A 57,671-nucleotide genomic window follows, 5' to 3' on the forward strand; every position below is an offset into this window, starting at 1 on the left:
TGAACCTTTCCCGGTAACCTGTCGTCGCTTTCGGTAGCGACAACTCCGTGTGTGTGGGTTGACCTTCAGGTGGTGCGTTGGTGCTCCATGTGGAGCAGCACGAGGCAGGCCTTCGCGACGGAGCCGATCTGCCAGGGGTCGATCGTGACGTTGTGCAGGACGCCGAAGGTGCCCTTGAGTAGGGCGTTTCCACGTTCGCCGACGGCGCGCAGCGCGTTGTGGATCCTGTTGTGGCCTTTCTGTTCGTCGGTGAGGGTGCCACCCTTCGGCTTCTTGAACGGGATCGCGAGCGGGCCCTCCTGGGTCGCGCACCCTTCGTAACCAAGGTCGAACAGGACCCGGTGGAGCTCGTCGCCTGTCCACTCCCGCAGGACCCCGATCGCGCCTGAGGCACGCAGCGCGGTCAGGTCGTGCTCCCGGCCGGGCCGGACGTCGGAGACCCACAGCGGGAAGCCGTCGTCCGGGGCGGTGACGACCTGGATGTTGCCCGCGTGGTTGTGGGCCTTCTTCGACCACCACAGGTCCACGCCCTTCGTCGGGCCGGGCATGGACAGGCGGTCGGTCTCGACGAGGGTGCCGTCGACGATCACATGGTCGTAGCCGGCCATCTTCGCGGCGATCAGGGCATTGCGCAGGTCAGGCGCCTGCCAGGCCAGCAGCGCTCGACCCTCGTGGATCGCGCGGTAGCACACGCTCCTGCTGATCCCGTGATCCTCGCAGAGTCTTCTGACCTTGGTGCCGTCGCAGAACCAGCGGATCACGACCGTGGCCTGGTCGGCGCAGCCGAGCTTCCGGGTCCCGTTCCGCGTGCCGATGCGCTCGCGTTCCGCCGCCAGGATGCGGACCAGACCCCAGAACGTGTGATCGCTGACGGGCAGGTAGGAGACATATGGGATGCTCATCGCGACGCGGGGCCTCTCGGAAGTTGATCTGTGGAAGGACTACTTCCTACCGAGGCCTCGCGTTTCGTCGCCTACCACCCCCGACGCACCGCCCGTCCGTCACTCACAGCAACCAAACGCGGAGCGTGACGACTCGTTACGGGGAAAGGTTCAGTGGTCTGGCGATTCTCCCCAGCATTTCCAGCCCCCTCCTTGTGGACGAGTTACAACAGGACACGAATGTTGACAGCAGAAATGCGCGCGGAAATCCACGCCGGCAGCACCGTCCCCACCCACGGAAACGTCCGGCGGGAACGGTGCCGGCGAGAAGGATGCCGGCGGCGGCCGTTCAGGAGAGATAGCGGGCGGCGAGACCGTCCAGATCGGCGAGCCAGCGGCTCGCGGTTCCTTCGTCGACGATTTCGCCGCGCCGCATGACATAGGCGCGGTCGGCCCGGCTCAGCACCGCCCGTGCGTTCTGTTCGATGACGAGCACCGCGACCCCGCGGTCGGCGGTGGCCCGCACCGTATCGAGTAGGCGCTCACGTACCAACGGTGCCAGACCGAGGGAGAGCTCGTCGATCAGCAGGAGGCGCGGGGCCCGCGCGAGGGCCAGCGCGAGGGCCAGCATCTGCTGCTCGCCGCCGGAGAGCAGGGCGGCGCGGTACCGCGAGCGCCGCGCCAGCGCCGGGAACAGCTCGATCGACTCCGGGCCGCCGCGGACGAGGCGCAGTGACTGCCGGACCGTCAGCCCGGGGAAGATGTGCCGCTCCTCCCCCATGAAGGACACCCCCTGCCGGGCGCGCCGGTGGACGGGGACCCGGTTGCACGGCTCGCCGAAGAGGCGGACCTGGCCGCTGGTGGGCCGGCGGTAACCGGCCAGAGTGCGCAGCAGAGTGGTCTTGCCCGCGCCGTTCGGGCCGAGCAGCGCGACCACCTCGCCCGGGCGCACCGCGAGATTGATGTCGCGCAGCACCGGCACCCGCCCGTAGCCGGCCGCCAGCCCCCGCGCCTCGATCGCGGGGGTGGATCCGGAGTGCACCGAATACTCGGGACGCCCGCCCGGAACCATCGCCGTGCCCTGTGGGCCTTCGTCACCCATACGCGATCCTCCGCACTCTGAGAGCAATCATCCGGGCGGGCACTCGAAGCCCGCGAAAAGCCGCCCTGGGGACCGGGGGCGGCCGCCGCCCGCGACCCTCAGATGGGGCCTTGCGAGTGAGTGCTCACGAGCTTACGCTGCTGGTCGGGGGTCCGCAACGGCCTTCACAGCGACAGCCGAGGCGAGCAAAAAGGGACCATTCGGTCACTTCTCGCCCCTATGTACCGGGGGTGTCATGGATCCGCGGACCATCCTGCAGTTCGCACTTTTAGGTCTTGGTGTCGGCGGCGTGTACGCGGTTAGCGCCGTCGGGATCGTGGCAATACACCGCGGTTCCCGGACCATCAACTTCGCGCACGGCGGGATTGCCCTGTGGGGCGCTCTGGTGTATTACTGGTTACGCGACGATCATGGGATACCGGACATCCCCGCCGCGTTGATCACCCTGCTCGGGGCGGCCCTGTTCGGCTGCCTCGTCTATCTGCTTGTCATCCGGTTCGTCCGGCACCGCACCCAGCTCTCGCGGATGGTCGCGACGCTCGGTCTGCTCGGCCTGCTGATCGGTCTGGCCCACACTGCCTTCGGAAACGCGGCGCGGGTGCCCGACAGCTCCTTCCCGTCCGGCGGGGTGGACGTCTTCGACCAGACGATCCCCTCCGAGCGGATCATCATCTTCGCGATCGCGGTCGTGGTCGTCCTGGCACTGTCGTTCTGGTCGGCGACCGCCCGGCTGCCGCTGATGACGCGGGCGATGGCGGAACACGAGTCCGCCGCCGCGGCGCTCGGTGCGTCACCACACCTGCTGGGTGCCTTCAACTGGGCACTCGGCTCGGCGCTGGCAGCCGCCGGTGGCATCCTCGTCGCGCCGATCGTGGGGCAGTTCGACACCGCGATGCTCACCGTGATGGCCTTCGCCCTGGCGGCCGCCCTGCTCGGTCGGTTCGACAGCTACCTGTTGGCCCTGGCCGGCGGCATCGCCCTCGGCGTCGGCGAGAGCGTGGTCACCCATCTGGTCGCGGAACACGTCCCGGAGCGTTTCCAGATCGGCTGGCCGCAGACGGTGCCCTTCGTCGCCGTCATGGCGATCCTCGTGCTGCGCAGGGACGGTGCGAGCAACCGGCTGCCCGCCGTCCCCGCCGCGCCGGTCGCCGCGGGTCTATTCCGCCCGCTTCCCGCGGCTGTCGCGCTCGCCGCCGCGGCCGGCGTGCTGCTCCTCGGTGACGCCCAGTGGCGGGACGCGGCGACGCTCTCGATCATCTTCGGCATCCTCGTGCTGTCCCTCGTCGTCCTGATCGGCTACGCCAACCAGGTCAGCCTCGCGCAGATGACCGTGGCCGGCCTCGGCGCCTACGCGGCCGTCCGCCTCGACCTGGACCTCCACCTGCCCTTCGTGCTCGCCCCGGTCGCCGGTGCCGTGGTCGGCGCGCTGGCCGGGCTGCTCGTCGGGCTGCCCGCGCTGCGGGTCCGCGGCATCAACCTCGCCATCCTCACGATGGGCATGGCCGTCGCGATCTCCGGGGTGCTGTTCGACAGCACCCACTACACCGGGGGCATCACCGGTTCGCAGCCGCACCCGCCGACGGTCTTCGGCCTGGAGGTGGACGCGGCGCGCCATCCCGGCCGGTACGGTTTCGTCGCCCTGTTCTGGCTGGTCGTCGCGGCCTGCGCGGTGGCCGCCGTCCGGCGGTCCGCGCTCGGGCGGCGACTGCTGGTCGTGCGGACGAACGAGCGGGCCGCCGCGTCCGTCGGCATCAGCGTCGCCCGCGCGAAGCTCTCCGCCTTCGTCATCTCCTCGGCGATGGCCGGTGCGGCGGGCGTGCTGCTGGGGTTCCGCAGCTCCTCGGTCACCTTCACCCAGTTCTCGTTCCTGGAATCGATCAATCTCGTCAGCCTGGCGGTGATCGCGGGGGTCACCTCGGTCACGGGGGGCCTGCTCGGTGGGGTGCTGGCCTTCGGTGGCCTGGTGTACCTGGTGATCGCCAACCTGCACATCGGCTTCGTCACGGAGAACTACGCGACGATCTTCGGTGCGGCGCTGGTCGTGACCGTTCTCGTGCATGAGAACGGGGTGGCCTGGCATCGGCGTTTCCAGCACGACCCCGCTCCGGTCCCCGACGGGGAACAGCCGGCCCGGGCCGGTGCGGAGCTGGCCACGGTGGGGGTGTCGGTGCGCTTCGGCGGGGTCTCCGCCGTCCAGGACGTCACCCTGCGGGCCCTGCCCGGTTCGGTGACCGGGCTCGTCGGCCCGAACGGCGCCGGCAAGACGACCCTGCTCGACGCGATCGGCGGCTTCGCCGCCACCCAGGGCGGCCAGGTCCTCCTCGGCGACAGACCCCTGGGCGGCGAGGGCGCCGACACCCGTGCCCGGTCCGGGCTGGGCCGCGTCTTCCAGGCCGGCGAGCTGTTCGAGGATCTCACCGTCGCGCAGAACCTGCGCGTCGCCGCCGAGAACGCGGGTGGCACCGACGGCCGGCTCCCCACACCGGCACGGGCCGCGCTGGAACGGTTCGGGCTGACCGACGACCTCCCCCGGCTCCCCACCGAGCTCCCGATGGCGAAGCGCCGGCTCGTCGGCATCGTCCGCGCCCTGGCCAGCAACCCCGCGGTGGTACTGCTCGACGAGCCGGGCGCCGGCCTTTCCATCACCGAGATCCGCGAGCTGGCCGCGAACCTGCGCGAGCTCGCCCACGGCTGCGGCCTCACCGTGCTGGTCGTCGATCACGACATGGCGCTGGTGATGTCGGCCTGCGACCGGATCGTCGTCCTGCACCAGGGGCAGGTCCTGGCGGCGGGCACGCCCGAGGAGGTGCAGGCCGACGCGACGGTCCGGGAGGCCTACCTGGGCGAGGCCGTCGAACCGGTGGTCGCCGGCCAGGCGTCACCGCAGTGACCTGCGGCGACACGTACTGCGGCGACGTACTGCGGTGACGTACTGCGGCCCCGGGACGGGCGGGTGGCCGTCCCGGGGCCGGTCGGGCTCAGGTGCGGAACGGGCCGGTCACCTCGAAGGTGATGCCGCCGGAGGACGAGCCGGTGGTGCCGCGCTGGGAGGAGAAGTAGAGGCGGGAGCCGTCCGGGGAGAAGGCCGGGCCGGTGATCTCCGATGATCCGTGGCCGGACAGGCGCAGGATCGGCGCCACCACCTCGGTCGGCGTGATGATGCAGATCTCCAGGTTGCCGCCGTCCTCGGCCACGTAGAGATCGCCGTAGCTGGAGCCGGTGATGTTGTCGACACCGGTCAGCGGTGCGGTGCCACTGACCAGGGAGTCGTCGTAGGTCAGCTCGAACGCGTTGGTGGCGCAGTTCAGCTTCCAGACCCGGTTGTCACCCTTGGTGGTCCACCAGACGGTGTTGTTCGCGTAGTAGACGCCCTCGCCGCCGTTGAAGTGCTTGGCGGCGGAGACCTGGTTGCGCGTCGCGGTCGGCGATCCGTCCGGATCCGGCACTGTCTGCCACGTCGCCGTGCCCGAGGTGGCGGACGCGGAGGCACACAGGACCTCCAGGGTGCCGCTCGACAGGTTCCCCCAGGTCGTGGGCCTGAAGCGGTAGAAACAGCCGCTGCTCTGGTCCTCCGTCAGGTAGATCACCTGGCGGACCGGGTCGCAGGCCGCGGCCTCGTGGGCGAAGCGGCCCATCGCGGGACGGGCCACCGCGGCCGCGCCGGTCGCCGGGTAGGTCTCCCACACCCGCCCGGTGGACGTCTCCTCGCAGGACAGCCAGCTCCCCCACGGCGTCGCTCCGCCGGCGCAGTTGCTGCTCGTGCCGGAGAGCAGCCGCTGGGCGGAGGTCACCGTCCCGGCCGAGTTGAAGCGCAGGACGGACGCGCCGCCGGACCCGCTGCCCACCTCGGAGTTCGACACGTACATCCACCCGGTGCCGTTCGGGTAGCAGGCGCCGCCGTCCGGTGCGCTGTGCCAGGTGTAGCTCGTGCCGGAGACGGTCTGACCGGACCTCGCGACGATTCTGCTGGTAAATCCGGATGGCAGCCGAACACCGTTGGCATCGGCCGCGAGCAGTGCCCCGTATGGGCTCGTTCCCGGCTGCGCGGGAGCCGCCATGGCCACCTCCAGCGCGGTTGCCGAGAAAGCCATCGCACCCGCTCCGACGAACGCGGAACGTAGGAATGACCGCCGGTCCACCATCTATCCTCCAGAAACTCGGAAGCTTTGTCGGCAAAAGCGCCGAACGCCTCGGGGAACGATAGTGATCCCGACCGCGAGCGCACCACCCACGAATCGATGAACGTTGGGCCCGGCCGGCTACGATCACCGAAACATCGCGCTAATACGGCGCGCGGAGGGCATTCGGCCGCCCCTGGAACGGGCCGGGCGGGCAGGGCCCTCCCCCTGGGGGCGACTCCACTCCCGGGTAGGTGCGGTACGCACCCCGAGCCCTCCGAGGTGCCATCGGCCGGTGCCCCGAACGCGACCGCGGCGATCATCGTGACCTGGGCCGCGGCCGGGGCCGTACCCCGGCCGTACGGCCGGTCGGCCCGGCGGCCGGGGCCGTGGTGGCCCGGCGGCCGGGGGATGATTGTCCGGAGAAGACGGCACGGTGCCGAGAAGCCGCCGGAGATGTGTCGCCATCACGACACGACGGCACAAAGAAGCATCCCGGAGAGACGTGCGTTCTTCGGCCCTGGCGGCACCCGGGGGCGTACCTGGCGACCACACATGGCTTCTACCTGCACAGGATGCGGGTGGGCGGGCGCGAATACGCCTGCGCTCGGCGGCCGGCCCGCCACCGGAACCATATTTCCGGTCGCCCCTCGGACAACATCGGTGCGGAAAGTCACGCGACCTCGGTGCGCGCCCTGGATAAAATGCCCGCATGGCTACCGCGAATCATCCTGGGCCTCAGGATATGATTTCTCGTCCACATGACTCACACAGGTCGGGCGGGGCGGCAGTAAAGACGCCGGAACTCGTCATCCTACTCAGTCCGTCCGGCGAGGTCGTGGGCACCACTCCGAAGGCCACGGTGCACGGCCCGCAGACTCCCCTGCACCTGGCCTTCTCGTCCTACGTTTTCGACAACCTCGATCGCCTCCTTGTCACGCGGCGGGCCCTGGAGAAGCGGACCTGGCCGGGGGTTCTGACCAACACCTGCTGCGGCCACCCGGCCCCTGGCGAGGATTTCCGGGAGGCCATCACCCGGCGCCTACAGGAAGAGCTCGGGCTGCAGGCCGGGCCCATCGAGCTGGCTCTTCCGACGTTCCGCTACCGGTGCGTCATGGACGACGGAACGGTGGAGAACGAGATCTGCCCGGTCTTCTTCACCCGAACCTCCGGCCCTTTCCAGATCAATCCGGAAGAAGTGGCCGAGGCGTTCTGGCTGCCGTGGTCGACGTTCGTCGACGACGTGATGAGCGGTGCGCTCACCATCTCGCCGTGGGCCCGGCTCCAGGTGGAGCAGCTCCGGACCCTCGGGCCGTCGCCGCGGAACTGGCCGAGTGCGTCAGACGACGAGCTTCCGGCGGCGGCCCGGCAGATCCGGACCATCACCGCGGAGTGACCGGCCACCGGCCCTTCGCCCGCTCGACCGGGCGCGCCTTCGCGCGCCCGGTCGAGAGCCCGGTCAAGGACCCGGTCGAAGGGCCCGGCGGCACACCGCGATCAGCCCGTCACGGACACCGGGTCGCTGCCCAGCGGGCTCGTTCCCGCCGGCGGAAGCCCTCCGGCACCACCCACACCACCGGCGACACCCCCGCCAGCTCATCGCGCACGGCGATAGCACGTGCCGGGACGGCTCGTTGCCCTGCCAGCTGACGTTCGGCACGTCCCAGACGTAGTCGCCGGTGACGGCGACGTTGATGACCAGTGTCGTGGCGTCGGACGGCTGGACGCCGCCCGGCGCGGGGTTGATCACATCAAGGCTGGCCAGCTGGTCACCCGTCAGGTTGAGAATGTTCTGGCCCGGCTGCAGCGGGATTGTCGCGATCGGGTCGGTGCTGTTCCACGGCGCCAGCCCGTTCTGGTCCAGCAGGGTGATCGTGGCGGCGCAGCCGGCGATTTCCGTGTTCAGGTCCCGGTAGGTCGAGAACAGGCTCGGGAGATCTAAGCCGCTCGACCCCGCGACGGACTCGGCGGGCTGCGGCGAATTGACGATCAGTGCTGGGGTGGTTCCCGCGTCGCCACCCGTCGGCACCACTCTGATCACGCCGCCGAGCGGCAGGACGGTCGCGTTCGCCAGGTTCCCCACCTTGGCGTACGAGTTGTTGAGGACGGTGAGGCCCCCGCCGGGCAGGCTGCCCGCGAAGTCGAGCTGCCCCTGCACCACGAGGGACGTCGGCGCGGCCCACCGGGATGCCGCCCACCGGGATCATGACCGAACACCTCGTCGCGGCGGACCACACCACCTACGCCAGCTAAATGATCACACAGAGTAATAATCGTCAGGCGAATGCTGGACGGGTGTGTCCACAGCCGGCAGTCCGGTAACCAGGACACCTCGTCAGACCACCGTCCGGAAGCGACTGATTGCCGCTCCCGGAGGGACGGACTAGGTTCCGGGCTGACGGCATCCACGTCGACAGGAACGTGCCGCGGCGGGACATCCTCCACCGGGGCCGACCGCCCGCCACCCGCCCGCCAACCGTGCGCGACCGAGCGCGCCGGCCAGGCCAACCAAACGAACGAGCAACGCGTCTAATCCCAACAACAGCACGAAGCCAACGCACCATGACACACCGACTCGTCCACTGGACCGACCGACCACCCGGGGGGACCTCTTGAGCCTCGTGTTCTCCGACGAGCAGGAAGAACTGCGCCGCGCCGTCCGGTCCTTCCTCGAGCACACCTCGCCGGAGACGGAGGTGCGCCGGCTGATGGAGACGACCGAGGGCTACGACCCGGCGGTCTGGCGCCAGATGGCGGAACAGCTGGGCCTGCAGGGGCTGCACGTCCCCGAGGAGTACGGCGGCGCCGGCTTCGGCTACGTCGAGCTGGGGATCGTCCTGGAGGAGATGGGTGCGCGGCTGCTGTGCGCGCCGTTCCTCGCCTCGGCGGTGCTCGCCACCGGCGCCCTGCTGGCGGCGGACGACCCGACCGCCCGCGCGGAGCTGCTGCCCGGCCTGGCCGGTGGCACGACCATCGGCACGCTGGCGTTCGCCGGCCCCTCCGGCCGCGCTGACACCGGTGCGCCCACCGGGCTCGCCCCAGCTTCGGTGACGGCTCCGGCTCCGGCTCCGGCCTCCGCTCCCACGGACCGCCTGATCACCGCCACCTCGTCCGGCCCGGCGGGTGCCTACAGGCTGCGCGGCACCCGGCACTTCGTGCTGGACGGTGCCGTCGCCGGTCTGATCCTGGTGACGGCGTGGGCCGACGGTGGTCTCTCCCTGTTCGCTGTCAGCGGCGACGCGCCGGGCCTCACCCGCTCCCCGCTGCCGGTGATGGACCTGACCCGCAAACAGGCGGACCTGACCTTCACCGACACCCCCGCCCGCCTGATCGGCGCCGAGGGCGCGGCCGGCCCGGTGCTCGCCCAGGTGGTCCTGCTCGCCTGCGTCGCGCTGGCGAACGAGGGCGCCGGCGGGGCACGCGCCGTCCTCGAGCAGGCGGTCCACCACACCCGCGAGCGCCTCCGGTTCGGCCGGCCGATCGGGTCGTTCCAGGCCGTCAGGCACCAGTGCGCCGACATGCTGGTCGCGGTCGAGGGGTCGAAGTCCGCCGCCTACCACGCGGCCCGCGTCGCCGACTCGGGGAAGGCCGAGCGGCTGGCCCAGGCCGCGTCCCTGGCCAAGGCGTACGTCGGCGAGGCCTACTTCTCGGCCGCGGCGGAGAACATCCAGATCCACGGCGGTATCGGCTTCACCTGGGAGCATCCCGCCCACCTGTACTTCAGGCGGGCGAAGACATCCGAGCTGATGTTCGGCGACCCGGCCCACCACCGGGGCCTGCTGGCCGGCCAGCTCGCGATCTAGCCTCGGTCACGGCACCGGCAGGGCCGGCGGCACCAGCAGGGCCGGCGGCGCCGGCGGTACCAGCGGCGGTACCAGCGACACCGCGGTACGGCAGCGCGGCCCCGGACCCAGGGCCCGGGCCGCCTACCAGGCCGGGAAGTCGCGTTTGCGGATCAGGCAGTGCACGCCCTTGACGTCGTCGACCACCTGGCTGACCACGAAGTCCGCGGCGGCGGACAGGTAGCTGTAGGCGACCATCAGCGGGACGTCCCGTACCTCGCCCAGCACTCGCAGCGCCTCGCGGACGGCGAGGCGCATCGCCTCGTCGAGGTCGTTGTGCAGGCCGACGGCGATCCAGTGCTCCGGCGTCTCGCCGAACGGGCCGCCGGTGCCGGCGCCGAGGGGTGCCGCCACGTCCGCGCTGAGAACGGTCAGCCGCACCGTCGTCCGCAGCGACGCCTCCAGCGCGGTCAGGGACACCTCCCCGTGCCCCTGGGCGAAGTGCGGGTCGCCCGTGTAGAAGCCGGCACCGGGGATCTGCACCGGCAGGTAGAGAGCGGTCCCGGCCACCAGGTCGCGAACGTCGAGGTTCCCGCCGAACGCCCCGGGCGGGACGGTGTTGAGCGCCTTGTCCCCCACCGGGGTGATCCCGGTGAGGCCCATGAACGGCGCGATCGGGAAGGTGATCTCCCGTCCGGCGCCGTACCGCATCACGGCCCGGCCGGCCGCCACGTCGACCGCGCAGAACTGGCTGTAGCGGTCGGTGAGCGACCCGTCCTGGTCGACCGGCAGCTCGCCGGGCAGCGCGCCCCGGCCGTGCCGGCTGGAGACGAGGCCGTAGGGCACCCGCGGGCGCAGCTCCAGGTACTCGACCCTGAGGATGTCGCCGGGCCGGGCCCCGTCGACCTGGATCGGGCCGGTGACGACGTGCGGGCCGTCCAGGCCCCGGTAGTGCTGCGATTCCCGGGCGATGTCGATCGCGTCGAGGAGCACCGCGTCGGTGTCGACGTCGAGGCCGGCCCAGAAGGCGGCCGGGTCACGGCCCTGGTCCTCCATCAGCCCCTCGTGCGAGACCGTGTCGATGGTGACCGTCGACCCGGACGCCACCTCGAGCACCGGCTCGGTCGCCGCGGTCGGCAGGCGGCCCCACGTGACCGTCTTCGGCGACGACGCCACGTAGTGCTCGCCCGGTACTTCCCCGTACCCACACTGCAGGACGGACATGACGCGCTCCCTCGGTACTCGTCCGCGCCCCGGCCCCGGACCACCGGTGCCTACAGCGGTCGATTCACGGCCATCCCACCAGGAAACCGCACGTCACGTCCCCTCTGAGCGCGCGGTCTCACACCTTGGGGGCGGGGCGGCCGCACCTGGACCACCAGATCGGGCCACCGGACCCGCCACCGGACCGACCGCTGGACCGACCGCTGGACCGACCGCTGGACCGACCGCCGGTCCGGTGGGGTCATGGCCGGCGAGGGCACGGGCGGCGTGGCCCGCCAGCACGGTGAGCACTCCGAGCTGGCCGGCGAACGCCCGGCGCTGCCCCGCACTCACCAACGTGATCACGTCGCCGGCCGCGGCCAGCGCGACGAGGCGGACGAGGTCCGGATCGGCGTCCGCGGGGGCGACCTCACCGCGCAGGACCGGGCCCGCGGCCCGGTTCACCGCCCGCACCTCGGCCCGCGGCAGCAGGACCACGGCGGACGTCGGGAACACCCCGAGCGCCCGGCCCCGGGCGACCCGGAGCCAGCCGGCGGCCTCCAGATCGTCCCGGGTCTCGACGACCGCCGCCCGGTGCTCGTGCCCGATCCAGTCGGCCCAGCTCCGCGCGACCGGCGCGTCCTTGACCTGGCGGTACACGGCCGCGACGAGCGGATCGGCCCGGCCGCTGCCGCCGCGGGGGGTCGGCCCGGAGCCGGCCGCCCGGCCACCCGGTGGCGCGGCGGCCACCTGGACCCGGCCCTCGTCGTCGACCAGCCAGCCGTCCGTCTCCAGCTCGACGAGGGCGGCGGCGCGCAGTGCCCGGCCGAGGCGCCGGTTCGGATACAGCTGGTCCTTCTCCAGGTTGTAGGCAAGCAGGTAGAGCCGGGCGGGCAGCGAGGTCAGCGGATCAGGTGTCACCCCACCTGCCTACCGGACCCGGCCCCGAACGCCTGTCCGGCGCCCGACGACCGACGCCTGACGCCTGATGTCCGACATCCGACACCTGATGTCCGACATCCGACGCCTGACGTCCGACGCCGTTTCGGGAGACGGGCACCGCGCGTGCCCTACCCGCGAGCGCTGGAACCGCTCGGGCCGAAGCGTTCGGTGCGGATGCGCGCGGGATCGTGGCCGATCTCCACCAGCGCGCCCGCGACCTCCTCGACGAAACCGGTGGGCCCGCACACGTAGCAGGTCGGCCCGAAGTCGGGCGGCCAGCCGGCGGCGGCGAGATCCTCGGCGCGCAGCCGGCGCGGCGGCGACGTCCAGTGGTCGGGCACGGCACGGGTGTAGAAGCGGGTGACGTCCAGCCCCGGATCGCGGCCGGCGGCGTCCCGCAGCTCGGCGGCGTAGTACAGGTCGTCCGGGGCGCGCACGGAGCAGATCAGGCGGAACGGCACCCGGCTCCCGGCGGCGCGGCGCGCGCGCACCATCGCCATCAGAGGCACCAGGCCGGACCCGCCGGCGACCAGGAGCACCGGCGCGGTGTCAGCTGGGCGCCAGACGAACCAGCCACCGACGGGGCCGCGCAGCTCCAGGGGGTCGCCGACCGAGAAGACCTCGGTCAGATACGGGGAGACCTCACCGCCGGGCACCTTCTGGACGGTGAGCTCCAGCCGGTCACCGTCGGCCGGTGCGGCCAGCGAGTAGCTGCGGCGGGTGCTGTAGCCGTCGGCGGCGGTGAGGCGCAGATCGACCCGCTGACCGGCGAGGTGCCCGGGCCAGCCGGGGACCTCCAGCACCAGCGTGCGGGCCGTGGACGTCTCGTCGCGCACCGCCACCAGCCGGGCGACGCGCCAGGCGAGCCGCTCCTTCAGTCGCCCTGGTAGCGCTGTTCCAGCCACGGATCACCCCGGTCGTGGTAGCCCGCGAGCTCCCAGAAACCCCGCTCGTCGCGTTCGAGGAGCCGGATGCCCCGCACCCACTTGGCCGACTTCCAGAAGTACAGGTGCGGGACGAGGAGCCGCGCCGGGCCACCGTGCTCCGGTTCCAGCGGCGCGCCCTCGTAGCGGTGCACCACCCAGGCCTGGCCATCCAGCAGGTCGGTGAGCGCCATGTTGGTGGTGTATCCGCCGTAGGAGTGCACCAGGGCGAACTCGGCGGACGTCTCCACCTCGCCGAGCAGCGTGTCCAGGCTGACGCCCTCCCAGGACGTCCCCAGTTTGGACCACTGCGTCACGCAGTGGATGTCGACCGTGGGCGACTCGCTGGGCAGCGAGAGGAAGGCGGACCAGTCCCAGCGGTGCTCGGCACCGGTCTCGGTCGTGATCGTGAACTCCCAGCCGGCCTGCGGCACCCGCGGGGTGGGCCCGGCCGACAGCACGGGGAAGTCGTCGGTGGCGTACTGACCCGGTGGAACGGACTCCCCGGCGGAACGGGGCCGGCCCTGGAACCCCGGCGAGACGATGCCCACGTACGACACCTATCACGGAACCGGCTGCCCGCGCGGCGCAGACGGTCATCCCGCGGCAGACGATCATCCGCCACTGGTCCGGCCGTGGCCTGTGGTCTGTGGTCGGCGGTCGGTGGGGCGTCGCCCGGGGTCGGGGGGTCCCCGGGCGACAGTCGGATCTTTCCATCACTCACGGCGCATCGACAATGACGGACAGCTGTGGCCTCGCCACCTCAGGACGTAGGTCCCAGGGCGAAGGTCCTTTCCGTAGTCCATAGACCTGCCGAAGGACGCCCTTTGATCCTTGACATCGAGCCTCGCGACCGCCCGACCGCCCGCCGCGCGCGGCGCTTCGTGGATCATGGGGTCGTCCGGGGTCAGGTTCCCAGGATCCCACAGCGGGGTGCCGGCCGAAGCACCTCGAAACGCTGCCCGTCCGGCGCCACCCGCAGGAAGGTGTAGCACCGTCCCAGCTGACCGAAGGACGTCGTGAAGTCGATGGGCGCGGGCAGCAGACCGCCCGCGGAGTAGTCGCGCACGGCCCGCAGGCCGTCGAGGAAGCGCTGGCGGGTCGGGCAGGGCCCGGCCTCGGCGAGGCCGCGCACGAACATGTCGGCCGCGATCCAGCCGGACAGGGATGCCTGGCGGTTCGGCGGCTGCATCTGCGGCGCGTAGCGGCCCATCGCCGCGAGGAAGGCACGGTGGCCGGGCAGGTCCAGCTCGAACGGCTGGTAGTCGACGAAGAGGTTGACGTTGAGGTCCCCCAGGAGCGAGCCGAACGCCTGCAGCAGGCTCTGGTCGTAGCCCGACGGCGACAGGACGACCCGCAGGTCCGCCCCGGCCGCCTTCGCGCCCAGCACGACCTGGCCGAAGGCTCCGCCGGTGACGGTACCGACCAGGGTGTCCGCCCCGCTGTCGCGCACCTGGTTCCCGACCACGCGCAGGTCGATGGGGCCGGTCGCCTCCACGGTGCCGACGACCCGCACGCCGGCGCCCTCCAGGCTGGCCCTCAGCTCCTCGGCGAGCTCACCGGACGCGGCCGAGAGAGTCGAGACCGCGATCAGCGCGGAGGTCCCGCCCTGGTCGGCCACGAACTCCCCCCAGGTCGAGACGGAGACCCCGTCCGCGATCATGTTCGAGTAGCTGAACATGTTGTCGAACCTGGTCCAGGCGGCGTCGAGCGAGGTTCCCGTGACCGGGACCCCCAGGTCGTGCAGGTACTCCGCCGAGCCGTCCGACGCCACGGTCGACTCCATGATCCCGAAGACGTCCTGCTCCTCGACGAGGCGCTGGGCCGCCGTCCGGTTCACGCCGGGCTGCGAACCGTCGTCCTGCCAGCGGTAGGCGAGACTGCGTCCATGCACGCCACCGTCGGCGTTCACGACACCCAGCCGAGCGTCCACGCCGGCCCGGAACGGGCCGAACAGCGAGGCGGCGTTGCCGGAGTCCGGGTACAGCAGGCCGAGCCGGACCTCGTCGCCGACGATCCCCGGTGACGGCGGGCAGGACGGATCCGAGCGACTGGGCGCCGGCGGCGGCGCGCCATCTCGGGACACACATGAGACACACGCCAACCCGACGAGCAGTGCGGCCACTCCGGCCCGCGCCGCCCGCCAGCTCCCCACCAGCCAGGATGCGCGCCGGCCTCGGCGCGCCGGCCGGGCGGCTACGGGATCACCGGCACCACCACGGCCCGTCCCAGGTCTGATACGCACAGCACCAGAGTGACCCACGAAGGTCACCATCAACGCCTAACCGTTGATTCTGTGAACTTCCACCTTCAGGCCAATTCCCGCGCAACCCTTCCGCGGGTCGCTCGACGACGCTCCCGCCCCGACGACCGCGCCCACGCTGACCTGGTAAGGACCCGCACGTCCCCGGATACCCGCCCAGGCCGGCCGGCCTGGGCGGTCGCGCTCACCAGAGCAGTGCGCTCACCAGAGCAGATGGAGCTGGCGCCCGCCGGCACCCGCACCCGCATCCGCGGACAGGTCGGCGTCGGCAGCCACGCCGGCGTCCCCGGCGCCGGTGCTCCCGGCGCTGGCGGCCTCGGCGCCGGTGCTCCCGGCGCTGGCGGCCTCGGCGCCGGTGCTCCCGGCGCCGGTGGTGTCCGGTGGCGCATCACCGCCGTGGGGCCTCTCCGGCCCGGTGGCGGGCGGAGGCACGTCGCCCTCCTGTTCCAGGCCGTGCAGCACCGCGGGGAGATCACCGGCGTACACGACCGTGAGCAGGCGGGTGGCCCGGGTCAGCGCCACGTACAGGTCCGCCAGGCCCCGGGTCGGCCCGGCCAGGATCTCGGCCGGCTCGACGATGATGACGGCGTCGAACTCGAGGCCTTTCGAGTCGGCGACAGTGAGGACGGCGACGGGGGCGTCCAGCAGCCGGTCGGCCGCCGTCCGTCCCCGGTCGGTGCGGGTGGAGGCGCCGGAGGTCTCGGGCTCCCGCGGTGCCAGCAGAGCAGGGTCCGCCGCGTGCAGCGCCCCGCGCACCGCCGCGACCCGCCCGGGCGGGGTGATCACCGCGGTCCTTCCGCCCCCGACCTCGTCCGCCGCCGCCCTGGTCTCGGCGACCACGCCACGCACCAGTGCGGCCTCGTGGCCGGCGCGGGTCGTGATGGCGGCGCCGGAGACGGTCCGGACGGCACGGGGACGCCGGCCGACGGAGCGCACCGAGAGCGGCGCGGCGGCGGCGGGGTCGGCGGCGGCCAGCACACCCGCGGCGACGTCCATGATCTCGCTGGGGGTCCGGTAGTTCACGGTGAGGCGCTCGACGGCGTAGTGGGTGACGTCCCGGCCGAGCAGCTCACCCCAGTTGCGCGGCGCCTGCGGGCGGGCGGCCTGCGCCAGGTCGCCGACGAGGGTCGCCGTGCGTCCCGGGCAGCGTCGCCACAGCAGCCGCCACAGCATCGCCGAGACCTCCTGGGCCTCGTCCACGATCAGGTGCCCGTACGTCCAGCTCCGGTCGGTGCTGGCGTACTCGGCGGCGCTGCGGCGCTGGCGGGGGGCCGTCCAGCGCTCGGCGACGGCGTCGGCGTCCAGCCGGTCGTCCAGGCCGAGCATCTCCAGCACTCCACGGGCGTACTCGCGTTCCGCCGCCCGCTCGGCGTTCGCGCGACGGGCCTCGTCGCGACGGGCCTTCTCCTCCGGGTCGCCGAGCAGTTCGGCCGCCTCGTCGAGCAACGGGACATCCGCCGGCGTCCACGCCGGAGCGGGCGAGGCGGCGGGGGTGGCGGGAGTGGCAGCGCTCGCGCCACGGCGCAGCAGGCCGCGCTCCTGCGCGGTGAGCCGGGTGCCGGCGGCGCGGGCGAGCCGGTCGGGCGAGGCGTAGAGATCGGCGAGCAGCCGGGCGGGGGTGAGCACCGGCCACAGGTCGTTGAGGGCACGACGGATGCTCTGGTCCGCCCAGAGGTCCGCTCTGATCTCCGTGCGCTCGTCCGGGTCGAGTAGCCCGTTGGGCAGCTGCGCGATCACCTGGCTGGTCAGGGCGCTCAGCAGTTCCCGCAGGAAGATCTGGCGGGCCGAGTTGTGCGGGCGGCGGCTGCGCCGCGCCCGGGTGCGGGCCCGGACGACCGTGTCCCGGTCCAGGTGCAGGTCGTGCTCGTCATGTCGGAGACGCAGCACGCGGGAGGGGACCCGCTGACGGTCCCGGACGGCGCCGGCGATCACGTCGGCCATCCGCGCGTCGCCCTTGAGCACGGCGGTGGCGACGGGCTCGTCCCCGGTCGCGTCCACGCCGGGGAACAGCCGTCCCGGCGTCGCGAAGACCACGCCGGTCTCCCCGAGGGAGGGCAGCACCTGCTCGATGTAGCGGAGGAAGACCGGGCTGGGCCCGACCACCAGCACGCCGGAGCGCAGCAGCCGGTCGCGGTGGGTGTAGAGCAGGTAGGCGGCGCGGTGCAGTGCGACCGCGGTCTTGCCCGTTCCCGGGCCGCCGTCGACGACCAGGACGGCGTTCGCCGCGGCCCGGATGATCCGGTCCTGCTCGGCCTGCAGGGTCGACACGATGTCGTGCATCCGCCCGGTACGCGGGGCCGACAGCGCCTCCAGCAGCATCGTGTCGCCCGAGGCGGGCGCCTGGGCCTCAGCGGCACCGGCGGCACCGGCAGCCCCGGCGGCGCCCTCGGCCGCGGCGACGGTGGCCGCACGCGGGTCCAGCGGGTCGTCGGCGATGCCGGTGACCCGGCGGCCGCGGGTGCGCAGGTGGCGCCGACGCACCAGTCCGCGCGGGTCGGCGAGGGTGGCCTGGTAGAACGCGGTGGCGACCGGTGCGCGCCAGTCCACCAGGATGGGCTCCTGCTCCCGGTCGGTCAGCCCGATCCGCCCGATGTAGGTGCGGCGTCCCTCCGTGTGGTCCATCGCGCCGAAGCACAGCCGGCCCTCGGCTGCGTCCAGGCGGGCCAGGCGGTCGGCGTGGGTCGCGGCGAAGACGTCCCGTTCCACGATCGACTGCGGCGTCCCCGTCCCGGCCTCCATCAGGACCTGCCGGAGCTGGTCGCGGGTGGTCTCGCGGATCTCGTCGAGGCGCGTGTAGAGGGTGTCGACGTAAGCCTGCTCGTACGCAAGCTCGGAGTCACGAGTCGTCGGCACCGGATGTCCTTTCCACTCGGCGGTGGGATGCGTGTCGGGGGCGGCTGCGAGCGACCAGCGCTGCCCGCTGACAGCCCACCACACCGCTGACAGCCCACCACACCAGGATCATCCCGCCTGCCAACGCCCCGGCCACGACGTGTCCCGTTCGCCGCCCCGCCGCGCCGGGCGGACCCGGCACCCACCCCGGCCCGCGGTCACCCTCCGCGTGCCGCCGCCTGCCGCACGTCGTCGGCGTCGTGCTCCAGCCGGGTGCGCACGAGCGCCGCGACGAGCCGCGGGACATCCTCGCGCTCGACGAGTTCGGCCAGGTCCCGCGGGTCGGTCGGCAGGCCCAGGTCGCCGGCGGCAGCCCGCGCCCGCTCGTCGACGTAGGGCACCAGCTCGTCCCAGGCCGCCTGCGCCTCGCGGAGGAAGATGTCCGCGCCGACCGGCCCGATGCCCTTGATCTGCTGGAGCAGCTCCCGTTCGCGGTCCGGCGTGTGGTCCGCCGCGTCCCGCAGCCGCCGGATGTCGCCGTCGTAGGTGTCGAGCAGGTAGCCACAGGCATCCGCCAGTGTCCGCGAGGTGCTCTCGTCGTAACGGGCGTAGCCGGACCGGTTGAGCACCCGGACCCGCTCGGCCCAGCTCGCCTCGCCGAGGGCCGCCGCCGACGTCCAGCCCTGTTCGCGCAGGGCCCGGAACGCGTCGACCGCCGTCGACGTGCGGATCGGCGCGCTCGCCAGCAGCGCGAAGAGCAGGAGACCGAACATGCCCTCGGCCGTGTCGGCGGGGACGTCCACGTCGATGTCCTCGGCGTAGGTGCGGCCGTGCCGGGCGAGCAGCTCGCGCAGGATCGCCTCGCTGTCAGTTCCAGCCATGACCCTGGGCTACCCGCGGCCGAGGCCCCCGACTCCCGGCTGTCAACCCCGCGCCGGCCATACCAGCCCGCAGTGGGCGACGGACGGGTCCCGGTGGACACCCGGGAGCCTCCGCTCAGCCGGCGAGGAACTCCTCGATCAGTCGGACGAGTTCCAGCGGCCGGTCACTCTGCACCGAGTGGCCCGCCCCGTCCACCACGGCGGTGCGCAGCGCCGGCAGCCGGCGGCGGAACTGCTCGACGTCGTCGTCGTGGACGAACGGTGACGCGCCGCCCCGCACGAGCAGCAGCGGCACTGTGATCGCATCGACCTCGTCCCACAGCCGCGTCATGGCGGTCATCTGGTCGGCGCCGCCGGGGCTGGCCAGGTCGTAACGCCACGCCCAGCGGCCGTCGGGCTGCCGGTAGGCGTTGTGGCGAACCCCGCGGCGCACCCCCGAGGCCGGGCGGCGCGGGCTCAGCGCGATCGCGGCCTGTGCCATCTGTTCGAACGACTCGTACGTCGGCGGCCCGCCGACCAGCGCCACCGCGCCGCGCTGCGCCGTGTCCATCGCGCGGACCCGGTCCGCGGACTGTGGCGTCACGTCGACGAGGATCGCGCTGCGACACAGGTCCGGCCGGGTCGCGGCGAGGTGGATGGTGGTGGCGCCGCCGAGCGACATGCCGACGACGACCCGTGCCGCGGGCGCCGCCACCCGCAACGCCTCGGCGATGGCATCCGCGTTCGCCCACGGACCGTAGTCGTGGTCGTCACGCCGGTAGGAGCGGCCGTGCCCGGGCAGGTCGAAGGCGATCGCGGGACGCCCCAACGCGAGCACCACCGAATCCCAGGTATGCGCGTTCTGGCCGCCGCCGTGCAGGAACACGAGTTCGGGCTCGGCCGTGCCCCAGCGGAGGTGGCTCAGCCACCGGCCGGGCTCGACCTCGACCTGGCCGCGGGCCGCCTCGGGGCGCCCCGTGTAGGGAATCCCCAGCTCCTCGGCGTTCTCGTGCAACAGCCCGAACTCGTCGTACTCGTCGGTCTCGGGGTTGCTGTCGACGCCCGGCTGATCGGCCATGGTCCCGCCTCGCTCTCGTCCGCATCTGTTCGGCCGCCAGGTCCGATCCGGCCCGGCGGCCGACGGGCCGCGTAGGGAGAATGTAGGACCGATCGGGCGCGACACGCGCCGATCCGGCCGGTCGGACGCAGTTCCGGTTCTTCCGCCACGCGGGACGGGGCCGAAACAGGCCGGCACAGGCCGACGGAAGGAACCCCTCATGGGCTTCAGTCTTGATCTCACGGACGAACAGACCGAGCTGCGATCGTGGGTGCACGGCTTCGCCGAGGACGTCGTGCGCCCCGCCGCCGCGGAGTGGGACGAGCGGGAGGAGACCCCCTGGCCGATCATCCAGGAGGCGGCGAAGATCGGCCTGTACACCTTCGACACCCTCTCCACCCTGTGGTTCGAGCCGACCGGGCTGTCGCTCCCGATCCTGTCGGAGGAGCTGTTCTGGGGCGACGCCGGCATCGGCATGTCGATCATGGGGACGTCGCTGGCGATCGCCGGCCTGGCCTCGTCGGGCACGGTGGAGCAGATCGGCGAGTGGGTGCCCGCCTGCTTCGGGGACGCCGCCGACCCGAAGGTCGCCGCCTACTGCGTCTCCGAACCCGAGGCCGGGTCGGACGTCTCCTCGATGCGGGTCCGGGCCCGCTACGACGAGGCGCGGGACGAGTGGGTCCTGGGCGGCCAGAAGGCGTGGATCACCAACGGCGGCATCGCGAATGTGCACATCGTCGTCGCGTCGGTGGACCCCGAGCTGCGGGCGCGCGGCCAGGCCTCGTTCGTCATCCCGCCCGGCACGCCCGGGCTCACCGCGACCCGCAAGATCAGGAAACTGGGCCTGCGTGCCTCGCACACCGCCGACGTGTTCCTCGACGACGTCCGGATCCCGGGCCGGTGCCTGCTCGGCGGCAAGGACAAGCTGGACGAACGACTGGCGCGGGCCCGTGAGGGCACCCGCTCCGCCGAGCAGACCGCGCTGCGCACCTTCGAGATGAGCCGCCCGACCGTCGGCGCGCAGGCGGTGGGCATCGCCCGGGCCGCCTACGAGTACGCGCTCGACTACGCACGTACCCGTGAGCAGTTCGGACGTCCCATCATCACCAACCAGGCCATCGCGTTCGCTCTCGCCGACATGCGCATGGAGATCGACGCGGCCCGGCTGCTGATCTGGCGGGCGGCGTGGATGGGCCGCAACGAACGCCGCTTCGAGGCCGGCGAGGGCTCGATGTCGAAGCTCAAGGCAGGTGAGGTCGCGGTGTGGGCGACGGAGAAGGCGGTGCAGATCCTCGGCGGCGCCGGCTACAGCCGGGAGCACCCTGTCGAGCGGATGTACCGCGACGCGAAGATCTACACGATCTTCGAGGGCACGTCGGAGATCCAGCGGCTCGTGGTCGCCCGGGCGATCTCCGGGATGCGTCTGACCTGACCGGCTCCCATGCCCGCCCGCAAGGGCGAGCATGGGACAACTTCTCGCACCAGTTACACAAAAACCAGCAAGCTACGGGGTTCGCGGGCCGCTGGCCGGCTTGGATCAGGCACAGGCCGGATCGCCGACGCGGAATCGGGGGCGATGTTCGGGGGCATCAGCCACGTCTGGCGGTCCGGCCGAGCCGATCAGGGCCGCGGGCCCGGTCGGCGCCCGGCCGTCCGGCGTCGGCACACGGTCGTCCGGCGTCGGCACACGGTCGTCCGGCGTCGGCACACGGTCGTCCGGCGTCGGCACACGGTCATCCGGCAGGGCCCGTGGGCAGCGCGGACACGTAGGCCACACTGGCGTGGCTGTCCACCGGGCGGCCTGCCGCGTCCACGCAGCGGATGGTCGCGGTCAGGTCGGTGGGCTCCGCCCCCGTCTCGTCGGCCTCTCGCGCCCAGTCGTCGGCCGAGCACCGTGAGGTCGCGTCGCCGTACGCCGTCACTCCCAGGAAGTCCGGGCCGCGCCCCACCCCGGGGAAGACCACCTCGTAGACACCGACCTCGACCCGCCGGACGGTGTTGACCGCCCCGGCGCTGTTGGCCGAGTAGCGACCCCACGCCTCGACCGGATCACCGAGCGGCGCCGGCTCCACCGGCCCGTCGCCAGTCGTCACGCCCGTGAAGACGTGGGCGAAACCGCCCGCCCCAGCCGGCAGCAACGCGTCCCGGTCGGTGTAGAGCAGTGCGAACGGGGTGTCAGCCCAGGTCGCACCGTCGGTGCAGCCGACCAGCACGGTCTGCCGGTCGCCGAGGACCTCCCGGTCGAGGGGGTTACACCCGGCCGCGCCACCGCCGATCGCGTTCAGCTGGAGGTTGTTGCCAGGGCGCACGAACTGGGCGCCGACGAGGTCGACGGCGTAGCGGCCGGTGGCCACCCGGCGGACATCGACCCGACCCGGCCCGGCGACGCTGTACTGGTCGGGATCCAGCGGCCCGGCAGCGGCGGAGCCGTCGTGGCGCAGATAGGCGTACGGCCCGCCGTCGCCCGTCCCCACACGGCCGGGCGGCGCGTGGGTGAACAGGACCGCGAACCGCGAGTCCGCATACGCACCGGACGGGTCGCGGCAGACCAGCGCGACCCGTTCGTCGAGCCGTTCGTCGAGCCGCTCACCAGCCCGCGCGGGCGCCGCCCGGCCGCTGCCCGCCGCGGTGGCCGCCACGGCCTCGTCTGCCTCGTCTGCGGACTCCCGCACCGCCTGCCAGTCGGTGACATGGCAGTACGCCCCGCCGTCGGGCGGCGTGCCGATCGACGTGGCCAGGGCCACCCCCCGCCCGCCCGCGACCCCGATACCGGGGAAGGTGACCTGGTAGCGACCGACCTCCGTTCGGGAGATCACCGGCCTCGCCGCGGCCAGCGCGTCGACGACCTGCCAGCTCCCCGCCGCGGCGCTGTCGGGCGCCTCCAGCGGCGCGGCCGGCGCGGTGACCTCCGAGCGCAGGTAGCCCCAGACCGGCCCGCGAGGATCCGCCGGGCCGGCAGTGCCCTGGATGACCGGTGCGTCCCGGGCGGCCGCGGTGACGATCAGCGTGATGCCGCCGGCGAACGCGAGGACCGCGAGAACCGCGCTGGCCACCGTCGCCCGATTCCAGTGCGGCACGCATCCAGCCCTTCGCTTCCCGGGCGCGCGGGGGAGAACGGCACCCACCCCGCCCCGGAGGCGAGGTATGTCGGAAAAGAGTCCCACATCCAGTCCCTATCCGGACACCGGTGCGTACCCGGCCGGCATTACAGTGTTGCGTTGCCTGCTCCGGAGGTTCCTTTCTGATTCCGCCGGAACGGTGCCGGGATCCGCTCCCGCGGAACTGGTCAGGTGCCGTCACGGCACCGGCGACAAAACGATGATCTTTTTTGATGCGCGGCAGAGGTGCTCCCGGGTGAGGCACCTGGCCCGCTACAGCATGTGAGGGTGGGCTCGATGTCATCGGAGGCCGGGATTCCGGCGGGGACCGTTCCGCTCGGTGCGGACGATCCTCGCGAGCTGGGTTCCTACCAGCTGCTCGGCAAGCTCGGCCAGGGCGGTATGGGCACCGTCTACCTGGGCCGATCGCAGCAGGGCCGGCTGGTCGCCATCAAGGTGATCCGGGCTGAGGTGGCGGACAATCCCGAGTTCCGGGCCCGTTTCTGGTCGGAGGCGGAGACCGCGCGCCGGGTCGCCCGGGTCTGCACCGCCGAGGTGCTCGAGGCCGCCCCGCACGCCCCCCAGCCCTACCTGGTGACCGAGTTCATCGAGGGCGAGACCCTGGCTCGGTTCGTCGCCCGCAACGGCCCGCTCGCGGACGCGAACCTGGAGCAGCTCGCGGTCGGTGTCGCGGCGGCGCTGACCGCGATCCACCGCGCCGGCATCGTCCACCGGGACCTCAAGCCGGCGAACGTGGTGCTCTCCCCGTTCGGCCCCCGGGTCATCGACTTCGGCATCGCCCGGGCGCTGGACTCTGCCTCCGGGCTGACCGGCGACCTGCAGCAGCTCGGCACACCCGCCTTCATGTCGCCGGAGCAGATCGAGGGCGGGGCGGTGACCCCGGCGGTCGACATCTGGGCCTGGGGCGGCCTGGTCACCTACGCGGCCACCGGGCACTACCCGTTCGGCGAGGGCAACGCGCAGGTGCTGCTGTACCGGGCGCTGAACGAGGAGCCGCGCCTCGACGGCGTCGACCCCGCGCTGCGCCCCATCGTCTGGCACGCCATGCGCAAGAACCCGACAGGCCGGCCCACCGCACAGCAGCTCATGCTGCGCCTGCTGGGCGACCCCACGGACGACGTCGACGCGACGATCGACCCGAGCGAGGTCACCAACGTTCTCCAGGGCTGGAACCTGCCGATCTCCCCCGCCGTTGGGGCGGGGCCCGCCGCGGCGGGCACAGGCGGCGGGTGGCAGGGCGGCGACGACCGGACGGTGGCCACCATGGCCGCGACCCGCGGCCCCGGCGCCACGGCCCACGGCCCCGGCTACGGCGCCGCGACGGGCGGGGGCCCCGGCCGGCCGGGCGAGGCCGCGGCGCCGGGGCCGCGGGTCGGCGAGGGCACCGGCCGGAACCGCCGGACCCCGGCCATCGTCGGTGCGACCGCCGCGGTCGCCGCCGTGGTGATCGCGGCCACGCTGATCGCCCTGGGCGGAGGTGGTGACGATGACAACGCGGCCAGCGGCTCGGAAGCGCCCGCGTCGCTGGCGCCCGGTGAGCTGCCGCGGTCCGCGGCTCCCCTCGACGAGGCCACGATGGTCTTCGCCAGCGACCAGAGCGGGAACTACGACCTGTACACCGGCCGGCTGCCCGACCAGGGCAAGCTGACCGACGTCCGCCCGATCACCACCACCGCCGAGGACGACCTCCTGCCCTCGGTCAGCAAGGACCGCAGGACGATTGTCTTCACCCGTCGGGAGGGCGCCGAGAACGCCCTGTACGCGGTGGCGGCGGACGGCTCGAGTGCCCCGGTCAGGCTCTTCACCAGCGGACTGGCCTCGAAGCTGACCATCGCCGACGACGCGCGGCCGTCGCTCTCGCCGGACGGCCAGTTCCTGGTCGTCCGCTCGACCACCGACCAGGACGGTCTGCCGAACCCGGGGCTGTACATCGTGTCGCTCGATGGCGCAGTCGTCTCTCGGCTCAACGCGGCGCCCCAGGCCACCGACCCCGCCTGGTCGCCCAGCGGCGAGCTCATCGCCTACTGGTCGTCGGAGACGGAGAGTGACCGAGGCTTCATCGTCACCATCCCCGCGCAGCCGAACTCGGTGCCCACTCCCATCACCAAGGGCGACGGCAACCGGGACGCCGACCCGACCTTCTCCCCCGACGGCCAGCGCATCGCCTTCAGCCGGGAGATCGACGGTGACCTGGAGATCTACCAGATGAACACGGACGGCACGGGCAGGGTCCGGGTCACCGCCGAGCCGGGGCGGGATCAGGACCCGGCCTACTCGCCGGACGGCAGCCGCCTGGTGTTCACCGGTGAGCGGGGCACGCCGGTCCGCCGGCTCTACCTCACCGACCCGGCGAACACGACCGATGCCGACATCCTTCTCACGGACATCCCGAGCTTTCACGTCCGCTGGGCGAACGGCTGACGGCCGCCGAGGGGGCGACCTGTCCCCTCCCCGACGATGCCCGCCGCATCGCGCCCGTGGGCGCGGTGACGGCGGGCATCGTCGTAGCTGGGCCTGGGCCGGCGGGAGCTCTGTCATCACGGGCCACGTCGGCACGGGCCACGTCGTCCGACGCCGTGACGGCGTCCAGCAGTCGCCAGTAGTCCGGGCCGCCGCCGGGCCCCGCGCCCTCGTCGTTGCGCCGCAGGACAGCGTCCTTGAAGGCCAGGAAGGCGGGCGAGGAGCGGGCCGGGCCGTCGCGGGAGCCGGCCGGCGGCGATGACGGGCCGCCCAGCCAGCCGAGGCGCAGCACGGCCCGCAGCATCGGCACCGACAGGCGCTGGTCCAGCCGCAGGACGATGTCCTGCAGGGTGCGGTGCGCCGCCGTGGCGGCGATGCCGCCCAGGTCGGTGAGATCCCGCGGCTCGACCGCCATCGCGTGGCGCCGGCAGCCGGCCCGGCGCCGGCCGGCCGCCACCGGATCGGCGAACGCGACGTCCACCGGCTCCTGTGGCGCCCACCGGGGCAGACCGGGGATGCCGTGCAGGCGTGCCGCGGTCAGCAGGCAGACCACGCCACCGGCGACCGCCAACGCGGCGCGGGCGTAGGCGCGCACCCGGTCGCGCACCGGGGGCACGACGAGCGCTCCGCGGACCGGTGCCCGCCAGCCACCGGAGCGCCGGCGCACCGTGATCGCCGCGTCGGACATGCCGAGCCGACGCGCCTCACACCGGGTGATCATGTCGTCCTGGCTGCGGGCCAGGGCGACGACTCGTTGATAGCTCTCGGGCATGTGCCGAGTCTGCGGTCCGCGCCGGCCGCCGGCAGAGGCGCGGCGCCTCCTGTGGACAACGCGATCCGGATCGGACCCCTGTCCACCGGGTCGGGTCCGCACGCGAAAGGGGGGCGGCGCCCGCCCGTGTCCGAGTTGGGCGCCGCCCCCCTTGTGCGGGAGACCGCGTGAGGTTGTGCGGGAGACCGCGTGAGGTCAGCGAGCGGTGGGAGCCGTCGGGCGGCGCTTCGAGGTCTTCGGGTCCATCCGGCGCACCAGGAAGGAGACGGCGATGACGCACACGACCCCGACGGCGAAGGCTCCGCCGATGTCGATCAGGAACTGCGTCGACGTGAACTGGTAGAGGGGGTCGGCCGGGAAGTCCGGGTTGATCTCCGTGCCGAAGCCGGAGATCGTGTTCAGGTCGATCACCGAGGCGAGCGCGGCGAAGCCCCAGCGGGCGGGCGCGATCCAGCTCACCTGCTCGAGGCCGGGCGTACCGTCCGCCGCGACCAGACCACCGGAGAACACGAGCTGGGCCATGGTGATGAGCACCAGCAGCGGCATCGTCTTGTCCGCGTTGTCGACCAGTGAGGAGATGACCAGGCCGAGCATCGCCGACGCGAGTGACAGCGCGATCACGGCGATCGCGGCTTCCAGGAAGGGGAACCCGAACAGGCCGTCACCCATCGGGCGACCGGCGATGCCGATGGTGGTGAACACCAGCGCCTGCAGCGTCGTGATGAGCGTGAGCACCACGATCTTCGAACCGATGTAGGCCGTTCGGGACAGACCGATCGCCCGTTCTCGGCGATAGATCGGTCTCTCCTTCACGATTTCTCGCACCGAGTTCGACATGCCCATGAAGCAGGCACACAGTGTCATCACCAGCAGTACCGTCGGCGCGTCTCTGTTCGGTCCGCCGTCAGACGCCGCTATCAGGTCTCCCGGAATTGCCCGTGGAATGGCCCCGAGCAGGAACGGGAAGGCGATGATCAGCCGTAGGTAGGACTTGTCCGACGCGACCACGGCCATCATGCGTCGGCTCAGCGTGATGAGCTGGGAGGCGACGGACTGCTGCCGGATGGACGGCAGGTCCTCCGGCGCGGGCCGGGCCGACGGAGCGGTGATCGAGGCGGGCACGAACCAGCGGGAGTTCCGGAACCGGGCCGCCGACTCCGCGCCCGGAGTCGCCTCCAGCGTCAGGAACACGTCGGGGTAGTCCTTGGCCTGGAAGAACTGCAGCGCGTCACCGGGCGGCCCGAAGTAGGCCACGTAGCCACCGGGCGCGAGGACGAGCACGTAGTCGCACAGGTCGAGCTGGGCGACGCTGTGCGTGACCACGACGACCGTCCGGCCGTCGTCCGCCAGCTTGCGCAGCGACTCCATGACGTTCTTGTCCATGCCCGGGTCGAGGCCGGAGGTCGGCTCGTCCAGGTACAGCAGGGTGGGCTTGGTGAGCAGCTCCAGGGCGACCGAGGTCCGCTTGCGCTGGCCACCGGAGAGCCGGGAGACCTGCGTGTTCGCGTGCTGGGTCAGGCCGAGCTCGGCGAGCACCTCGTCGACCCGCTGGCGGCGCTCCGCCTTCGTGGTGTCGGGCGGGAACCGCAGCTCGGCACCGAACTCGAGCGCCCGGCGGACGGTCAGCGAGGTGTGCAGGAGGTCCTCCTGCGGCACGTAGCCGATCCGGCGGCGCAGCTCGTCGTACTCGGAGTACATGTCCCGACCGGCGTAGCGGACGTTGCCCTTGTCCGCCGGGCGGAAGCCGGTCAGCGCGTTGAGCAGTGTCGACTTGCCGGCACCGGACGGCCCGACCACACCGAGCAGGGCGCGGCCGGGAAGCTTGAAGGTCATGTCGTGCATGAGCTGCTTCTCGCCGGCCCACACGTTCAGGGCGTCGGCCTCGAAGCTGACGTCGCCGGAGTCGAGGTACTCGACGAGCAGCTCGCCCTCGAGCTGGAACACGTGGTGACCGATGGCGATCACGTCGCCCTGGTTCACGTTGGTCCGGCTGATGCGGCGGCCGTTGACGAACACGCCGTTCGCCGACTCGAGGTCGGCGATCTGCAGCCCGGAACGGCCGATGTAGAGCTCGGCGTGCCGGCGGGAGGCCAGCAGGTCGGTGATGACGATGTCGTTGTCGCGGGCGCGGCCCAGCGTCATCGTGCCCGGCCGCAGCCGGTAGGTGGTCCGCCGCTCGTGCTCCTGGTCGAGGCTGGTCGAGCCGGAGGGCGTCTGCGCCGGGTCGTAGGCGGGACCGCCACCACGCCCACCGGGCGCGGTCTGCCCACCGGGCGCCCGGCCGCCGCCCTGGCCCCGGGTCGGCGCGGTCGGCTTCGGCGGCTGGTAGCCGCTGGAGCCCGGCAGCATGGTCTGCATGTCGTAGGAGCCCGGGTCGTAGTCGGACTCGTCGTACCCGCCGCGCTCGGCCGGGAACTCGGGCATGACCACGACCTCGGGGCCGCTCGGCGTGCCGAGGCGGAACCGGACCTCGCCGTGGACGGGCAGTGCCTCCGGCATCCGCTGGCCGTCGACCCACGTCCCGTTCGAGCTGATGTCGCGCACGGACCAGCCCCCGCCGGTCTGCTCGACGAGGAGGTGCCGCCGGGAGACACGGCTGTCGGCGATGACGTAGTCCGCGGTCCGGGCGCGGCCGATGATGAACTGCTCACCTGCCGGCACGGTGGCGGCACCGGCCTCGGTGACGACTCTCAGATACGTCGTCTGCACGTCTCTCCCCCTTCGCGACGGGACGCAGGCCGGGATGCCCCGCCGAAACCCTCATCAGCACGCCGTCCGGATCGGTCTCCGAACAGGACGGGCAACGGTGCCACCACCGATGGATCCTCACTACCTTGACCGATCTTGCGGGATGTCGCAGATCGTAGCGTCGTATGCCGACCTTGATCCAGCCCGGGTGACGCGAGCGCCGTCGAACGGACCGCTTCAGCCGATTCCGGAGCCGACACCTCTAACCTTCCTCACGTCGTTCGTTCACGTCCCGACGCCTTTCATATCGCGTCGGCAGCGGGTTCGTGACCGAGTGTGGTAAGTCCGGCACGGGGACCGGCGACGTGAGCGGGTCGGTGCACCACCGACAATGCCCGTCGGGAACACCTGGCACCTGCTTCTGTCGCCGATCCGACCCGCTACCGTACGCGCCCCCACGAGGGCCTGGGCGGCCGACCGCGGGGTTCGCCGGCGGGCCCGCGGCGACCACTGCGGGCATCGCCCCGCCGGGCCACGCCACCCTGACACCTCGACCACGAAAAGCGACATTCCCGAAACAGAGTGTAGCAAGCCGGGCGATCCGTCCAGATTGCCCCGATCCAGCGATCCGGTCCAGGACGTCACCTGTCGCCGGCCGGCTTGGGCGCGGCCGGCAGCACCACGTCCTTGGCTGTCGCGGTCAGCGACAGGCCGGTCGCGTCCGTCGACGCCTGGACGATGTTCAGATCGAACGGGAGCCCGGCGATCGGAATGGGAATCGACGGAAGACGCAGACCACCCGGAAGCGGGATGGTGGCGTTGATACCGCCGGCGAGCCCGATCTCCGACGGGACGAGGGTGAGCTCGTTGTTCTCGACCTCGAAGGTGGTCACGCCACTGATCTGCTGGCCGAGGAGAGAGCCCGCGATCTCGACCTTCTCGCCGCCGTCGACCGGCGTCACCTGGACAACGGGATCCACCGTCTCCAGGTAGGCGTTCAGGTCGTCATAGGTGATCCGCACCGTCGCCCGGACGTCGTCGACGGGCACCTCGCCGATGCTGTCGGAGAGCGCGTCACCCAGCGGCACGTGCACGCCTTTGAGATTCGCGTCGACCTCGGAGATCCGCGGCCCGGGCGTGGGAATTCCCTCGATGGTGACGCTGATGTCCTTGAACTTGCCGAACAGCACCTGGGTGAGAAACGGGAAACCGCCGATCGCGACGTTGCGCACCGTCGGCGGCGTGGCACCGGGTTCCAGGCTCTCCGCGACGCTGACCTCGACCTGCTTCTCCATCTGGTCCCTGGCGATCGCGACCGCGACCCGGTCGCCGACCACGAAGAGAACCAGCAGCAGCACGACGACGAACGCGAGGATCCGGCCCCGGCGACGCCTGCGTTTCGCGGGCGCCGGGCCGCCCGGAGCCGGCCGGGCACCACCTGGGCCGCCGGGCGGCTGCTGGGCACCGCCGGCGGGCAGCGGCCCGCTCTCCGCCCCGTAGGGACCGGACTCGCCGCCGTACGGGCCCGCAGCGCCGTTCCCGGCGAACACCGGGCGGACGTGGCCTCCGCTGTCGAGGTAGGTGCCGCCGGTGTGGGGAGCGCCCTCGCGCGGCCCGGACGCCGCGGGGTCGTAGCCCGGCCGACCACCGGCCCCGGGAGGTGGCTGGGCGTACCCGGCCGGCGGCGCGTACCCGGCGCCGGCCCCCGCGGGCGGCCCGTAGGCGGCGGAAGCGCCGGAAGCATCGGGGGCACCCGCGGCGCCGGGCTGGCCACCGGCCGCCTTCGGAGCCCGGCCCCGGCGGACCACCTGGGTCGCCTCACCGAGCAGCTGCGTGGCGCCCTCGCCCTCCGGCTCGTCCTCCGGATCACCGTCGGCGGGGCGAACCCGGCGGCCGGGGCGGAACGCGTCCGCCGGCGGCGGCGGGCCGGCGGGCCGGAAGGCCTCCGGCGGGGGCGGTGGAGCGTCCGGGGCGCCGGGGCGCGCCCGGCGCTGCACGTTCTCGGTCGGCCGGGTACCGCGTTCACCCGACTGCGCGGCGGATCCCCTGGGGGGCATCACATTGGTGGCGTCCGCGGGCTCCTGCCCGTCACCGCCGTGCCCGTGGTTCACCGGAACATCTCCCGCTCCGCGCCGCCGGGCGTCCGGCGTGGCGCCGCCTGTCACAGTCGGTCATCTCGAGTCCGACCTGCCGGCCGCCGTCCGAACCGCCGGCCCATCAGAGGATGGTCGCACGCGGAAGGGTCAGGCGACCCTGTCGGGTCCGATCACCTGTGTCTCGCACGTGTCGGATTTCCGACCCGGACGATTGTCGGTTACGCACCGTTCAGGAGCACCAGGAAGACCGCTCCGCTCCGATCACTTTCAGCAACTATGCCCTACGCTCCGCATACCCCGCGAACCCGGCCCGCCCTCTCGCCTCGCCGGCTCTCGCCCCGAGCGCCTCTGCTCGGATGTCACCGTCCGGAGGCCCCCGCCGGCCGCCCCGCCACATCCCGCCACGCCTCTCCTCTGTGCCTTCTCGCGACGTCACGGCCTTCTCGCGACGTCACGCCTCGAGCGGTAGCTGCGCGGCGCCGCGCGCACCCGCCCGCCGCGGCCCGGGGGCCAGCCGGAAGGCCGTCCCGCCCGGGGCGGCGAACGCCTGCCAGAAGTGGTCGGCCACCTCCTCGGGCCGCAGCGGCCCGACGGTACCGACCCGGCCATCCAGCACCACGGTGCGCAGTCGGACGCCCTGCGCCGCCAGCAGTGGCGCCATCGCCTCCCCCATCGCTGCCGCGCCCGCCTTCCCGACGGCCAGCGCGAACCGCCCGGCCGCCGGCTCACTGCGCGGGCCGGCGACCGTCAGCAGGATGGTCGCGCCCGGCCGCTCGGCCAGCAGCGGCGCCGCGATCTGCACCGCTGTCAGCGCCCCGGTCACGTTCACCGCCAGCGTCTGGTTCATCGACTCGGCGCGCACCGAGAAGGCCGTGCCCCGGATGCTCAGTTTGGCGTTGTAGACGAGCACGGTCAGCCCGCCGATCTCGGCAGCCACCCGCCCGGCGGCGGCGGTGAACGCCGCCTGGTCGGTGACGTCGGCGACGGCCCCGGCGACCGGATGATCGGCAGCCGCGAACTCGCCGGTCACTCGGGACACGGTCTCGGCCGACCGCGAGATCACTCCCAGCCGGAACCCCTCGGCAGCGAACCGGTGCAGCAGCGCCGTCCCGAAGGCGGCGCCGGGACCGACCACCATCAGGCCACGGCTGGAAGGCCCCACGGCCCCACCCGCCGGAACCGCGGGGGCCCCGGCACCTGCGGCGGAGGTCCTGGCGCCCGCGGCAGGTTTCGTGGCCGCGCCGTTGTCCATGCGCCCCATCCTGACGCGCGGGCGCTGCCGCCGCGCCGATATGGCCCGGATACGCGCGATCGCGCCTGGATGCCCGCGCTCAGTTCCCGTCCGGGCGCGCCCCGTCCCCGGCGGCCCGGACGGTGGATCGATCGCCCTACCAACGGCCGGCCGCCGGCGAGTCAGACGTCCGACGGTGCGCGCCGGCCTTCTGGCCACGGCCGCGGCCACGGCCGCGCAGGACGCGGCTGGAGGCCCGGCCGGTGCGCAGGCTGCGGGTCAGCAACGAGCGACGGCCCGGGTGGCGGCGGGCCCGGCGGTCGACCGGGCGGCCACCGACGACCGCCCGCCCGGCTCCCGGCCCGCCGACGGCACCAGCCGGGACCGCGGCGCCGGCAGCCGCGGCACCTCCGGCGGCCAGCCGCACCGCCGCCGCGTTCGCGGCCCGGGTCGGCGCGGCCGAGCGGTAGGCCACCGCGAGTGCCACCAGCACGACGGAGATCACCGCTGAGATCAGCAACAGCGCGACGATGACGGCAGCGAAAGTTCTCACCCACAATGGATACCCACCGCATCCATATGGTCACACCTCAGGCGGGCATCCCGTCACCCGCCCGGTGGCGGAACCGGGCCCGGCGGCAGCGAGACCAGGCCTGTCGGCGAGACCGGGCCTGTCGGCGGCACCAGGCCTGTCGGCGGCACCAGGACGCCCGGGTTGAGCACACCCGCCGGGTCCAGCACGGCCTTCACCGCCTGGAGGACCGCTACGCCGACCTCCCCGATCTCGGCGGCGAGCCAGGGGCGGTGATCCGTCCCGACCGCGTGGTGATGGGTGATCGTGCCGCCGCACTTCATGATCGCGTCTCCGGCGGCCTGCTTCGCGCGGCCCCAGCGGGCCATCGGGTCGGGGCCCTGCGCGCAGACGACAGTGAAGTACAGCGAGGCTCCCGCCGGGTAGACGTGCGAGATGTGGCACAGCACGACCGCGGGTGACCCGTCCGCCTCGAGGGCGCCGGCGACCGCGGCACGCACCCCCGCGTACAGGGCGGGGAGATCCGCCCAGTAGGCCGCCGTCTCCAGGGTCTCCGCGAGGATCCCCTCGTCGAGGAGGGCGTCGCGCAGGTAGGGCGCGTGGAAGCGGCCCGCGAGCCAGTCCTGGCCGGCCTGCTCCCCGAGGGGCTGGCCGCCGCCGGCGGCGATGGCTGCCTCGACAGCCACCGCGCCCCGGGCCACCGCCTCGTCATCCCCCTCGAAGCCGGTCAGCAGGTAGCACCCGCCGGCCGTGACGCCGGTGCCCGCGGTGACCGCGTTGGCGAGGCCGGCCGCCGTCTCCATCTCGTCGGAGAGCCGGCACACCGTGGGCAGCAGGTCCCGCTGGGCCAGTGCGCGGATCAGCTCGAGGCCGGTCGTCAGGTCCGCCACCCGCCAGCCGGTGTAGGTCCGCCGCGGCGGCGCCGGCCGTACCCGCACCGTCACCTCGGTGATCACCCCGAAGGCGCCTTCGGAGCCCAGTGCCAGCTGGCGCAGATCCGGGCCGGCGGCCGAGGCCGGGACCCGCCCCGGCGCCCAGGTGCCCACCGGCGTGGCCAGCCGCAGGCCGGTGACGAGCTGGTCGAACCGGCCGTATCCAGCCGAGGCCTGGCCACTGGAGCGGGTCGCGGCGAACCCGCCGACGGTCGCGTACTCCCATGACTGCGGCAGGTGGCCGAGGGTGAGCCCGTGCCCGGCGAGCAGGGCCTCGACGGCGGGCCCGCGCAGCCCCGCACCCAGCACCGCCGTCCCGGAGACGGTGTCGACGGCCACCAGCCGGTCCAGACGGCGCAGGTCGAGCGCGATGACGCCGGCCCAGGTCGACGAGGGCAGGCCGGGCGGCGCCAGGCCGCCGACCACCGACGTCCCGCCGCCGAACGGGACCACGACGACGCGATGCCGGGAACAGATCCGCAGCACCGCCAGGACCTCGTCGTGGTCCGCGGGGACGACGACGGCGTCCGGGGCGGCGGTGGCATCCCCTGCGCGCAGGCGCAGCAGGTCGACGGTGGACCGGCCTCGGCAGTGCCGCACCCGCGTCTCGCGGTCGGCCAGGACGTGCTCGGCGCCCACGGCGGCGCACAGCTCGCCGCGTATGTCCGCCGGCAGGCGCACCGGTGGCAGGGAGACGTCCGCGAGGGCGACCGGCGGGCTCGGGCGGGACGGGATGCCGAGCTGGCCGAGCAGGTCCCGGACGGCGCCCGGCAACGGCCGGTGCCGCTCCGCGGCCCCCCAGCCCCACCAGACCGGGTCAGCGGCCGGCTGCGGAGCGAGATGACCCGACTCGGACGCCATGGCAGCTCCCCGGCTTGACGGACCGATCGATACAGTGTGACAACTCAAGTCACAGTGTCACACGACCACGCGCCGGGCACTCCCCCACTGGCCGCCACCGGCCGGCACGGCGTGGCGGAACCGGGAGGAACAGGGCGATGACCGGACAGACCCGCTCCCGTCCCGCGCCGGTCGCCGTCGCGGACGAGGTGGTCCTCGACGCCGCCGCCGCGCTGCTGATGAGCGTCGGCGTCCGCCGGACGACCTTCACCGATGTCGCCCGCCGCGCCGGTGTCAGCCGGATGACCCTCTACCGCCGCTGGCCCGACCTGCGTTCCCTCGTCCGGGACGTGATGACACGCGAGTGGGGGCGGATCATCACGGCGACCGCCCCGCCCGGCACCCCCGGCACCTGGCTGCCCGCCGAGGCGGCGGCGAGGGCCTACCCGGACGCGCCCGACCCGGACCCGCCCGGCGCGGAGCGGGCCGGCGCGGAGCGGGCCGAGCTCGTGGGTTCCCTGGTCGCGGCCGCGCGGGCGTTCCGGGCGCACCCGCTCTTCGCGCGCATCACCGAGACGGACGGGGAACTGCTGGTCCCCTACGTCCTGGAACGGCTCGGCACGACCCAGCTGCTGGTCCTGGACCTCCTGCGCGACAGGCTCGCCGCGGCCCAGGCCACCGGCGCCGTCCGCACCGGTGATCCGGACGCGCAGGCACGGATGGTGCTGCTGGCGGCGCAGTCGTACGTTCTCTCCGCGGGCGCGATGGGTGACGAGGTCACCCGGGACGCGCTGGCACGCGAGCTGTACCTGATGGTGGACGGCTACCTGGCCCCGCCCCACGATCCCCTGTCCGGATCTCCGCCGCCCGAGGCTCCGCCGCCGACGCGGGGGGCACCGTCATCCCGGACCCGGCCGGCATCCCGGATCCAGCCGACGTTCCGGACCCGGCCGACCGAGCACCGGCCGCCCGAGCACCCTGGAGGTCCGTCATGACCGACCTGGCCAGCCCGCTCGCACGCTCGTCGCTCACCGCGGACCGCCGCGCCCGCGAACTCGCCGAGCTCGCCGGCGGAACGGTGGTGGATCTGCTGGTCGTCGGCGGCGGTGTCACCGGCGCCGGGGTCGCGCTCGACGCCGCCTCCCGCGGGCTGTCAGTCGCGCTGGTCGAAGCACGCGATCTCGCGTTCGGCACGAGCAGGTGGAGCTCGAAGCTCGTCCACGGCGGGCTGCGCTACCTCGCCTCCGGGGATGTCCGCCTCGCTCGGGAGAGCGCGGCCGAACGCGAGATCCTGATCCGCCGCACCGCCAGCCACCTGGTGCACCCGCTGCCGATGGTGCTGCCGCTCACCCGGGACGTTCCCGTCGGCGCGGCGCTGCTCGCCCGCGTCGGCCTGGGGTTCGCGGATCTGCTGAGGCGCGGGGTCCGGACCCCGAGCTCGGTGCTGCCCCCGCCGCGCCGGCTGTCGGTGGTCGAGACGTTGGGGATGGTCCCCGGCCTGCGCGAGGAGGGGCTGCGGGGCGGCCTGCTGTACTGGGACGGCCAGCTCGTCGACGACGCCCGCCTCGTCGTGGCGATCGCACGCACCGCGGCCGCGTTCGGCGCCCGGATCCTCACCCGTGTGCAGGTCCTCGCGGTCCAGAATCCCGTGTCGGGAACGGCGATCGGGGTCGGGGTCGGGGTCGGGCCCGCGGCCACCGCGGGGGCCGGGGCCGGGCCTGTCGAGGTCGAGGCGCTCGACACGCTCACCGGTCAGCCGTGCCGGCTGCGGGCCCGTACCGTGATCAACGCGACCGGCGTCTGGGCGCCGGTACTCGCCCCGGAGATCCGCCTGCGGCCCAGCCGGGGAACCCACCTGGTGCTGCCCGCGGCGGCCTTCGGCGGCACGCCGACAGCCCTGTCGGTGCCGATCCCCGGCGAGCGCAACCGGTACGCGCTCGTCCTGCCACAGGGTGACGGCCGGGTGTACGTCGGCCTGACCGACGTGTCGACGGACGAGGTCGTCGACCTGCCCGTGCCGGATCACGGCGAGATCACCCACCTGCTCAACGTCGTGTCCGGGGTGTTGGCCACCCCGCTCGACCGGGCTGACGTGCTGGGGTCGTTCGCGGGCCTGCGGCCGCTGCTGGACGGACCGGGTGGGCGCACCGCGGACCTGTCCCGACGGCACACCGTCCACATCGGCGCCAACCGGGTGATCACCGTGGTCGGCGGCAAGCTGACGACCTACCGGCGGATGGCCGAGGACGCGGTCGACGCCGCCGTCACGCAGGCCAACCTGGACGCCGGCCCCTGCCGGACCAGTCGGCTGCCGCTGGTCGGTGCCGCCCCGCGCCGCGCTCTCGCCAGCATTCCGGCGCCGCGCCGGCTGGTGGCGCGCTACGGCACCGAGGCCCCCGCGGTGCTGGACCTGGCCCGGGACGATCCGCGGCTGCTCGCCCCGGTCGCCGCCGGCGTCGACGTCACCGGAGCCGAGCTGGTGTTCGGCGTGCTCCACGAGGGCGCGCTCGACGTGGACGATCTGCTCGACCGACGGACCCGGGTCGGGCTCGTGCCCGCCGATCGCGCGGCCGCCCTGGACGCGGCCCGCAGCGCCCTGACACACCACACCGTGCGCACGGGCTGAGCCGGGGCCCGCCCGCTTCAGCCCGTGCGCGCACCACGGCTGCCGTCAGACCGTGGCAGCCGTCAGACCGTGGCAGCCGACGAGTCGGCGGCAGCCACCGTGTCGATGGTGAGGGCCGCGACACGCTCCAGGTGCGACGGCGGGTCACCGAAGGCCCCGTAGAGCCTGCGTGCCCGCTTGTAGAAGAAGTGTGTCTCGTGCTCCCACGTGTAGCCGATCCCACCGTGGTACTGGATCATCGCGGCGGTCGCGTCCCGGGCGGCCTGGCTCGCCTTGGCCTTCGCCACGGCGACCGCCAGCAGCAGGTCGTCGAGCTCGGCGTCGACCGCGTACGCGGCGTACATCGCGGCGTGCTCGGCCATCGTCACCGCGACGTGCAGGTCCGCGAGGTGGTGCTTGAGTGCCTGGAAGGAGCCCACCGGGCGCCCGAACTGGATCCGTTCCTGGTCGTAGCGCACGGTCCGGGTGAGGGCCTCCCGGGCGATGCCGGCCAGGTCGGCCGCGGTGAGCACCGCGCCGCGGCGGACAAGGTCCTCGAGGACGGCAGCCGACGAGCCGGGCAGCCGGCGGGCGTGCGCGCCCTCCAGCTTCAGCGCGGCGAGCCTGGTCGTCCCGTCGTAGCTGGTGAGCGGCTCGACGGTCACCCCCGCTGCCTGCGGGTCGACCAGGTACAGGCCGATGCCACCCGAGCCACCCGAACCGGCCGCCCCCTCGGCCCCGGCAGCCCCCGCCGCCGTGCCGGACTCGGTGGCGGCGACGACGACCAGGCCCGCGACAGCGAGGTACTCGACGGGCGAGGCGGCGCCGGTGAGCGCGCCCAGCGCACCGCCCGCCTCCCCCCCGGGCTCCCCCGCGACCGGGACGGCGCTCACCGTGACGCCGTCGGCGCCCCACCCACGGCCGGCGCCGCGCAGCGCCACCGTCGCGGCCAGGTCGCCGGCGGCGATGCGGGGCAGCAGCTCGGCGCGCTGCGCCTCCGATCCGGCGATCCGGACCGCTTCGCCTGCCAGCACGGTCGACAGCCACGGGCCGGGAACCACCCCGGCGCCGAGCGCCCTGGCCACCACCTGCGCGTCGAGGATGCCGAGCCCCAGCCCGTCGTACTCCTCGGGGACGCAGACGGCCAGCCAGCCCTGCTCGCCCACCGCCTTCCACAGCTCTGTCGGGTGGCCGTCGCCAGCAGCGTCCTCGAACACCGCACGCACCGCGGTGAGGTCGAATCGGTCGGTCAGAAAGTCCCGGACGGTGTCGCCCAGGGCCCGCTGTTCGTCAGTCAGCGCGAAGAACACGTCAGTCGTCCCTTCAGGGCTCAGCGAGGCAGGCCGAGCACACGCTCGGCGACGATGTTGCGCTGCACCTGGGACGACCCGCCCCAGATCGTGACGGACCTGCTCCAGAACCCCTCGGCCTGCAGGGCGGTCAGGTCGAGGCCGGCGACCGGCGACCCGATGGCGATGTCGGAGCCGAGCAGGTCGTCGAAGGTCTCGAAGAGATCCTGGTACGTCTCGGACCACTGCAGCTTGGTCATCGACGACTCGGAGCCGAGATCGGCGCCCTGCTCCACCCGGGTCAGGACGTGCATCGCGTGGTAGCGCAGGCACTCCAGCTCCACCAGGCGCTGAGCGAGCTCCTGGCGCAGCACCGGCTCCTGGTCACGCCCCAGCACCCGGGCCGCGCGGACGATCTCGTCGTAGGCACGGCGGAACGACGTGTACTGAAGGATGCCGGAGGCGCCGCGCTCGAAGGAGAGCAGCAGCATCGCGGTGGCCCACCCGTTACCCAGGCCGCCCAGGCACTCGGTGGCGGGGACCCGTGCGTTGGTGAAGAACACCTCGCCGAACTCGGTAGCCCCGCTCATCTGCCGCAGCGGCCGGGCCTCGACCCCGTCCTGGTGCATGTCGATGAGGAGCATCGAGATGCCACGGTGGCGCTGGCTGCCCGGCTCGGTGCGCACCAGGGCGAAGATCCGGTCGGCGTGGATGGCGTTCGTCGTCCACACCTTCTGCCCGTTGACGACGATGTCCTCGCCGTCGGCGACACCCGATGCCCGCAGGGCCGCGAGGTCGGAGCCGGCGTCCGGCTCGGAGAAGCCCTGGCACCAGATGACGTCGCAGCGCAGCAGCGGACGGATGATCTCGCGTTTCTGTTCCTCGGAGCCGATCGCCATGATGGTCGGCGCCAGAAACGCCAGCCCCAGCGAGTTCACGGTCGACGGCGCCCGGGCGTGCGCCATCTCCTCGTCGTAGATCGCCTTCATGCCGGGGGTGCCGCCGCGGCCGCCGAACTCGGTCGGCCAGTCGATACCGGCGAACCCGGCGTCGAACTTCCGTCGCTCCCACTCACGGCGCAGCTCGAAGGCCTCCGCGTCGGGCACGGTGGCCCAGAAGCCGGGCTCGCGCCAGGTGCTGGGGAGGTTGTCGGCCAGCCAGCCCCGGAGATCCGCGCGGAAGGCTTCCTCCGCGGCAGAGAACGTCAGGTCCATGTCGTTTCTTCCTCCGGGTCAGGTCGTACCGGGCCGCGCCGACAGGGTGCGACGGAGCACGTCGAGATCGGATCGATTCGCGCACAAGCATGCCCTATCCGTGTTCCTCATGCGGCCTGCCGTGATGCCGTCCGCGGGCCGAGACAATGAGTGGCACGAATTCCACCGGTTCCGGCGCAGCCCGTAGCCAGCCCGTATTCCGGCGACCGTTCCTGCCCGGCCACCGAAAGACATGCCTGGCGGATGACATGAGGGACACCCACGGAACGTGCGGCGAACCGCGGCTCGGGGCAGGCCGCGGCCGACACGCGCGTCGCATCCGACGTGTCGGACATGTCGGATGTGGGTGCGCTGGGCATCATGGACCCTGACGCACCCGCGGCGCCAGCGGACCCCACCCGGTCGGCGCCCGATATCCACCCGCCGTTCATCTCACCGTGAGCGGCGGGAACCAACTGCCGGCACGATGGGTGGCGGGTCCGGCAGCACGGGCCCGGCACCGACCGCAGAACAGCGGACCGCAGGACCGCCCACGGTCGAAGGGGGATGCACACGCGATGACCGGTACCGCACGCCTCGATCCCGCCAGCCGGGCTGCCGCGCTGCGGCGCATGCGCGCCGAGCCCGTGGACGTCGTCGTGATCGGCGGCGGAGTCACCGGCGCCGGCGTGGCGCTGGACGCGGCGACCCGGGGCCTGTCGGTCGCCCTACTGGAGGCGCGTGACCTCGCCGCCGGCACGTCCAGCCGGTCGAGCAAGCTGATCCACGGCGGCCTGCGCTATCTGGAGCAGCTCAACGGCACACTGGTCCGCGAGGCGCTGCGCGAGCGCTCGCTGCTCCTGGAGACCCTCGCGCCACACCTGGTCAGTGCCATTCCGTTCCTGCTTCCGCTGACCCATCACGGCTGGGAGCGCGCCTACATCGGCAGCGGCGTCCTGCTGTACGACACGCTGGGACAGGGCCTCGGGCGCATCGCGCCCAGGCCGGGTGGGGACGGTGGCGCCCCCCGGAACGGGGGTGTTCCGCTTCACCGCCATCTCACCCGCAAGGCGGCGCTGCGCGAGTTCCCGTCGCTGCGGCCGGATGCGCTCGTCGGCGCCATCCAGTACTGGGACGGGCAGGTCGACGACGCGCGGCACACCATGTTCGTGGCCCGCACCGCCGCCCGGTACGGCGCCCTGATCGCCACCAGCGCCCAGGTGACGGGGCTCGTCCGGGAGGGCGACCGGGTCGCCGGTGTCCGGGTCCGCGACCTGGAGAACGGTGTCGACCTCGAGGTTCGCGCCGCCCAGACGATCAATGCGGCCGGGGTGTGGACGGACGACATCCAGGCCATGGTCGGGGGGCGTGGACGGCTGTCGGTGCGAGCGTCCAAGGGCGTGCACATCGTGGTGCCGCGCGACCGGGTGCACGGCTCCACCGGGCTCATCCTGCGGACCGAGAAGAGTGTCCTGTTCGTGATCCCGTGGGGCAGCCACTGGATCATCGGCACCACCGACACCGAGTGGAACCTCGACCTTGCCCACCCCGCCGCCACCAGCACGGACATCGACTATCTGCTCGACACCGTCAACAAGGTGCTGCGCACGCCGCTGACGGCCGAGGACATCGTCGGCGTCTACGCGGGCCTGCGGCCGCTGCTCGCCGGCGAGTCGGACGAGACCTCCCAGCTGTCCCGCGAGCACGCGGTGATCCGGCCCGTCCCGGGCCTGACGATGGTCGCCGGGGGCAAGTACACGACCTACCGGGTGATGGCGGCCGACGCCGTCGATGCCGCGGCGGAGGGCATGAGCGGGGCGGTCGCGCCGTCCTGCACCGAACGGGTGCCGCTCCTCGGCGCGGACGGCTACCCGGCGCTGTGGAACGCCCGCGAGCGCCTCGCGCGGACGTCCGGGCTGCACGTGGCTCGGGTCGAACACCTGCTGCGCCGGTACGGCACGCTGGTGGAGGAGGTGCTGGATCTCGTCGCGGCCCGCCCCGAACTCGGGCGGCCGCTGCCGGGAGCGGCCGCCTACCTGGCCGTCGAGGCGGTGTACGCGGTCTCGCACGAAGGGGCGCTGCACCTGGAGGACGTCCTCACCCGGCGGACCCGCATCTCGATGGAGACCGCCGACCGTGGGCTCACGGCGGCACCCCACGTCGCCGAGCTGATCGCCCCTGTCCTCGGCTGGAACTCCGAGGCGGTGGCCCGGGAGACCGACCACTACCGGGCGCGGGTGGCCGCGGAGATCGAGTCCCAGCGGCAGCCCGACGACCGGGCCGCGGATGCCGCGCGGCTGGATGTTCCCGACGTGCGGCCGCTGGTGCAGGAGAACCGCGGAGCCGCCACACCTGCCTGATCCTGCCTGACCGATCCGGGCCGCGCGGAATCCCACAGCGCCGCGAGGTTTTGTCGACCGGCCAGGAGGAACGAGATGACCATGGAACTCATCCTGTGGCTGATCGCCGTCGTACTCGTGGTCGGGGGCATTGTCTCGCTGGTCCGGGGCGCAATTCTGTATGGCATCGCGCTCATTGTCATCGGTTTGCTCGTCGGCCCCGGTGGTGTCTCGGTCTTCACCTGATGGCCGACGATTTCAGGGCCGGAGAATCGACTCAGAGCCCGTAGGCCTCGAGAAGACGCAGCCACACCTCGCTCACCGTGGGAAAGGACGGCACCGCGTGCCACAGGTCCTCCAGTGGGACGGCACCGGTGATGGCGATGGCCGCGGCGTGCACCATCTCCTGGGTGTCGTGGCCGACGAAGGTCGCGCCGACCAGCACCCGCCGGGCGACGTCGACCACGATCTGGGATGTGCCCACGGCGTCGGTGCCGCGCACGGAGGACCCGGCGACCGATGCGGTCGGCACGGCCACGGCCCGGACGTCGAGGCCCGCCTCGCGGGCAGCCCGTTCGGTCCGGCCGACCGCGCTGACCTGCGGGTCGGTGAAGGTCACCCGGGGGACGACGTCGGGATCGGCACGATCAGCGGCCGGCCTGCCCGCCGGGTCGGCCCGGCCGCTGATCACGTCGGCGGCCACCCGGGCCTGGTACTTGGCCACGTGTGTCAGCAGGGCCCGGCCGTTGAGGTCTCCCACCGCGTAGAGCCAGTCGCCGGCCACTCCGGTCACCCTCATCCGGGTGTCGACCTCGACGAAACCGTGGTCGGGCAGCCCGACCGCGGACAGGCCCAGATCGGCCGAGGCCGCCGTCCGGCCGACGGCGACGAGCAGCTCGTCGGCGACGATCCGGTCGGGGCTGCCGGCGTCGTCGAGGCCCAGCACGACGGGACCACGGGATGGACCACCAGCCGCCCGCGCGGGTCGGCCGCCGGGCTCGGCCCAGGGCGTACTCCCGGGCCCGGGCGCGCCACCGCCGTGGGGTGCGCCCTCCCGCCGGACGGACACCGCACGGCGGCCGGTGAGGACGGTGATGCCCTCCGACTCGAAGGCGGCGCGCACCTCGCCCCCGGCGAACGGCTCCTCCCTCGCCAGCAGCCGCGGCCCGCCCTCGACGACGGTCACCTCCTCGCTGCCGAGCCGCCGGAACGCCTGGGCGAGCTCGGCGCCGACGGCGCCGCCGCCCAGCACCGCGAGCCGGCGGGGCACCGCCCGCGCACCGGTCGCGGCCCGGTTGTCCCAGGCCTCGGCCTCGGCCAGGCCGGGAATCGGCGGCAGTGTCGCCCGGGTGCCCGTGGCGAGCACGACCGCGCGGGCAGCGGCGAGCACGTGCTCCGCGCCACCCGGCCCGCGCACCGCGACCCGGCGCTCACCCACGAGCCGGCCCACCCCGCGCACGAGCTGGATGCCCTTCTCACGCAGCCAGGGGACCTGGCCCTCGTCGGAGTAGTCGCCCACCATCTCGTCGCGGCGGGCGAACGCACCGGCCGCGTCGGCACCACCGGTCACGGCCGCGGCCGCCCCGGGCGTGGCCCGGGCCGCCGCGAGGAGCTCACCCGGCCGGATCAGGGTCTTGCTGGGGATACACCCCCAGAAGGAGCACTCGCCGCCGACCCGCTCACGTTCGACGACGGCGACCGTCAGGCCGGCGTCCGCGCAGCGGCCCGCGACCACCTCGCCCGCGGGACCGGCACCGATCACGACGACGTCGACCTGGCCCGGCGTGCCAGCCTCGCCCGACGTGCCAGCCCCGCTCCGGGTGCCCGGCGACCCGGCGGCGCCGGGCCCGTCCAACCTGCTCATGGGTACGTCCCTCCGCACTGGCACCGACACCGCGAGCCACCCTCTCACGCCGGGCCGTCAGGTCCGGCGCCGCGCACCCGGGCACCCAGGCCCTCGGTGTGTGCCCGGTCCGTGACCCAGGCCGCGCTGTCGAGTCCCGGTACGGACGGCAGGATGGACCACGAGGACCTCACCTTCGACCGGTCCGTGCAGGACCACCGGGAGTTCAGATGCAACTCGGAATGATCGGACTCGGCCGGATGGGCGCGAACCTCGTTCGCCGGCTTATGCGCGACGGGCACGAATGTGTGGTCTATGACGTGAATTCCGAGGCGGTGAAGGCCCTCGCCGGCGAGGGCGCGGTGGGCACCCACACCCTGGCCGAGTTCGCCGCGGCTCTGCGCACCCCGCGCGCGGCCTGGGTAATGGTCCCCGCGGGCATCACCGGGCAGACCGTCTTCGAGCTCGCGGAACACTTCGAGGCCGGCGACATCATCATCGACGGCGGCAACTCCTACTACCGTGACGACGTCGACCGGGCCGCGAAGCTCGCCGAGCGCGGCGTCCACTACGTCGACGTCGGCACCTCCGGCGGAGTGTTCGGCCTGGACCGCGGGTACTGCCTGATGATCGGCGGCGAGCCCGAGACCGTCGCCCGCCTGGAGCCGCTGTTCGAGACCATCGCCCCCGGGGTGGGCACCGCCCCGCGCACGCCCGGGCGCACCGGCGAGGTCACCCAGGCCGAGAAGGGCTACCTGTACTGCGGGCCCAACGGCGCCGGCCACTTCGTCAAGATGGTCCACAACGGCATCGAGTACGGCATGATGGCGGCGTTCGCCGAGGGCCTGGCCATTCTCGACAAGGCCGACATCGGCCGGGCGCAGGCGGCCGGCCACGACGCCGAGACCACCCCGCTGGCCCATCCGGAGTACTACCAGTACGACTTCGACATCCCGGCCATCGCCGAGGTCTGGCGGCGCGGGAGCGTGGTCAGCTCCTGGCTGCTCGAGCTGACCGCGACCGCGCTGGTCGAGGACCCGGAGCTGGCCTCGTTCGGCGGCCGGGTCTCCGACTCCGGCGAGGGCCGCTGGACGGTGCTGGCCGCCGTCGAGGAGGGTGTTCCCGCGCATGTGCTGACCGCGTCGCTCTACGAGCGGTTCAGCTCCCGCGGCGAGTCGCTGTTCGCGGACAAGCTGCTCTCGGCCATGCGCAAGCAGTTCGGCGGCCACGCGGAGAAGAAGGCGGAAGGCTAGGGCAGGCCGGCTGGAGCCGGGCTGCCGCCGGCGGGCCAGGCCAGCTCCGGCCTGGCCTCGGCCGGCCGGCCGGCCGAGGATGCCCGCCGGTCCGGCAGCGCCCGGCTCAGCCGGCGGTGGCCTCGATGCTCGCCCGGTCCCCCATGATGATCATGGGCTGGCTGCTCGGCGTCAGCCAGTGCAGCACTGCCTCCATCGAGGCCTGGGGAAGGCTGATGCAGCCCCTGGTGGGCGTGTTGTGATCGACGTGCAGCCAGATGTCGCCGCCGGCACCTGCCCCGAGCGGGCGGGTCGGGTCCGACGGCGGATGGCCGGGCAGGCGGTTGTAGTCGATCGCCACCACGTAGTTGAAGGCCTCGGCCATCGGATCTCCGGCATGGCTGCCGGCCTGGTAGAAGGACGGGCGGAACTCGTACGGCAGGGCGGTGCCCGGGTCCGGGTGGCGGCCCCCGGCGGCGGTGAGACTGAACACCCCGACGGGGCTGCTCCGGTCGCCCTCGACGTGGGCGTGCGTCCACCCGTTGGCGCCGTTGCGGCCCGCGATCTCCGCTCCGACCGCCGTCCACGGGGCATCCGCGGCCGCCCGCTGCCAGCGGACCACACGGTTCACCGTCGCGGACGCGTCCGCTCCGGTGACCACGATGACCTGACGGGTCGCCGCGGGGATCCGCGACATCATCAGATCACCCACGCCCGGAATCGCGCCGACTGCCATCTCCCCGACCGCGCCTTCTTCCTTGGGGTCCGGGACGCCGCGCGCCGCCCGTGCCGCCGACCCGGCGGCGGACGGGTCCGTCGGCGGCGACGTGGCGGGAGGCGACTGGCTGCGGGCGGCCGTCGCGGACATCTCCGGGTCCTGGCCGGACCCGGTCACGTGCAGTGCGCCGGCGACGCCCACAGCCAGGGTCGCGCCCACCGCGGCCAGACCGATCGCGATGGACTGCACGGGAACCCGGCCGTCACGACCGCCCCTCGTGCGGCGGCTCTCGGACCGCCCGGACCTTCGGTGTGTCGCCATTCCTCCGACTTCCAGGCCGACGCCGCGCCTCACCGGCCACCTGACGAACCCCTGCGGCTACCACCATCACATGCACAACCGCGATGGTGTGTGGCACCACGCCCGCACCATCGCCGAACCTGTCGGTCGCACACGATACGGGCCTGGCGCGCGCCGACCATCACCAGCGTCCGGGCGACCAGGGCCCGCCGACGCGGGGTCGATACCGGATGACGTGGGAACCAGCGGCGGAATCACCTGGACCAGGCTCCCGCGGCACCACCCGGAGACCGGTTATCCACAGACCGCAAACCACCGTAGACACAATGGACGAACAACGGTCATCGTCTGACCATGGCCCCCAGCCCCGGCCGACTCTCCTGGCGGGAGATCGCCGACCTTCAGTCAGGTGTCATCAGCGAGCACGACGCGATCGTCGCGGGCCTCACCCGGGCGGACATCCGGGCCCGGGTCCTCGCTGGCGCCTGGCGGCAGCCCGCCCGCGGTGTCCTCATCACGGCAGTCGGCGGGCCACCCCGGCTGCAGCAGGCCTGGGCGGCCCTGCTCGCCGGCGGCCGGGGCGCGGTTCTCGGCGGCGCCACGGCCGCCGCCCTTGACGGCCTGACCGGTCACGACCACGACGTCGTGACCGTGCTGATCCCGCCGGAGCGCCGGTGCGCGCCGATGCCCGGGGTCGTCTTCCGCCGTTCCTCCCGGCTGTCCGGGGCGGACATCCACCGCACGCGGCTGCCGCCGCGCACCGTCCCGGCGCGCTCCGTGGTCGACATGGCCGAGTGGTCCGGGGAGCGCGAGCATGCCCGCACCCTGATCGTCGACGCGCTGCGGCAGGGCTTCGTCACCGTCGACACGATGCGGCGGGCGATGGCCGGGCGGGGCCCGATCACCCGCCGCACTCTGATCGGCGACACGCTCGACGACGCGGCCCGGCGGACCCCGCGGATGCTCGCCCAGCTGTACCGGCAGATCGAGCTCGCCTTCGCCCTGCCCGCCGGCCGCGCGCTGGCGGCGGACTCCGCCGACGCGCCGACCGGTCGGCTGGACGTCTGGTACGGGCCCTGGCGGCTGCTCGTGCGCATCGGCCAGTCGGGCCCGCGCCAGGCCCGCCCAGCCGGCCGGCTGGTGCTGGCCATCCCCACCGAGCGGCTGTGGCAGGCACCGGAGGAGGTCGCGGCGCTCGTCACGGCAGGGCTCGGCAGCCAGGTCCCGGCCGGGTCCGCGGTGTCTGGGGCTTCCGACCCGGGCCTGCCGGAGCCGACACCCGGCCCGGGAACGCCGGGAACGCCGGGCACGCCGCGTGAGACGGACGAAACGAACGAACGTGATGAGACACGCCGGGAATGGCACGAACCGGTGCGTGACGAACCAGGCGAAGGTGACCAAGGGGGTGGCGGAGGGCAGCTGCCTGCCGTAGCGTCGAGGCAGATGCGGGAGCTTCCACCCTGGGGGGCTGAGAGGGCGGCCGGGCAACGGCCGGTGCCGCCGACCGCCTGAACCTGTCCGGGTAATTCCGGCGTAGGGAGTGATCAAAGGTGGTGCGTCACATCCAGCCCGCGCGTTCCGACGACCCGGCGGCAGACCAGCCGGCGGGCGGAATCCTGGCCCGGCCGTTCCCTGGCAGCAGGAAGACCTACCTGGTGGGGTCCCAGCCCGACCTGCGGGTGCCCATGCGCGAGGTCGCGCTGAGCACCGGCGACAGTCTCGTCCTCTACGACACCTCCGGCCCCTACACCGACCCCGGCGCCGGGGTCGACGTGCGACGCGGTCTTCCCGCGCTGAGGTCGAGCTGGATCGCCGCCCGCGGCGACACCGAGGAGATCACCGGCCGGGCGGTGCAGCCCGGCGACGACGGCAGGCGGGCCCCGGGTGCCCAGGGCGGCCCGGACCAGGCCACCCGGACGCCGGCGGACGACCTCTTCGTCGGCTCGGGGCAGGCACCGCGCCGGGCCCTCGCCGGCCGTGCGGTCACCCAGCTCGCCTACGCACGACGCGGCGAGATCACCCCGGAGATGGAGTTCGTCGCCCTGCGCGAGGGCCTGGCCCCCGAGCTGGTCCGCGACGAGGTCGCGTCCGGGCGGGCGGTCCTGCCGGCGAACGTGAATCATCCGGAGTGCGAGCCGATGGCCATCGGGCGCAACCTCCTGGTCAAGATCAACGCGAACATCGGAAACTCGGCCGTGGCCTCCTCCATCGAGGAGGAGGTCGAGAAGATGGTGTGGGCCACCCGGTGGGGTGCCGACACCGTCATGGACCTGTCGACCGGGAAGAACATCCACACCACCCGGGAGTGGATCATCCGGAACTCGCCGGTGCCGATCGGAACCGTCCCGATCTACCAGGCACTGGAGAAGGTCGGGGGCAAGGCCGAGGAGCTCACCTGGGAGGTCTACCGGGACACCGTCATCGAGCAGGCCGAGCAGGGTGTGGACTACATGACCGTCCACGCCGGGGTGCTGCTCCGGTACGTCCCGATGACCGCGCGGCGCAAGACCGGCATCGTCTCCCGGGGCGGGTCGATCCTCGCCGCCTGGTGCCTCGCGCACCATCAGGAGAACTTCCTCTACACGAACTTCGCCGAGCTCTGCGAGATCCTGCGCGCCTACGACGTCAGCTTCTCCCTCGGTGACGGGCTGCGCCCCGGCTCCATCGCCGACGCGAACGACCCCGCGCAGCTCGCCGAGCTCGCGACCCTGGGCGAGCTGACCTCGGTCGCCTGGGAGCACGACGTCCAGGTGATGATCGAGGGCCCGGGCCACGTGCCCATGCACAAGATCAAGGAAAACGTGGACCTGCAGCGCGAGCTGTGCCACGACGCGCCGTTCTACACCCTCGGCCCGCTCACCACGGACATCGCGCCGGGCTACGACCACATCACCTCGGCGATCGGCGCGGCGATGATCGGCTGGTACGGCACCGCCATGCTGTGCTACGTGACCCCCAAGGAGCACCTCGGCCTGCCGGACCGGGAGGACGTCAAGGCCGGTGTCATCGCCTACAAGATCGCCGCCCACGCGGCTGACCTGGCGAAGGGGCACCCCGGGGCACAGGCCTGGGATGACGCCCTGTCGGACGCCCGGTTCGACTTCCGGTGGGACGACCAGTTCAACCTGTCCCTCGACCCGGAGACCGCCCGGGAGTACCACGACGAGACACTGCCCGCGGCTCCGGCGAAGACCGCCCACTTCTGCTCCATGTGCGGCCCGCACTTCTGCTCCATGCGCATCACCCAGGACGTCCGCAAGTACGCCGCCGAACACGGCCTCGACACCGAGGACGCCGTCCAGGCCGGGCTGGCGGAGAAGTCCCGGGAGTTCGCCGAGCAGGGCGCCCGCATCTACCTGCCGCTCGCGGGCGGCCAGCAGCAGGACTAGCGGCACGCACAGGTCAGGCAGCTGACCGGGCCCGGGGCCGGTGGTAGCAGCCGGCGCCGGGCCCGGCACAGGGGCTAGCCCTCCTTGCGGGCGAGCACCCGGTAGGTGTTGGAGCGGCTCCCCCGCGCCAGCCACGCCCGGCTCAGGCCGTCGACGACCGCGGCCAGGACGAGCGGGGCGACACAGGCGAGCAGCAGCGGCACCCGCAGCAGGCGTCGACCCGGCCCGGCGCGGTGGGTGTCGAGCCACGGCTCGGGTTTCGGCGCCAGCTGCTGGACGAGCAGGCCAAGCGCCCCGGTGAGGTCGCCGGGGCGCTGCGCCGCGCCGAGCTCGACGACAATGGGCCGCAGGCCACGGTCCTCCAGCGCCGCGAGCAGGTTGTCGACGGGGATGAAGTGCAGCCGGCGCGGCACATCCCAGCCCGGCCAGTACCTGCCCAGCCGCCGGGCGGCCGGGCAGGACGGGTTCGGCAGCTCGATCAGCAGATGGCCGCCGGGGGCGAGCGCCTTCACCGCGCCGTCGAGCTCCTCGGACGGGTACCGGGCACGCTCCAGGTAGCCGAACATGCTGATCACGTCGTAGCGCCCGGCGAGCCGGTCGGCGACCTGCACGAGTTCGCCCTGGTAGGCGGCGTCCACCCAGCCCCGCGCGCGGGCCTCGTCGACCGAGTCGGTGATGTCGAGCCCGCCGAAGGCGGTCGCCGGCCAGTGGTGACGGGCGACGTTGCAGAAGTGCCCGAACCCGGTGCCGACGTCCAGCCAGGCTCGTGGGGTGGCGTAGGGACGCAGCAGCTCGGCGCGGGCCCGGTCGGCCGCCGCCTCCCGCGCGCGGGCATGCTCCGCGGCCTCGGCGGCGAACCCGTCCCGCCAGTCCCGCTCGTAGTAGTCCTGCCCGTCCGGGGTGATCGCCGGGTTGAGGAAGGTGTGCCCACACCGCCCGCAGGTGTCGAGCTGGAAGCTGCCGGGTTTGCCCATCGCCAGGTCCGGCGAACGCAGGCGGCTTGTCAGTTCCCCGAAGCCGCACCACGGGCATTCGCTGCTGGGCACCTCACGCAGGCGCCCGACGTGCCGGGCCCGGGCCCGGTACCAGGCGGCGGTCTCGTCGCGGCGCTGCCGCCGGGCCGCCTTGTGCGGGTCGGCGGGTATGCCGGCGGCCTTGGCCTCACGACCCGCGCGCACCGAGTGGATGACGAGCAGGAAGATGCCGAGGATCCGGACGATCGGACTACGGATCAGGTCACGAGGAGCCAACGGCACCCGGCCGGCGCAGACGAAGAACGGCTGGAACCAGAACAGCGCCATCGCCACGTAGGCCAGCTGCTGGCTGACCTGCGACCCGATCGCCGTCGCGATGTGCGGCGAGAACGGCATGTAGAGGCTGGCCGGGGTGCAGGCGTAGGCGCGCTGCTGCACCCGCACCCGCATCGCGGCGTCGTCCCGGGCGGCCCGCAGCCCCGGCACCACCGCGAGGTCGGTGGCGGTCGGGGCGTAGCGCTTCAGCTGGGTGGCGATGTCGACCAGCTCGACCGGGCTGAAGCCGTCCAGGTGGGTGATCCCGGCCCGTTCCAGCAGGTCGCGGTGCACCAGGATGGCCTGGAAGGCGCCGCGGCCGGGCGCGGACCGGTCCGCCCGGTACGTGCGGGTGTCCACCATGCGGGCCACGTCGAGGGCGCGTTCGACGGTGAGGTCGGCCGGTACCAGGTCCAGCACCAGCAGGCGCTCGCGGCGCGCGTGGTTGCTCGCCGCGCGCCGCGCCGCCTCGGGCAGCCGGACGCCCTCGGCGACCAGGAAGAGGTGCGCCGGGTCGACCGGCCGGCCGGAGGCGACGACCGTGTCGAGCCGGCGCAGCCGCCCCCGCAGCCGGATGCCGTTCGCGACGAGGCCCAGGCAGACGAGAACAGGAACCAGGAGCCACACGTCCCTCATGCCCCCCGGCCCTACGGCAGCAGCTTCTCGATGTGGTGGGCGGCCGTGACGACTCCTCCCGCCGCGGTGAACTCGGCACGCAGCCGGCCGGCCGCGGCCGCGTACGACGGCTCGCCGAGCACGGTGCCGATCGCGGTGGCGAGCGTCGACGGCGTCGACCGCCCGAACCGCACCCGCAGGCCCGCCCCGGCCCGCACCACCTGCTCGCCGATGACCGGCTGATCGTCGCGGACGGGGGCGACCACAAGGGGAACACCCCGTGACAATGCCTCGCACACGGTGTTGTTGCCCGCATGGCAGACTACCGCGTCGAGCTGGTCCATCAGATCGACCTGCGGCACGAACGAGCGGACGAGCAGGTCGTCGGGCGCCTGCTCGGCAAGGTCGTCGAGCGGGCCCGGCGGCGCGACGACCACCGCCTGCACCTGGCCGGCCATCCCGGCCAGGGCCTCGGCCGCGGCGCGCACGAAGCGCCCGCCGGCGTCCCGCGTCACCGTTCCGAGGGAGACCAGAACGGTGCGCCGGCCGCTGTCGAGCCACTCCCAGGGGAAGGCCGGGGCCGGCCGGCGGATTCCCGCGGCGCAGCCGACGAACACCTGGTGGGAGGGATGGAACGAGCTGCGCAGCAGCGAGGGCACCGAGCAGACCACCGTCAGGTCCTCGGAGAAACGCAGGTCCAGCCGCTCCGCCCCGTCGTCGGGCACGCCGTGGGCGAGCTGGAACTCGCGCAGCCGGTCCGAGACCCAGTGTCCGATCCCGGCCAGCACCGCGTACGGATCATCGAACTCCGCCGAGGTGGTGGCCAGGGTCGCCCACCGGACCCCCGCCCGCCGCGCGGCCAGCGCGGCACCGATCGCCTGCTGGTCGGCGACGACGAGATCCGGGCGCCAGCGCTCGAGCACCTCGCCGACGTCCCGGGCCATCGAGGTGCCGAGCGGGAGGATGAACTCCTCCCACAGGAACTTCAGCGACGCGGGTCCCCGCAGCGGGCGGGACCGTGCCTCCAGGTCCGCCCGCTGCTCGGCGGTGATCTCGTCCGGCAGCGCGATGAGCGGCACGCCGGGCGGAACGAGCGGCCCGACCGCGCTCGCGTGACCGGCCAGCGCGACGTCGTGGCCGCGGGCGGCCAGCTCGCCCGCGATACCGACGGCCGGGTTCACGTGGCCGGTCAGCGGCGGCACCGCGAAGAGAATGCGCCCCATCGACTCAACTGCCTCCAGGCCGGGTCAGGCGTCCGACGGCGAGCCGGCCGCGGCCGTCGACAGCGAGGTGGTGCGGTGCTCGCCGTTCAGGTCGGGCGGCGGGATCATCTGCCGGACCCAGTCAGGCGTGTCGTAGCCGGCGCCGCGCACCTGGTGCCGGGGCATCGGCTGGTCACGACGCAGCAGCCACCACCGGAGCAGGTCCCGCAGGTAGTCGGCGGCCTCGCGCAGCACCATGTGGGTGTGCTGCTCCAGAACCACCAGGGTGCAGTCGGGAACGAGCTCGGCGAGCCCCTCCGCCTGGTCGATGATGTCCGAGTTCGCCCCGTAGACGGCGAGGACCGGCATCGGCAGCGCGGTGAGCGCCTCCCGCGAGAACGGCGGCGTCGCCAGCATGTCCTGCGCGATCGACGTCTCCTTCAGCAGCGCCTGCGCGGAGCGCGCGATCCGGGTGACGGCGCGGCCGGCGGTGTTCGCGAGCCACTCCTCGACCTCCTCGTCACTGACGGCGGCGAGGACCTGGGTCAGCGACCGGGCCATCTCCTCCCCCAGTCCCTCGATCAGGAAGGGCGGCTCGACGAGGGTCAGGCTGGCGACCCGCTCCGGGTTCGCCAGGCCGAACGCGAGGGTCAGCGTGGCGCCGTAGCTGTTGCCGACGATGTGGACGGGCCGGTCGACACCTAGCGCGTCCAGCAGCCCGGCCAGGTCGGCCATCGAGTCGGCCATCGTGTAGCCGGACGGGGTCCGCTCGCTGCGGCCGTGCCCGCGCAGGTCGTAGCAGATGACCTCGCAGCCGGCGCCGGCCAGGCAGTTGCCCAGCGCGAAGTAGAAGCTGGAGATGTTGTCCATCACCATGCCGTGCACCATCACGACGACCGGCGAGTCCGGAGCGGCCCCGCCCTTCGGCTCCAGCCGCTGCACATGTAGACGAACGCTGTTCGCGACGATCTCAGCCACGCGCCTTCTCCCTAGCTTCGTTCGGAGGTTTGCCCGCGCGGTCCGCTGGCGTCCCGCGCGCTCGACGTTCTCGTCGCCCCCCTGGTTGGTCCGTGGCGGCGCGCTACCGCGCGGCCACCTGGGGGGCGCTGTCCAGGCTGTCGACGATGAACGCGACGACCTGGCCGACCTTCATGTTGATCACCTGATCGACGTCCATGTCGGCGAGGAAGCCGACGAAGTCGACGTGCTCGCCATAGGTCTCCCGGAGCCGGTCGGCGAAGGTGACGAACTCGATGCTCTCCAGCTCGAGGTCCTCGTTGAACGAGGTGTCCATCTCGATCGACATGTCGACGATGTACTCCTCGCCGATCACGTCACGCAGGATCGCCGCCACCTCGGAAAGCACTCTGGCCGCGCGGTCGGTCGGGTCCACGCTCACGGTGGCGGTCGACTGGTCGGTGGTCATCGCAGCGTCTGCTCCTTGGTCTGATGGGTTGCGCTGACAGGTCCGGTCCGTGGCGAGGTCCAGGCCACGACATAGTTTCCGAGATAGCCGCCGGCGGCCGCGGCCAGCCGGTCGGCAGGCTCCGGCTCGGGCCGGGGCCGGCCGGTCGTGTCCATCGTGCGCAGGGCCACCCAGCATTCCCGGACAGGCTCGGACGGACGTTCCGCGGGGGTGCCCGGCCGACCGGTCTGCGGGAGACCGGTCTCCCGCAGACCGGTCTCCCGCGCAGGGTCCGGCCCGTCGCCTGCCACGGCTGCCACGGCTGCCACGGCTGCCACGGCGACGGGAACCAGCAGCGGAGCCGGCAGGCCGGGGCTCGCGCCCGGGTCGCCGACGGGCTGGACCACGGCGCCGCCCGGCCCACGGGTCACCGCGGCGGGCACAGGCTCGCCGCCCTGCACCGGCCGGCCGACCACGAATCGCCGGGGATCGCCGACTGGTCCGGACCCGTCCGCCTGCGACGCCGCCTGCTTCGCCGCGACGAAGCGAGCGAACCACACAGCGCGGCTGTCCGGATCGCCGTCGGCCAGCTCGTCGAGCAGCCGCAGCTCGGGCACGGTGAGGACAGCCGCCTCCGCGTCCCGCTCCCGCCGCTGGACCCGGTCCAGGCCGATCCCGACACCGCCGGGGGTGTCCTCGACGAGAGCCACGGCGATCTCCGGGCGGTGCGCGACACTCACCACGGGCGGGCGCAGCGCCGGCAGGCCGGACCGGTCCGGCACCCGGTCGACGACCGGGCTCCCCGACGCCGCGTCCGCCAGGCCGACCTCGATCGGCCACAGCTCGCCGGCGCCACCCGCCCACCAGTGCCGCCGCACGGCGTCCTTGCCGGCGATCCGCCCGAGCAGCCACGAGCGGGCGGCCAGCGGGTTGAGGCGGGCCAGGCGCCCGCGCTCGGCGGCGTCCAGGTAGTGGCGCAGTGACAGCTCGCGTGACGCCGGGTCCCGCCAGTGCTCGGTCACGACGACCCAGCCGTCCGCCGTGGACCGGCCCTGCGTGTTGACCTGCGGTGCCAGCGCCATCGACCACAGGACGTCGTCCTCGGTGAAACGCCGGTCGGTCCAGCCGCTCAGGTGCGACCACAGCCGGCCGGCCTCGTCGCGCAGCTCCATGTCCGCCGTCGCGGTGCGCTCGGTGACGTCACGGATGCGGCCCAGGTACGACAGCCGTGCTCCCGTCCGCGGTGGCGGGCCGAAGAAGCGGATCGAGGCGACCGACGCGGGGAAGAGCAGCCAGTCCGACGGAAGGTACTGCATGCCCCAGTAGCCGAAGAGCTGACCGGCGTTGTCCAGCAGCGCCCCGCTGGCCTCGGTGACCCGCAGCCAGCCGCGCAGCCCGGTCGGCGCCATTCCGTCGACCGACTCGACGCCCTGGTAGCCGGGCCCGTGGAACAGGAGCCGGTCGTCGTAGATCGCCCGGCCGGTGTGCGGCGCCGTGGACTCCCCGGGGATCACCACCTCCCCGGCGGTTCCCGGGCAGGGGACGAGACCGGTGGACACGTCCGTGGTCTCCGGCGGCGCAGGGTGGGCCGCGGCGAAGACGACGGTCGCCCGGGTGTAGCCGACGACGTCCACCCGGATCTCGTCCGGGCCGAGCGGCATGCAGGTGATGTCCACCTGTACCGGCGGCTCGATCGCCAGCCAGCGGGTGGCGCGGACGTCCCGGACCTCGGTGATCACCAGGCCGGGCCGCAGCGCCGACGCCTCGGCCATCATCATCTCGAGGACGCCGGTCAGGGGCACGACGGGGAAGAGGTCGGACGCGTCGGACCAGCCCGGCGGCTGCCGGTAGAAGCAGTGGTCGATGACCTCGGGCATGGTCGCCAGGGAGAGCTCGCGGCGCACCGTGATGCGACCGTCCGGCCCGGTCCGCCGCGCTCCCGCCGGCACCGGCGCGGACGCCGGCACCGCGGACACCGGAACCGCCGCGGGCACCTGAGCCGAGCCCACGTCCACATCGGGACGGGGCCGCAGCGCGGCGGACAGGTCGGGGGCGTCGGGGCCGAGCCGGACCAGCGGGGTGCCGAGGCGCAGGCGCACCGCCCGATCGGGCCGCCCGGCACGGCCGGGCCGGGCCGCCGGAGCGGCGAGGCCGGGGCGGGTGCGGCACGGCAGGAGGTCCATCCGCGGCGCGGCGCCCTCGGCCCACAGCGCGACCGCGACCCGGCGCAGCTGGTCCAGCCCCGACCGTTTCGTGGTGTTGGTGACCAGCGAGGCGTGCTCGTCGCCCGCCCCGCTCAGGGTGTCGTCGACGAAACCGGCGACGCTGCCCATCCCGATCTGGACGAACACCCGGACGCCCGTGTCGTGCAGGGCTCGTGCCAGCTCCCGGAAGCGCACCGGCTCCAGCAGGTGCCGGACGGCCAGCTCCCGGATCTCGGCGTGCCCGGACGGATAGGGAGCCACCGTGGTAGCGGACCACACCGGGACCCGGGCACTGCCGAGCGGGGTGTTGTAGAGCCCCTCCCGCAGCCGGTCCAGATGCGGGCGCAGGAACGGAGAGTGGAAGCCGGAGCGGAACGGCAGAACCTGCCCGATCACCCCACGCGCCCGCAGCCGCGCCAGGGCGGTCTCGATGCTCTCCACCCGCCCGCAGATGATCGACTGGTGCGGGCAGTTGTCGTGCGAGATCACGATGTCCGCCAGGTCGGCGATGGCCTCGGCGGCGACATCCGCGCCGCAGCCGAGCGCGCCGAACACGACGCCCGGCACCTCGATCGAGGACGGATCGAAGGCCTGGATGAACCCGTCCGCGTACTCCTCGTCGATCAGGCCGGCGGCGAGCATCGCGTTCCACTCACCCACGCTGTGCCCGGCGACCACGTCGGGGGCCACACCGAGTCGGTGCAGGGCGACGTCGAGGACCCGACCGACCTGCACGCTCGCCACGCCGTGATGGCCCAGGTCGGTGGTGTCGCCCAGCTCCGGCCGGGGCAGCCCGAAGTGGTCGCAGATGTCGTCGATCCGCGGGGAGAACTTGTCCTCCAGCCCGCAGAACAGGAAGGCCAGCCGGGGAACGGTGTTCTCGTCCCGGCGGTCGAGCAGGGGCGCCGGGACGAACCAGAGGTCGTTCCGGCCCCGCCACGGTGTGCCACGGGCCGCCACCGTGCGGGCCAGCGCGAGCCGGCGCGCGGTGGGGGCCACCAGCGCCAGCCGGACCGGTCCGCCGCCGGGCGCCGTCGCCGCGTCGTCGCGCTCGAGCAGCTCGGCGTCCGGCACCGCGAGCTGGGCGACGATGTCCGCCGCGGACGCGCCGGCGAACAGCAGCACCCGCTCGGCCGTGGGGTCCGCCGCGCGTGCGACCACGCGGGCGACGTCCCGAGCGGCACCGGGGCCCAGGGGCTCGACAGCGCCGACCCGATCGGCGTCGGCGCACTCCTCCAGGACGACGTGGGCGTTCACCCCGCCGAAGCCGAAGGCGTTCACCCCGGCCCGCCGCGGCGCGGGGCCCGTCCGCTCCCAGGGCGTCGCCTCCCGGACGGGGGCGAACCGGCTGCCTTCGAACAGCGGGTGCGGCTCGTCGCAGTGCAGCGTCGGCGGCAGGGTCCGGTGGTGCAGTG

General features: G+C 73.2%; 39 protein-coding genes and 1 pseudogene (1 of these 40 running past the window's edge). 12 read left to right on the forward strand and 28 right to left on the reverse strand.

The genetic code is table 11. The features are described from left to right. Positions 1-65: 65 nt before the first annotated feature. Both B207_RS0118705 and B207_RS0118710 read right to left on the reverse strand, forming a co-directional pair. Complete coding sequence (locus B207_RS0118705) at positions 66-902, reverse strand: IS5/IS1182 family transposase (RefSeq protein WP_018638110.1); 837 nt, start codon at positions 900-902, stop codon at positions 66-68. Positions 903-1,230: 328 nt separating this feature from the next. Continuing rightward, positions 1,231-1,983 carry an ABC transporter ATP-binding protein gene (locus B207_RS0118710; RefSeq protein ID WP_018638111.1) on the reverse strand — a complete coding sequence of 251 codons (753 nt, stop codon included), beginning with the start codon at positions 1,981-1,983 and terminating at the stop codon, positions 1,231-1,233. Positions 1,984-2,218: 235 nt separating this feature from the next. Here B207_RS0118710 and B207_RS0118715 point away from each other — a divergent pair, with 235 nt between their 5' ends. Further along, positions 2,219-4,873, forward strand: coding sequence for an ABC transporter permease subunit (locus B207_RS0118715; RefSeq protein WP_026311207.1), 2,655 nt, complete (start codon positions 2,219-2,221; stop codon positions 4,871-4,873). A gap of 88 nt (positions 4,874-4,961) precedes the next feature. Here B207_RS0118715 and B207_RS0118720 read toward each other — a convergent pair whose 3' ends face one another. Further along, positions 4,962-6,122, reverse strand: coding sequence for an alkaline phosphatase PhoX (locus tag B207_RS0118720; RefSeq protein WP_026311208.1), 1,161 nt, complete (start codon positions 6,120-6,122; stop codon positions 4,962-4,964). A gap of 691 nt (positions 6,123-6,813) precedes the next feature. Between B207_RS0118720 and idi the strand changes: the two genes are divergently transcribed. Continuing rightward, positions 6,814-7,497, forward strand: coding sequence for an isopentenyl-diphosphate Delta-isomerase (idi, locus tag B207_RS0118725; protein WP_084692208.1), 684 nt, complete (start codon positions 6,814-6,816; stop codon positions 7,495-7,497). 63 nt (positions 7,498-7,560) lie between these two features. On the opposite strand, the pseudogene B207_RS0118730 reads toward idi, so the two are convergent. Continuing rightward, positions 7,561-8,268 (reverse strand): annotated as a pseudogene (locus B207_RS0118730) (collagen-binding domain-containing protein); the annotation flags it as partial. A gap of 445 nt (positions 8,269-8,713) precedes the next feature. Between B207_RS0118730 and B207_RS0118735 the strand changes: the two are divergent. Then, positions 8,714-9,904: an acyl-CoA dehydrogenase family protein gene (locus tag B207_RS0118735; RefSeq protein ID WP_026311210.1), complete on the forward strand. Its 1,191-nt coding sequence runs from the start codon at positions 8,714-8,716 to the stop codon at positions 9,902-9,904. A 123-nt stretch (positions 9,905-10,027) separates the two neighbouring features. On the opposite strand, the gene B207_RS0118740 is transcribed toward B207_RS0118735, so the two are convergent. The 8 genes from B207_RS0118740 to B207_RS0118775 all read right to left on the reverse strand — a co-directional run bounded on the left by B207_RS0118740 (position 10,028) and on the right by B207_RS0118775 (position 19,984). Next, positions 10,028-11,107 (reverse strand): acetamidase/formamidase family protein, encoded by a 1,080-nt coding sequence (locus tag B207_RS0118740; protein ID WP_018638117.1) that lies wholly within the window; start codon positions 11,105-11,107, stop codon positions 10,028-10,030. A 93-nt stretch (positions 11,108-11,200) separates the two neighbouring features. Continuing rightward, positions 11,201-12,007 (reverse strand): GOLPH3/VPS74 family protein, encoded by an 807-nt coding sequence (locus tag B207_RS0118745; RefSeq protein ID WP_018638118.1) that lies wholly within the window; start codon positions 12,005-12,007, stop codon positions 11,201-11,203. Positions 12,008-12,156: 149 nt separating this feature from the next. Continuing rightward, positions 12,157-12,933: a ferredoxin reductase gene (locus B207_RS0118750; RefSeq protein WP_026311211.1), complete on the reverse strand. Its 777-nt coding sequence runs from the start codon at positions 12,931-12,933 to the stop codon at positions 12,157-12,159. Continuing rightward, the gene (locus tag B207_RS0118755) at positions 12,903-13,502 is read right to left on the reverse strand and encodes a molybdopterin-dependent oxidoreductase (RefSeq protein ID WP_026311212.1); all 600 of its coding nucleotides are present in this window, start codon (positions 13,500-13,502) and stop codon (positions 12,903-12,905) included. Before B207_RS0118755 ends, B207_RS0118750 begins: the two co-directional genes overlap by 31 nt. A 356-nt stretch (positions 13,503-13,858) precedes the next feature. Beyond that, positions 13,859-15,037 (reverse strand): ABC transporter substrate-binding protein, encoded by a 1,179-nt coding sequence (locus B207_RS0118760; protein WP_018638121.1) that lies wholly within the window; start codon positions 15,035-15,037, stop codon positions 13,859-13,861. 378 nt (positions 15,038-15,415) lie between these two features. Next, complete coding sequence (locus tag B207_RS0118765) at positions 15,416-18,067, reverse strand: HelD family protein (RefSeq protein ID WP_018638122.1); 2,652 nt, start codon at positions 18,065-18,067, stop codon at positions 15,416-15,418. 197 nt (positions 18,068-18,264) lie between these two features. Then, positions 18,265-18,927 carry an HhH-GDP family DNA glycosylase gene (locus B207_RS0118770; RefSeq protein WP_018638123.1) on the reverse strand — a complete coding sequence of 221 codons (663 nt, stop codon included), beginning with the start codon at positions 18,925-18,927 and terminating at the stop codon, positions 18,265-18,267. A 115-nt stretch (positions 18,928-19,042) separates the two neighbouring features. Continuing rightward, positions 19,043-19,984: an alpha/beta fold hydrolase gene (locus B207_RS0118775; RefSeq protein WP_018638124.1), complete on the reverse strand. Its 942-nt coding sequence runs from the start codon at positions 19,982-19,984 to the stop codon at positions 19,043-19,045. Between the two features lie 199 nt (positions 19,985-20,183). Here B207_RS0118775 and B207_RS0118780 point away from each other — a divergent pair, with 199 nt between their 5' ends. Then, positions 20,184-21,395: an acyl-CoA dehydrogenase family protein gene (locus tag B207_RS0118780; RefSeq protein WP_018638125.1), complete on the forward strand. Its 1,212-nt coding sequence runs from the start codon at positions 20,184-20,186 to the stop codon at positions 21,393-21,395. Positions 21,396-21,696: 301 nt separating this feature from the next. On the opposite strand, the gene B207_RS0118790 is transcribed toward B207_RS0118780, so the two are convergent. Further along, the gene (locus B207_RS0118790; RefSeq protein ID WP_230205102.1) at positions 21,697-23,040 is read right to left on the reverse strand and encodes a hypothetical protein; all 1,344 of its coding nucleotides are present in this window, start codon (positions 23,038-23,040) and stop codon (positions 21,697-21,699) included. Positions 23,041-23,358: 318 nt separating this feature from the next. Here B207_RS0118790 and B207_RS0118795 point away from each other — a divergent pair, with 318 nt between their 5' ends. After that, positions 23,359-25,503 carry a protein kinase domain-containing protein gene (locus tag B207_RS0118795; RefSeq protein ID WP_035741259.1) on the forward strand — a complete coding sequence of 715 codons (2,145 nt, stop codon included), beginning with the start codon at positions 23,359-23,361 and terminating at the stop codon, positions 25,501-25,503. Here B207_RS0118795 and B207_RS34530 read toward each other — a convergent pair. The 6 genes from B207_RS34530 to B207_RS0118825 all read right to left on the reverse strand — a co-directional run bounded on the left by B207_RS34530 (position 25,460) and on the right by B207_RS0118825 (position 34,654). Next, positions 25,460-26,314, reverse strand: a complete 855-nt coding sequence (locus B207_RS34530; protein WP_018638129.1) for a hypothetical protein — start codon at positions 26,312-26,314, stop codon at positions 25,460-25,462. The genes B207_RS0118795 and B207_RS34530 overlap by 44 nt on opposite strands. A gap of 195 nt (positions 26,315-26,509) precedes the next feature. Then, positions 26,510-29,023, reverse strand: a complete 2,514-nt coding sequence (locus B207_RS0118805) for an FHA domain-containing protein (protein WP_018638130.1) — start codon at positions 29,021-29,023, stop codon at positions 26,510-26,512. 620 nt (positions 29,024-29,643) lie between these two features. Then, on the reverse strand, positions 29,644-31,167 hold the full coding sequence (locus tag B207_RS0118810) for an LmeA family phospholipid-binding protein (protein ID WP_230205103.1): 1,524 nt from the start codon (positions 31,165-31,167) through the stop codon (positions 29,644-29,646). 382 nt (positions 31,168-31,549) lie between these two features. Continuing rightward, a complete protein-coding gene (locus B207_RS0118815) occupies positions 31,550-32,350 on the reverse strand; it encodes an SDR family NAD(P)-dependent oxidoreductase (RefSeq protein WP_018638132.1) in 801 nt (266 codons plus the stop codon). Between the two features lie 136 nt (positions 32,351-32,486). Continuing rightward, positions 32,487-32,882 carry a hypothetical protein gene (locus B207_RS0118820; RefSeq protein ID WP_018638133.1) on the reverse strand — a complete coding sequence of 132 codons (396 nt, stop codon included), beginning with the start codon at positions 32,880-32,882 and terminating at the stop codon, positions 32,487-32,489. A gap of 53 nt (positions 32,883-32,935) precedes the next feature. Further along, entirely contained in the window at positions 32,936-34,654 is a 1,719-nt protein-coding gene (locus B207_RS0118825) for an FAD-binding oxidoreductase (protein WP_018638134.1), read from the reverse strand. Between the two features lie 137 nt (positions 34,655-34,791). On the opposite strand from B207_RS0118825, the gene B207_RS0118830 reads away from it, so the two are divergent. Together B207_RS0118830 and B207_RS34535 are read left to right on the forward strand one after the other, a co-directional pair. Beyond that, positions 34,792-35,628 carry a TetR/AcrR family transcriptional regulator gene (locus B207_RS0118830; RefSeq protein ID WP_018638135.1) on the forward strand — a complete coding sequence of 279 codons (837 nt, stop codon included), beginning with the start codon at positions 34,792-34,794 and terminating at the stop codon, positions 35,626-35,628. Next, positions 35,625-37,259, forward strand: coding sequence for a glycerol-3-phosphate dehydrogenase/oxidase (locus tag B207_RS34535; protein ID WP_018638136.1), 1,635 nt, complete (start codon positions 35,625-35,627; stop codon positions 37,257-37,259). The genes B207_RS0118830 and B207_RS34535 overlap by 4 nt, the downstream gene beginning before the upstream one ends. Before the next feature lie 62 nt (positions 37,260-37,321). Here the strand turns inward: B207_RS34535 and B207_RS0118840 are convergent, their stop codons facing one another. After that, positions 37,322-38,548 (reverse strand): acyl-CoA dehydrogenase family protein, encoded by a 1,227-nt coding sequence (locus B207_RS0118840; protein ID WP_018638137.1) that lies wholly within the window; start codon positions 38,546-38,548, stop codon positions 37,322-37,324. 20 nt (positions 38,549-38,568) lie between these two features. Further along, a complete protein-coding gene (locus B207_RS0118845; RefSeq protein ID WP_018638138.1) occupies positions 38,569-39,741 on the reverse strand; it encodes an acyl-CoA dehydrogenase family protein in 1,173 nt (390 codons plus the stop codon). Between the two features lie 557 nt (positions 39,742-40,298). On the opposite strand from B207_RS0118845, the gene B207_RS0118850 reads away from it, so the two are divergent. Beyond that, the gene (locus tag B207_RS0118850; RefSeq protein ID WP_018638139.1) at positions 40,299-42,080 is read left to right on the forward strand and encodes a glycerol-3-phosphate dehydrogenase/oxidase; all 1,782 of its coding nucleotides are present in this window, start codon (positions 40,299-40,301) and stop codon (positions 42,078-42,080) included. An 81-nt stretch (positions 42,081-42,161) separates the two neighbouring features. Further along, complete coding sequence (locus tag B207_RS39890; RefSeq protein WP_198541930.1) at positions 42,162-42,305, forward strand: GPGG-motif small membrane protein; 144 nt, start codon at positions 42,162-42,164, stop codon at positions 42,303-42,305. 31 nt (positions 42,306-42,336) lie between these two features. Here the strand turns inward: B207_RS39890 and B207_RS0118860 are convergent, their stop codons facing one another. Next, positions 42,337-43,923, reverse strand: a complete 1,587-nt coding sequence (locus B207_RS0118860) for a dihydrolipoyl dehydrogenase family protein (RefSeq protein ID WP_018638141.1) — start codon at positions 43,921-43,923, stop codon at positions 42,337-42,339. A 209-nt stretch (positions 43,924-44,132) separates the two neighbouring features. On the opposite strand from B207_RS0118860, the gene gnd reads away from it, so the two are divergent. Then, a complete protein-coding gene (gnd, locus tag B207_RS0118870; protein WP_018638143.1) occupies positions 44,133-45,155 on the forward strand; it encodes a phosphogluconate dehydrogenase (NAD(+)-dependent, decarboxylating) in 1,023 nt (340 codons plus the stop codon). Positions 45,156-45,261: 106 nt separating this feature from the next. Here the strand turns inward: gnd and B207_RS0118875 are convergent, their stop codons facing one another. Beyond that, positions 45,262-46,101 carry a L,D-transpeptidase family protein gene (locus B207_RS0118875; protein ID WP_018638144.1) on the reverse strand — a complete coding sequence of 280 codons (840 nt, stop codon included), beginning with the start codon at positions 46,099-46,101 and terminating at the stop codon, positions 45,262-45,264. A gap of 405 nt (positions 46,102-46,506) precedes the next feature. Here B207_RS0118875 and B207_RS43150 point away from each other — a divergent pair, with 405 nt between their 5' ends. Both B207_RS43150 and thiC read left to right on the forward strand, forming a co-directional pair. Next, positions 46,507-47,664: a hypothetical protein gene (locus B207_RS43150; protein WP_018638145.1), complete on the forward strand. Its 1,158-nt coding sequence runs from the start codon at positions 46,507-46,509 to the stop codon at positions 47,662-47,664. Positions 47,665-47,705: 41 nt separating this feature from the next. Continuing rightward, a complete protein-coding gene (gene thiC / locus B207_RS0118885) occupies positions 47,706-49,541 on the forward strand; it encodes a phosphomethylpyrimidine synthase ThiC (RefSeq protein WP_018638146.1) in 1,836 nt (611 codons plus the stop codon). A 74-nt stretch (positions 49,542-49,615) separates the two neighbouring features. On the opposite strand, the gene B207_RS0118890 is transcribed toward thiC, so the two are convergent. The 5 genes from B207_RS0118890 to B207_RS0118910 all read right to left on the reverse strand — a co-directional run. Beyond that, a complete protein-coding gene (locus B207_RS0118890; protein WP_195905318.1) occupies positions 49,616-51,466 on the reverse strand; it encodes a class I SAM-dependent methyltransferase in 1,851 nt (616 codons plus the stop codon). Positions 51,467-51,477: 11 nt separating this feature from the next. Continuing rightward, positions 51,478-52,668 (reverse strand): glycosyltransferase, encoded by a 1,191-nt coding sequence (locus B207_RS0118895; RefSeq protein WP_018638148.1) that lies wholly within the window; start codon positions 52,666-52,668, stop codon positions 51,478-51,480. A 24-nt stretch (positions 52,669-52,692) separates the two neighbouring features. Then, entirely contained in the window at positions 52,693-53,625 is a 933-nt protein-coding gene (locus B207_RS0118900; RefSeq protein ID WP_018638149.1) for an alpha/beta fold hydrolase, read from the reverse strand. A 103-nt stretch (positions 53,626-53,728) separates the two neighbouring features. Continuing rightward, positions 53,729-54,073, reverse strand: a complete 345-nt coding sequence (locus tag B207_RS0118905) for a phosphopantetheine-binding protein (protein WP_018638150.1) — start codon at positions 54,071-54,073, stop codon at positions 53,729-53,731. Next, positions 54,070-57,671, reverse strand: partial view of a type I polyketide synthase gene (locus B207_RS0118910; RefSeq protein ID WP_018638151.1) — the 3' portion only. Its footprint extends 1,228 nt past the window's final position; the window shows 3,602 of its 4,830 coding nt (coding positions 1,229-4,830); the start codon falls outside the window, past its right edge; its stop codon occupies positions 54,070-54,072. The genes B207_RS0118905 and B207_RS0118910 overlap by 4 nt, the downstream gene beginning before the upstream one ends.

It is taken from the genome of Parafrankia elaeagni, from assembly GCF_000374165.1.
GTDB lineage: Bacteria > Actinomycetota > Actinomycetes > Frankiales > Frankiaceae > Parafrankia > Parafrankia elaeagni.

What these genes read in the sequence shown, in the direction of transcription:
- B207_RS0118795 (WP_035741259.1), top strand. Translation starts at nt 23,359, where the DNA reads ATGTCATCGGAGGCCGGGATTCCGGCGGGGACCGTTCCGCTCGGTGCG.
- gnd (WP_018638143.1), top strand. Translation starts at nt 44,133, where the DNA reads ATGCAACTCGGAATGATCGGACTCGGCCGGATGGGCGCGAACCTCGTT.
- B207_RS0118740 (WP_018638117.1), bottom strand. Translation starts at nt 11,107, where the DNA reads ATGTCCGTCCTGCAGTGTGGGTACGGGGAAGTACCGGGCGAGCACTAC.
- B207_RS0118710 (WP_018638111.1), bottom strand. Translation starts at nt 1,983, where the DNA reads ATGGGTGACGAAGGCCCACAGGGCACGGCGATGGTTCCGGGCGGGCGT.
- B207_RS0118830 (WP_018638135.1), top strand. Translation starts at nt 34,792, where the DNA reads ATGACCGGACAGACCCGCTCCCGTCCCGCGCCGGTCGCCGTCGCGGAC.
- B207_RS34530 (WP_018638129.1), bottom strand. Translation starts at nt 26,314, where the DNA reads ATGCCCGAGAGCTATCAACGAGTCGTCGCCCTGGCCCGCAGCCAGGAC.
- B207_RS39890 (WP_198541930.1), top strand. Translation starts at nt 42,162, where the DNA reads ATGGAACTCATCCTGTGGCTGATCGCCGTCGTACTCGTGGTCGGGGGC.
- B207_RS43150 (WP_018638145.1), top strand. Translation starts at nt 46,507, where the DNA reads ATGGCCCCCAGCCCCGGCCGACTCTCCTGGCGGGAGATCGCCGACCTT.
- B207_RS0118895 (WP_018638148.1), bottom strand. Translation starts at nt 52,668, where the DNA reads ATGGGGCGCATTCTCTTCGCGGTGCCGCCGCTGACCGGCCACGTGAAC.
- B207_RS0118825 (WP_018638134.1), bottom strand. Translation starts at nt 34,654, where the DNA reads ATGGCGTCCGAGTCGGGTCATCTCGCTCCGCAGCCGGCCGCTGACCCG.
- B207_RS0118845 (WP_018638138.1), bottom strand. Translation starts at nt 39,741, where the DNA reads ATGGACCTGACGTTCTCTGCCGCGGAGGAAGCCTTCCGCGCGGATCTC.
- B207_RS0118705 (WP_018638110.1), bottom strand. Translation starts at nt 902, where the DNA reads ATGAGCATCCCATATGTCTCCTACCTGCCCGTCAGCGATCACACGTTC.
- B207_RS0118815 (WP_018638132.1), bottom strand. Translation starts at nt 32,350, where the DNA reads ATGGACAACGGCGCGGCCACGAAACCTGCCGCGGGCGCCAGGACCTCC.
- B207_RS0118850 (WP_018638139.1), top strand. Translation starts at nt 40,299, where the DNA reads ATGACCGGTACCGCACGCCTCGATCCCGCCAGCCGGGCTGCCGCGCTG.
- B207_RS0118905 (WP_018638150.1), bottom strand. Translation starts at nt 54,073, where the DNA reads ATGACCACCGACCAGTCGACCGCCACCGTGAGCGTGGACCCGACCGAC.
- B207_RS0118860 (WP_018638141.1), bottom strand. Translation starts at nt 43,923, where the DNA reads ATGAGCAGGTTGGACGGGCCCGGCGCCGCCGGGTCGCCGGGCACCCGG.
- B207_RS0118775 (WP_018638124.1), bottom strand. Translation starts at nt 19,984, where the DNA reads ATGGCCGATCAGCCGGGCGTCGACAGCAACCCCGAGACCGACGAGTAC.
- B207_RS0118780 (WP_018638125.1), top strand. Translation starts at nt 20,184, where the DNA reads ATGGGCTTCAGTCTTGATCTCACGGACGAACAGACCGAGCTGCGATCG.
- B207_RS34535 (WP_018638136.1), top strand. Translation starts at nt 35,625, where the DNA reads ATGACCGACCTGGCCAGCCCGCTCGCACGCTCGTCGCTCACCGCGGAC.
- B207_RS0118770 (WP_018638123.1), bottom strand. Translation starts at nt 18,927, where the DNA reads ATGGCTGGAACTGACAGCGAGGCGATCCTGCGCGAGCTGCTCGCCCGG.
- B207_RS0118890 (WP_195905318.1), bottom strand. Translation starts at nt 51,466, where the DNA reads ATGAGGGACGTGTGGCTCCTGGTTCCTGTTCTCGTCTGCCTGGGCCTC.
- B207_RS0118715 (WP_026311207.1), top strand. Translation starts at nt 2,219, where the DNA reads ATGGATCCGCGGACCATCCTGCAGTTCGCACTTTTAGGTCTTGGTGTC.
- idi (WP_084692208.1), top strand. Translation starts at nt 6,814, where the DNA reads ATGGCTACCGCGAATCATCCTGGGCCTCAGGATATGATTTCTCGTCCA.